Raw genomic sequence first — 56,103 nt, 5'->3', positions numbered from 1 at the left:
CTCGAGGAGGTCGCCGGCACGGCCGATGTCTGACCGGTCGCCGCCGATCGCGCGCGCGAGCTGGACGTTCTCGGTCGCAGTCAGATAGGGCAGCAGGTTGCGGGCGGTCTGCTGCCACACGAACCCGACGACCTCGCGCCGGTAGTCGACGCGCTGCCGCGACGAGAGGGCGGTGAGGTCACGCCCGGCGACGGTGGCTTTGCCGGCGGTGGGGGCGTCGAGCGCCGACAGGATCGTCAGCAGCGTCGATTTGCCGGAGCCTGAGGCGCCGACGAGGGCGACGAGTTCGCCGCGTTCGACGAGCAGGTCGAGTCCCTGCAGCGCCTGCACCTCGATGTCGGCGACGGCGAAGATGCGCACGAGGCCTTCGCACACGATGTCTGGTTCGGTCATCAGTCCTCCTCGGTTCGAAGAACGGTTGCAAGTGAGGTCGTCCGCGCCGACAGCACGCCGGCGACGACGGCGAGGCCGAGTGCGAGGGCGACGACGGCGACCAGCACCGCGGTCAGCACCGGGTCGATCACGGGTGCCGGCTGCACCGATCCACCGGTGAAGGGCCGCAGATCGATGGATGCCACGGCCAACAGCGGCAGTGCGGCACCGAGCAGCAGGCCGCCGACGAGCGCCGTCACCCCCAGTGGCGCGAACTCCCACGCGACGATGCCGCGGGCAAGCCTGCGGTCGAGTCCTTGCGTGCGCAGCAGCGCGATCACGCGCGAGCGCGCGTCGCGCGAGACCCCGGCGACCAGCAACAGCGCCAGCACCGAGAGTGCGGCTGCCCCGGCGAGCGCCGACAGCAGGACGACGCGCAGTGCGCTGACGGCGGGCGAGGACCGGATCTCGGCGCTCGAGGCGTCGAGCAGTTGCGTCGCGTGGTTCTGCCCGACGGCGTCGTCGAGAGCTGCGGCGACCGCGGCCGGATCTGCACCGTCGGCCACGTCGACCATCACGACCCTCGGGTGGAAGCCGAAGCCGGTCAGGTCGGTGTAGTCGCTCGCATCGACGAGGACGAAGTTCGTCGACATCGACATGCCGGGGATGCGTTCGATGACGCCGACGATGTCGGCATCGCGTTCGCCGATCGTCGCGGCACCGCCGCCGATCTCATCGGACAGGTCGCGCGAGACGATGATGTCGATCGGATCGGCGCCGGGCTCGATGCGTCCGGCGGGCACCGCCGACACATACCCGCGCTGCACGGCGGCAAGGCCTTCCACCTCGGCGGTGACCACGAGCACGCTCTTGCGGCCGTCGCCTGCTTCGACTGTGAGGTAGTCGCCGCGCTGCACGCCGACGGCGTCCTCGACACCGTCGACACCGCGCAGCCGCTCGATGACGTCGGCCTCGAAGTACGGCCCGGACAGCTGGATGTCGGCGCCGACGTCGCGCTGGGCGGCCACTGCGGCGCCGCGGTCGACGGTCGCGAGCACGATCGATGAAAAGACGGCGATCGCGACGGCGACGAGCATTGCGAGCACTGCCGTCGTGCCTGCCGCGGGGTCGCGCAGGTTGCGCGCGGCGCCGACGAGCGAGACGACCCCACGGCCACGGCGTGCGATCGCGAGGGCCGCGGTGAGCGGCACGAGATGCAGTCGCACGACGACGAGCGCGAGCGCGACGGTCGCGAGCAGCGGCGCCGCCACCACGAGCGGGTCGATGCCCGCGGTCGCGTCGCCGATGCCGCGCACGACCAGCAGCACGACCGCAAGGACTGCGAGCAGCACGACCGTCGCTTCGGTGAGCACCCTCGCCCGACCGTGCGCCCGCGGATCGGCGTCACGCCGTTCGCGCAGGTTCGTGCGCAGCGAGAAGGCGAGCGCGAGTGCAGGGGCGAGGCCGACGAGGACCGCGACGATGGTCGGCAGCGGTCCGGCATCCTCGGGGGTGAGGACAACCCCCGCCGCCGCGCCGACGGCCGCAGCGGGCAGCCCCAGCAGTGCGCCCTCGATGAACAGCAGGCGGCGCAGCCGTGAGGCCGGCGCCCCGCGTGCCGACAGGAGGGCGAGGTCGACGCGTCGACGCCGGATCATGAGGGTGCCGGCCAGCACGATGATCGAGACGGCGACCGCGAGCGGCCCGACGGTCGCGACCGCGAGGATGGCGCCGGCGCTGCCTGCCCGGGCAAGCGAGGTCTGCAGCACGTCGCGCACGTCGGTCTCGAACCGGCCGCGCTGCGTGCCGGTGGTCTCCAGCGGCACGGCGCCGGCGGTCGCACCCCGGACCGCGGACAGCAGGTCTCCGGCATCCGCCTGGAGCGCTCCCTCGCCGTCGACGGGATACCAGGCGACGAGCGACCGGCTCATCTCCCAGATGTTCGTCCAGCCCGCAGGGTTGACCCAGGCGACCGCAGTCGCGGTGGGTCGACGATCGCCGTCGTCGAAGTAGGTGGCGGTCAGTGCAGGTGGCAGGTGCAGCCAGCGTTCGGCGTCGGGATCGACGGCCTCGACGGTGCCGACGAGCCGCATCGTGGGCAACAGCTGCCAGTTCATCGACGCGGGGCGTGCAACCGACATCGGGATGCCGCGTTCCTGCCCGACCGGCCACCCCATCCGCTCCGCGGCGTCGACCGCGAGCACGATCTCGATCGGTTCTCCGGAGTCGGGCTGCCCCTCTGGTACGCCACCGGGATCAGTCCATGCCGACGGCCACGCTCCGTCGACGAGCTCGAGGTGCGAGGTCGCGGCCGGTTCGGCGAGCAGTTGCACGACCGACAGCGGATCGTCGGCGGGGATCTGCCACGGCACAACCATGACGGGGTCTTCGACGACGTAGAACTCGCCTTCACCGGCGAGCCCTGCCAGCGCCGGGTCGAAGTCGGCCCGATGGTCGGCGAGCGCCTGCCCCACTGCACCGAGTTCGTCCGCGGCACCGTCGTCCCAGCGCTCGACAACGGCGGGGTCGTCGGCCGCGCCACCCATGATGCCGCCCAGCACCTCGACCGTGAGGTCGCGCGAGGTCGGCGCGATGCCGTCGATCTGATGGGCGACCTCGGCGCGCTCCACCGCCACGAGCGCACGCGGCGCAGCGGCGATCACGAACGCGGCCACGGTGACCAGCACGACGATGACGAGGGCGGCGCTGCGCGGTGTCGCGAGGCGACGTCGCAGCAGGTGGAACAGTCCGGGCGAACGTGTCATTCGTCCTCCCGCAGCGCATGGGCGAGGTCCGTGGGCGCCCTCACCGACAGGGCGATCGCGCCGAACAAGGCGACGACGACCACCACCATGACGATCATCGGCACGGGCGGCACGACCAGCGAGACCGTCACATCGTCGGGCAGTCTGCCGTACGCGATGCGGACGAGGGATGGCACCACCAGCACCGCGGTGACGATGCCCGCGAGCACGCCACTGACGACCCCGAGCACCACGGTCGCGAGATCTTCACGCGCCCGCACGCGGGCCGCGCCCCGGCGACCGAGACCCAGCAAGGCCAACATCGCGAGTTCGCGCGAGTCATCGCGGCGCCGCGAGCGACGCAACAAGAGCACCGTGACTGCGAGCAGCGCGGCCGCCCCGGCGGCGAGCAGCAGCGAGAGCGCGGCGCCGGACGCCTTGGCGTCGGCACGGGGATCGGCCACGATCGGGCGCACCCCCGGAAAGGCCGATTCGACCGCGACGGCAGTCGCTGCCGGCTGCTGGGTCGCGAGCCACACCTCGTTGGGTGGAGCCTGGTCGGCGCCGGCGACCATGAGCGCCGGCAGATCGACCACGACACCCTGCCCCGTGGGGGTGCCCGGCAGGAGCGCCGTGATGCCGGCGAGTTCGAAGTCGGCGTCGAGGGTCGGCTGCGTCAGCGGCAACGTGAAGGTATCGCCGACCTCGAGCCCGAGATCGGCGGCGAGACGCTCGGTGACGACCGCGGGCAGCACGCTCACCGCGCCCGGCGCGACGACATGCATGGGTGCCGCGTCGAAGACGATCGCGGTCTCGCGGAGCACCAACGTCGCCCCGTCGACGGCGACATCCGCGGTCGTCGTCGCCGACGGGGCGAACCCGGCCAGGTCGAGGGTCGAACCGCCCGACGATGCGGCGACACGAACATCGTCATCCGCCGCGAAGTCGAGGAATCCGACCTGTATCGCCGCGAGCCGCCACGTGCCCTCCGGTGGCGTCAGCGAAGCCTCGAGCCGCTCACTGGTGGGGTATTCGACGATGCCGCCTCCTCTCCCTGCCTGCTCCGCGTTGGCCGCGTACCCGGTCCAGATCGACCCGTGCTCGTCGATGAGGGTCGGCGTCACGAAGACAGGTGCGTAGACCTCGATCGGATCATTCCCCTCCCCGAAGTCCCACACGCCCAGCGACGGCACGGTGAGCGCCAGTTCGAGATCGGCACCGGTCAGCGGCACGCCGAACTGTTCGACTGCGACGAGCTCACCGATGCGTTCGGGGTCGATCAGGCCGCCGATGTCAGACATGACCTCGCCCAGGGTCGCCGATTGTGCAGCCAGCACCGTGACGCGCTGGTCGCGCGTGCGCGAGAGCACGCTGCGCGCGGTCATCGCGGCATCCGCATCGGCCGTCGCGATGAGCTCTGCCAGCGACACATCGGCGGGGATCGTCGACACCCGCACGTCCGTACCGACACGCACGTCTTCGGGCGTGCGGCCGAGCGCACCGACGGAGCCCTGGTAGGTGATCCCGACGGTGAGCGCACCGACCGTGAAGGCCACCAGGATCAGCGAGAGACCGTGCCGCGCGGGCCGACGTGAGGCCAACCGGAGCGGTGTGACGGGGTGGATGCCGCGGACGCCCGCCGTGGCGGCGGCGACGAGGCGCTCCACGGGTGTCGTCAGCAGCAGGGCCATCGCCGCCACGAGCAGCAGGACGAGTGCGGGCGCGACGGCGACGATCGGGTCGAGCACGAGGGAGCCGTCGCTTCGGACGACATACGGGTCACCGGTCTGCGCGAACTGCCATGCCGCGACGCCCGTGACCACCGCCCCGAGCACGACTGCCGAGATCAGCGCGGCAACACGCGCCCTCGTCGTGCGGCTGTCGGCGACGCGCCGCGTGGAGATGGCAGCGACGATGGATGCCACCACTGTCGATCCGGCGATTGCGGCCACCGGCAGCAGCCATCCTGCGCGCACCCCGAGGAGCGCACCGATCCCGAGCGCGACGAGCACACCGATCGCGCCGGCAACGAACGCGACGGCTGCCGCTTCGAGGGCCGCACTGCCGCCGAGTGAGCGTGCGCGTGCCCCGCGGGCGCGCAGCAGCTGCAGTTCGAGGCGTCTGGCGCGGGCCGGTTCGACCGCGACAGCGGCGACGACGACCCCGACGATGACGATGAGCAGCGCCAGCGAGATGGCGGCAGGTCCCCGCCCCTGTTCGATGTCGGCCTCGATCGTGGCGAGCAGATCGCGCAACGGGCCCGACACCTGCACGCGGGCATCGACCGCGTCGCCGACGTCGGAGCCGATCTCGGCGAGCGCGGCGCGCGCGGCGCCGACGCCTTCTCCGGTGATGCCGGGCGCCGTCGTGACGGCGATCGCGCCGTCTTCGACGGTGACGACCAGTGCGTCACCGGCGCCCCGCGCCGCGATCGAGTCAGCGGCCGCAGCGGCGAGCATCTCCTGGTCGACCGCTTCGTTCGGCGTGAGGACGGCGCTGATCGATCCGCCGGCCGCCTGCAGCGCGGCGCGCACTTCGACGGCTTCGATGGCCCGCACCGTGATGACCGATCCGAGCAGGACTGCGACCGAGACGGCGACCACGACGGCGAGCGCGAGCAGGGGTGCTGCCGCATCGCGGGCGCGCGCCCACGCGAATCGAGGCCACCCGATCACTGTGCCTCCCCGCGCATATGGGCACCCTATCCGAGGGCGTGCAGGAGACTCACAGGTTGTGGTCTGACCACAGACGATTTCTGCGCGATAATGGGTGTGTGACCACTGTCCGCCCCACCGCATGCAGCGCCATCTCGAGCGCATCGAGGGTAGAGATCCTGCACCTCGTGCAGCAGCGCGCGCGGCGGACCTTGGCCGAGTTGACCGATGCGACGGGGTTGCACGCCAACACGGTTCGCGAGCACGTGCAACGGCTCATCGACGACGGCTACATGGTCGCCGAACCCGAGCGGCGCACGACCCGGGGTCGCCCCCGCGTGCTCTACAGCGCCGCCACCGACACGCCGAGCGACGTGCAGGCTCGGCGCGTGGCGGCTGCGGCCGAGCGCGGCGATCTCATGCGGCGGGTACTGCCGGCGACGTCGCCGACGCATCTGGACACCGACGCGCTGCACCAGATCGATGCGATCGTCGAAGACCTCATGGATGCCGGATTCGACCCGATCGTCGACGAAGACGAACTGACGATCGACCTCACGCCCTGCGCCCACGCCGCGGCGCAGGCCGAGCACCGCGAGCTGCTCTGCCGCGTGCATCTGGGCCTCATGCAGGGGGTGCTCGATGCCGCCGGCGGGCCACTGTCGGTCGACGGCATGCGCTCGTCGTGCGATCCGGAGCAGTGCGTCGTGCAGCTCATGCTCGCGGAGCGGGCGACGAAGGTCGCGTCGGATCAGCCTGCGGCCTGACCGACTCGAGCTCCACCCGCACGCGCTCCGCGCCACTGTAGAGGTTCAGCGTCTCACCGCGCACGAACCCGGCGAGGGTCATGCCGGTCGCCCGCGCCAGGTCGACGGCGAGCGAAGACGGCGCCGACACGGCCGACAGCAGGGGGATGCCGGCCATTGCGGCCTTCTGCACGAGTTCGAAGCTCGCGCGACCCGACACCTGCAGCACCGTTCGTCGCAGCGGCAGCATCCCCGCCGACAACGCCCAGCCGATCACCTTGTCGACGGCGTTGTGGCGGCCGACGTCTTCACGAGCGACGAGGAGGTCGCCGCGCTCGTCGAACAGGGCGGCGGCGTGCAGGCCACCGGTCTTGTCGAACACGGTCTGCTCCGCTCGCAACCGGTCGGGAAGTGTCGCGAGCAGCGCCGCGTCGACCTCGAGGTCGTCACCGGCGAGGACGTACCGGCTCGAGGTGCGCACGGCATCGATCGAGTCCTTGCCGCAGACACCGCACGCGCTGGAGACGGTGAACGACCGGTCGCGACGCGGGGGCTCGACGCCAGGCCCGAGCGTGACATCGAGCACGTTGTAGGTGTTGTCGGCACCGCCGGTGCCGGGGCCGCCGCAGTGGATGGCGGCGGCGAGATCGCCCGCCGCGGTGATCACGCCCTCGGCGGCAAGGAAGCCCGCGGCCAGTTCGACGTCGTGCCCCGGCGTGCGCATCGTGACGACGTAGGGCTGCCCGCCGAGCCGGATCTCGAGCGGCTCTTCGACCGCGAGGACGTCAGCGCGCCTGGTGGCCCCGTCGCCGATGCGAACGCGGACGACAGGAGTTCGCGCCGTGATGCGGCCCATCTCAGATCACGTCCCTCCCCCATTGCAGGCCGCCCGCCCATTGCGGGGGTAAACCGTCGTTCGAGCGTAGTCCGCATTTGTCACGGCCCGGGCCGTCGCGCGGGCTCGCGCGACTCGGTAGCGTGACCTTCAGACGCTCGAAAGGACCTGCGCCGGTCCTCCCCGGCGCGCTCGAAAGGACCCGCGATGGACTTTCTCGATCCGCTGCTGCTGGCCCGCTGGCAGTTCGGTCTCACGACGCTCTATCACTACCTGTTCGTGCCGCTGACGCTCGGCATGGCGCTGGTCGCCGCGATCTTCCAGACCGTGTGGCACCGCACCGGCGACATCCGCTGGCTGCAGCTGACACGACTGTTCGGCAAGATCTTCCTGATCAACTTCGCGATGGGCGTCGTCACCGGCATCGTGCAGGAGTTCCAGTTCGGCATGAACTGGTCGGCGTACTCCCGGTTCACCGGCGACATCTTCGGCGCACCGCTGGCCTTCGAGGGCCTGCTCGCCTTCTTCTTCGAGGCCACGTTCATCGGGCTGTGGATCTTCGGGTGGGACCGACTCCCCCGCATCCTGCACCTGCTGTCGATCTGGATGGTCGTGGTCGGCTCGACCCTGTCGGCCTACTTCATCCTCGCCGCCAACGCGTTCATGCAGAACCCGGTCGGCTACACCCTCAACGCCGAGACCGGGCGGGCCGAGCTCACCGACTTTGTGGCGGTGCTCACCAATCCGGTGGTGCTCGCCGCGTTCCCGCACACGATCTTCGCGGCGTGGATGTTCGCCGCGGCCGTCGTGATCGCCGTGTCGGCGTGGCACCTCAGCCGCGGACAGCACTTCGAGCCGATGCGCAAGTCGCTGCGGTTCGGCATGTGGTTCATGATCGTCTCGTTCGCCGGCGTCGCCCTCAGCGGCGACCAGCTGAGCCTGGTGATGGTGGAGACACAGCCGATGAAGATGGCCGCCGCCGAAGCGCTGTGGAACACGGCCTGCGGAGCGGATGCGTCCTTCTCGATCTTCTCGATCGGCACCCCCGACGGCACCGAGGAGATCTGGTCGCTGCGGGTGCCGTATCTGCTGTCGTTCCTGTCGACGCAGACGTTCGACGGGTGTGTGGAAGGCCTCAACGATCTGCAGGCCGAGTACACCGAGATGTTCGGCGGCGGCGTCGACTACATGCCGGTCATCTGGGTCACGTACTGGTCGTTCCGCTGGATGATCGGCCTGGGTGGGGCCGCGACCCTCGTCGCCGTCGCGGGTCTCTGGGTCACGCGCAAGAACGCGAAGCGCCCCGTGGCGAAGTGGATGTGGAAGGTCGCGATCTGGGCGGCGCCGCTGCCGCTGCTGGGCAACCTCGTCGGCTGGGTGTTCACCGAGATGGGCCGCCAGCCGTGGATCGTGTTCAGCCTCATGCTCACCGAGGACGGTGTCTCGCCGTCGGTGCCGGGCTGGCAGGTGCTCACTTCGCTCATCGCCTTCACCCTCACCTACGCCGCGCTCGCGGTCGTGGAGTTCGGCCTCATCCTCAAAGCCGCCCAGAAGGGGCCAGAAGAGGTCACCGAGCCCGGCTCGAAAGCCGACGCACCCGACGAACTGCCGACGACGGTCTACTAGGAGCACACCATGGATCTCGCCTACCTCTGGTTCTTCATCGTCGGAGTGCTCTTCGTCGGCTACTTCGTGCTCGACGGGTTCGATTTCGGCGTCGGCATGTCGCTCCCCTTCCTCGGCAAAGATGAGGTGTCGCGCCGCCAGGTCATCAACACGATCGGCCCCGTGTGGGACCTCAACGAAACGTGGGTCATCGTCGCCGGCGCGTGCCTGTTCGCCGCGTTCCCGGAGTGGTACGCGACCCTGTTCAGCGGGTTCTACCTGCCGCTGCTGGTGATTCTGCTCGCCCTCATCGCCCGCGGCGTCTCGTTCGAGTACCGCCATCAGCGCGACTCGCTGCGCTGGAAGCGGGGCTTCGACCGGATGATCTTCTGGGGTTCGGTGCTGCCGGCGCTGCTGTGGGGCGTCGCCGTCGGCAACATCGTGCAGGGCGTGCCGCTGGATGCCGACCACGAGTTCACCGGCACCGTGCTCACCCTCTTGAACCCCTACGGCCTGTGGGTCGGCGCGACCACGCTGCTGCTGTTCTGGCTGCACGGCGTGTACTTCATCGGGCTGAAGACCGACGGGCCGGTGCACGACGGCGCGCAGGCGCTCGGCAAGAAGCTCGCGATCCCCGCGGTGCTCTTCGCCGCCGGCACCGTGGTGTGGACCATCGTCATCGCCGCGGGCCGCGAGGCGCCGCTGCTGTGGGCGGTCATCGTGTGCGGTGCGATCGCGGCGGTGGCACTGCTGGCATCCGTCGCCCTGAACTGGGTCGACAAGGACGGCAAGGCCTTCGCCGCGGGCGCCGTGACGATCGTGTTCGCCGTGCTCACGCTGTGGCTGGCGCTGTTCCCCTACGTCATGCCGTCGTCGGGTGACCCGGCCGGGAGCCTCACGATCGAGAACGCGTCGAGCACCGACTACACCCTCACGATCATGAGCTGGGCCGCACTCATCTTCTTGCCGCTCGTGCTGCTGTACCAGGGCTGGACGTATTGGGTGTTCCGCAAACGTGTCACCCGCGCCCGCATCGAGCAGGCCGAGGCCGTCGCCCACTGACCTCGTCCGTCGAGGTGACGGGATGAGCCAGTCGGAATGAGCGAAGATCGAAGCATGGGTGCTGACGGCGGGCGAGTACGCGGCCCGGTCGATCCCCGATTGCTGCGGTATGCGACGGCATCCCGCGGGTTCTTCGTCGCGATCGGCGCCATCGCGCTCGCACAGACCGCCGTGATCGTCGCGTTCGCCTGGTTGCTCACCCGCGCGATCACCGACGCGATCGACGGGCTGCCGCCCTCAGCGCTCGCCCCCACCCTCGGCGCACTGGCCGCCGTGATCGCCGCCCGCGCACTGCTGCTCTGGGTGCGCGAGGTCGTGGCGGCCCGCGCCGCCGCCCACGTCGAACTGCAACTGCGCGCGAATCTCGTCGCAGCCGTCGGGCGGCTGGGCCCGGAATGGCTCGCCGCGCACAACAGCGCCCGCCTCGCGGTCACGGCGGGCCGTGGCCTCGAAGCCCTCGACGCCTACTTCGGCCGCTACCTGCCGCAGCTCGTGCAGACGGTCGTCGCGACGCCGCTGCTGTTGGCGGTCATCTGGTGGCACGACGCGGTCTCGGGGTTGACGGTGCTGTTCACCCTGCCGCTCATCCCCCTGTTCATGGTGCTCATCGGCCTCGCGACGCGAGCCGTGCAGCAGAAGCAGTGGCAGACCCTCGGACACCTCGCGGCCCGCTTCTCCGACACCGTCAACGGCCTGTCGACGCTGAAGGTGTTCGGTCGTCACCGCCGCGCCGTCGACACGATCGGCACCGTCACCGACACGTACCGGCGCGAGACGATGCGGGTGCTGCGGGTGTCGTTCCTGTCGGGGTTCGCGCTGGAGTTTCTGGCATCCATCTCGGTCGCGATCATCGCCGTCACGATCGGCTTCCGCCTGATCGACGGCACCCTCGCACTGTTCGTCGGCCTGTTCGTGCTGCTGCTGGCGCCCGAGGCGTACCTGCCGCTGCGTCAGGTCGGCGTCCAGTTCCACGCGGCCGCTGAGGGCGTCGCCGCCACCGACGACGTCTTCTCGGTGCTCGATGCCGCCCGCACGGTGTCGAGTGTCCAGAACACGCGGATGACGGATGCCACCGAACCGCGTGTCTTGGACACTCGACGACCCGGTGTGCTCGAGCTGAGGGATGTGCGGGTGCGGCGAGGGGAACGGATGCTGCCGGGGGTGTCGTTCACGGCGGCGCCGGGGACGGTGACCTTGCTGCAGGGGGCGAGCGGGGCCGGCAAGTCGAGCGTGTTCGCCGCGCTTCGGGGTGCGGCGAGGTTCAACGGGGCGATTCTGCTCGGCGGCGAACCGGCACCGGTCGATGCACCGGCGACCTGGCTGGCCTGGGCGGGCCAGCAGCCGGGACTGATCGCCGGCACCGTCGCGGGTAATGTCTCGATCGGCGACGACGCACCGGATGACGCCTTGCTCACCCGCGCGCTCACGGTCGCGTGCGCCGACGGCATCGCCGCCGACCTCGACCTCGGTGTGCAGGGCGCGGGGCTCTCGGGCGGTCAGGCGCAGCGGGTGGCTGTCGCGCGCGCCGTCTACCGCCACCTGCGTGGGCAGGCCCAGGTCGTCGCCCTCGACGAGCCGAGCGCAGCGCTGGATGCCGGCACCGAAGCGGCGCTGTGGCGTGGCATCCGGAGCCTTGCCGATGCGGGGGCGACGGTGCTGCTCATCTCTCACCGCGGCTCCGCCGAACGGATCGCCGATCGGGTCGTCACCCTCACCGGTGTGCGCGATGAGACGGCGGTGACGGCATGACCGATCACCTCGAAGCGCCCGCGACCACGCGGACCGTACTGCGCACCGCCATGCCGGGGTTGCGCAGGTTCTGGCCTGCCGCGGCATCCGCATTCCTCTCCGAAGCCTCGGCCGTCGCCCTCCTCGCCGTCAGCGCGTGGCTCATCGTGCGTGCCTCCGAGCAGCCCCACGTCATGTACATCACAGCGGCCGTCGTCGGTGTGCGGGCCTTCGCGCTGTCGCGTGCAGCATTCCGCTACACCGAACGCCTCTCCAGCCACGATGCCACGTTGCGACAGCTCGCCGTCACCCGCACCGACCTGCTGCGCCGCCTCGTGCCGCTCGCACCCGACGGCCTCGCCCGTACCCGGCGAGGCTCGGTGCTCGGCACGCTCGTGGACGACGTCGATGAGCTGCAGAACCTGCCGCTGCGCGTCGTGCTGCCGCTCGTGTCGTCTGTCACGGTCGCGGTCGGTGCCATCGTGCTCGTCTCGTTCGTGTGGTGGCCTGCGGCCCTGACCCTGCTGGCCTGCCTCCTGATCGCCGCGGTCGCCGCGACGGCGTGGGGATGGGCCGCCGGCTCCCGCGCCGAGCGTCGGATCGCACCGTTGCGAGCACGCCTCGCGGATGCCGTCATGGACCAGCTCGGCAGCCTCGACGTGCTGATCGCCTATGGTGCCGAGCGTGCCGGCCGTGACCGGATCGCCGCCGCCGACGCCGCGTTGCGCCGTGCGGTCGTGCGGCGCGCCGGGGCGCAGGCGGGAACGGCGGCGGTCGTCTCGCTTGCGGCCGGTGCCGCATCGCTCGCGGCCCTGCTGGTCGCGACGCCCGCCGGTGCGCCCCCCGGCCCGTCACTGGCGGTCGCGGTGCTCGTGCCGATGGCCGTGTTCGAGGTGTTCGCGGCCGTCCCGTTGGCTGCTGCGGCGTGGCGGCAGGTGCGCACGGCCGCCTCCCGCGTCGCCGAGGCCACGCCGTCGACACTCCCGAGCGGCATCGTCGCCGACCGCGAACCCACCGGGGTCGCCCTACCGCTCGGCGACGGAATCGCACTGCGCGGGGCGACGGTGCGTTGGCCGGGCGCAACGGAGCCCGCACTGCACGGCGTCAACCTCGACGTGCGGCCCGGTGAACGCCTGCTCGTGGTCGGTTCCAGCGGCGCCGGCAAGTCGACGCTTGCCCACGCACTCGTCCGCTTCCTCGAGGTCGACGGCGGGTACACGATCGGCGGCGTCGACGTGCACACCCTCGCGCCCGACGACGTGCGGCTCACGGTGGGCCTGTGCGAACAGCGCCCGATGCTGTTCGACGAGGACATCCGCCAGAACCTCCTGTTCGCGCGCGACACCGCGACCGACGCCGACCTCGAAGCGGTGCTCGAACGGGTCGGGCTCGGTCCGTGGCTGCGCGAGCGCGGCGGGCTCGATGCCCGGGTCGGCGAGCGCGGCGGGCTCGTCTCCGGCGGTCAGGCGCAGCGCATCGCGCTCGCGCGTGCGCTGCTGCACGGCTTCGACGTGCTGGTGCTCGACGAGCCGACGGCAGGCGTGGATGCCGCGGCATCCGATGCCCTGCTCACCGACCTGCTGGGCGCGGTCGCGCCCGATCAGGCCGTCGTCCTCATCTCGCACGTGACCCCGCCGACCGGCATGGTCGACCGCACGGTGCGCCTGGTCGACGGCCGCCTCGCGGCCTGACGCGCGAGCCCTCACACTTTGCGCGAACCCACCCAGTTTGCGCGCGTGAATCGTGAGGGTTCGGCGAAGGTATGAGGGTTCGCGGAAGGAGACGCGCGTCAGAGGTCGCGGCCGAACGCCTGCACGCCCTCGTGCGACGGGATGGGTGTGAATCCGACGCGTGGGGAGAACGCGAGCGCGCCGGTGTTGCCGGCCGAGGCGACGACGTGGGCCGGTGACACCGGGTCAGCCGGGGAGCAGGCGGACGTCGGCGGGGTCGACGGCGAGGGCGACGGGGATGCCGGGGCGAAGGCCCAGGTCGGCGACGACCTCGACGGGCAGCTCGGCGACGACGGCGGGTGCGTCGGTGTGCACGCGCACGCCCGACGGGGTCTGCTCGAGACGGGTGACGCGGGCGTGCCAGCGGCCGGGCTGCGCGGCGTCGAGCCGCAGCACGCCGGTCCAGGTGTCGGCCGCGGCCCCGGCGATGCGCACGGCGCCGGGGCGGAACACGGCGACGAGCGGGTCACCGTCGCGCCCGGATGCCGGTGCCGTCCCCTCCAGCACGACCGGCGCGCCGCCGTCGTGCGCGGCGACCCATCGCCCGTCCAGCAGCCTGCCGGTGACCCGGTTGACGCCCGAAAGCGCGGCGGCGAACGGCGTCGCGGGACGGTTCAGCACGTCGCGCACGGCGCCGTGCTGGGTGACGCGACCGGCTTCGAGCACGACGAGGCGACTGGCGAGAGACGCCGCATCGACGGCGTCGTGCGTGACCAGCACGGTCGTCACCCCGCGCAGCACGTCCGCGAGCACCGCGCGGATGCCGTCGGCGGTTTCGGGGTCGAGCGAGGTGAGCGGCTCGTCGAGCAGCAGCACGTCGGGTGCGACGGCGAGCGCCCGGGCGAGCGCGACGCGCTGCCGTTGCCCGCCCGACAGCTCGGACGGCCGGTGGTGCCCGGCGCCGCCGAGCCCCACCCGCCACAACAGCTCGTCGGCGTGATGCGACGCCGCGGCCTTCTCCACGCCGCGGGACCGCGGGCCGAAGGCGACGTTGTCGCGGGCACTGAGATGCGGGAACAGGCGAGGATCCTGCCCGAGCAGCACCGTGCCGCGACGGTGCACGGGCACGCGCGGCCGCGGATCCGCCACGGTGCGCGCCCCGATCCGCACGACACCGCCGCTCAGCGGCACGAGCCCGGCGATCGCCTCGACAAGCGTCGACTTGCCCGCCCCCGACGGCCCCATGACCGCAACGGTCTCGCCGGCATCCGCGTGCAGTGTCGCGTCGAGCCGGCGGGCGGCGACGGCGACCTCGGCGTGGAGAGCGCTCACCGCGGCACCTCCGCACTGGGCCCGCCCGGACGCCATGCCCGCACGAGCAGCAGCACGGCCAGCGCCGTCACGAGCAGCAGCAGCGACAGCGCGACCGCAGTGCCCTGCGAGACACCGGCACCGTTGAACGCGGTGTAGATCGCGAGCGGCATCGTCTGCGTGACGCCGGGGGCGTTGCCGGCGAACAGCGCCGTCGCACCGAACTCGCCGACCGCCCGGGCGAAGCACAGCACGGTGCCGGCGACGAGGCCGGGCAGTGCGAGCGGCAGCGTGACGCGCCACAGGATCCGCCACCTGCCGGCGCCGAGCGCGGCTGCCGCCTGCTCGTATCCGACCCCGGTCGAGCGCAGCGCGCCCTCGAGCGCGAGCACGAGGAACGGCAGCGCCACGAAGGTCTGCGCCAGCACGACCGCGACCGTCGTGAAGGGGATCTGGATGCCGAGGTCTGCCAGCACCGGTCCGAGCCATCCCCGCCGCCCGAACAGGAACAGCAGTGCGACGCCGCCGACCATCGGCGGCAGCACGAGCGGCACGGTCACCGCTGCCCGCAGCACCGCCGCCGTCCGCGCCCCGGCGCGTGCGATGAGCAGGGCGAGCGGCACGCCGAGCACGAGGCAGAGGGCCGTCGCGACGACCCCGGTCTGCAGCGACAGCGCGAGGGCCGCCAGCGCTTCGGGTGCCGTGACGTCGCGCCACAGTGTCGCCCATTCGACGCGTCCGACGAGCGCTGCCAGGGGCACGACGAGCACGGCGAGGCCGAGCACGGCCGGCACCGCCAGCACCTGCGGCACGTACCCGCGCGCTGCCGATCTCATGCCCCGCGCACCTGTGTCACGGCGCGCCGAATCCCAGCTCGCTCAGCACCGCTTGTCCGGCGTCCGACAGGACGAAGGCGATGAACGCATCCGCGATCTCGGCGTCAGCCGCCCCGTCGAGCGCGACGATCGGGTAACGGTTGACGACGGCATCCGCCCAATCGGTTGCGACGGATTCGACGTCGTCGGTGGTTGCGGCGTCGGTGACGTACACGAGGCCCGCGTCGGCCTCGCCGGTCGCGACCTTCGTGAGCACGGCGGTGACGTTCTGCTCGAAGCTGTCGACCGATGCCGTCACGCCCTGGTTCTCGAGCAGGGTGTCGGCAGCGGCGCCGCACGGCACCTCGGCTGCGCACAGGACGACGTTCAGGGCGGGGTCGGCGAGATCGGTGAGCCCGGTCACAGCCCCGGGATTGTCCGCGGGCGTCACGAGCACGAGCGTATTGGTCGCGAACAGCTCCGCATCCGCTGCGAGGCCGGCATCGGTGATCTTGGCCATGTTGTTCTCGTCCGCCGAGGCGAACACATCGGCCGCCGCGCCTTCGAGAAGCTGCGTCGCGAGGGTCGACGAGCCGTCATAGCTGACGGGCTGCACGTCGACGCTGGGGTGCTGCCGCTCGAACCTGATCGCGAGTTCGTCGAAGGCGGCTTTCAGCGACGCCGCCGCGAAGATCGTGAGATCACCGTCGAGGTCGGGGCCCGGCGTGCCGGTGACCTCGGGGGCGTTCGGGTCGATGTCACTCGTCGAACCCGGGTTCGTGGCGCAGCCGGATGCCAAGAGGGCGACGGCGGCGAGTACGGCGATCGTGGTGATGACGCTGCGCATGTCAGCCTTTCGGGGCTTCGACGATGACGGTGGTGGCCTTCACGACCGCGACGGCGAGCGAACCCGGTTCGAGGGCGAGGTCGCGAACTGCCTCGGCCGACATGAGCGAGACGATGCGGTGCGGTCCGGCCTGGATGTCGACCTGCGCCATGACGCCGTCGACCTGTACGCGTGTGACGAGTCCGGTGAGCCGGTTTCGCGCGCTGGAGAGCCGGTCGGCGGGATCGTGGGCGGTGCGGGCGAGATCGGCGGCGTGCGCGGCGAGCGCAGCCCCGGGGATCTCGGTCGGAGTCGCACCCGTCGTCGGCAGGGTGCCGGCATCCACCCAGCGGCGGACCGTGTCATCGCTCACCCCGAGCAGACGAGCAGCCTCAGAAACCCGATATGCGGACATTTTCTCAAACTATCACCGCATCTGCGGTCGCAAATCCTCCGTTGCGCCCACGCGCGTACGCTGGTCGCATGTCGTTCCCGCCCCTTGTAGAGCCTGTCGCGGCGCTGTCGGCACACGAGCGGGAGCGCACGTCACGGCACGCCGCCCTCGCCGGCTTCGGCGACCTGGCGCAGCGTCGTCTCGCTGCTGCGCACGTCGCCGTCATCGGAGCCGGTGGGCTGGGATCGCCCGTCATCCTCGCGCTCGCGGCGGCAGGCGTCGGCACGCTGACCGTGATCGACCACGACGATGTCGACCTCTCGAACCTGCAGCGTCAGGTGCTGCACCGCACGACCGATGTCGGCGCCCCGAAGGTCGACTCCGCGGTGCGGGTCGCCGGCGATCTGTCTCCCGACACGACGGTGCACCCCGTCCGGGCGCGACTCACCGCCGCGAACGCGGCCGAGTTCCTGACCGGCGCCGACCTCGTCGTCGACGGGTCCGACAGTTTCGCGACCCGCGTCGACGTGGCCGCGGCGTGTGAACGCCTCGGCATCCCGTTGGTGTGGGGCGTCGTGCAGGAGTTCCACGCCCAGGTGACCGTCTTCTGGTCGGCACCACCCACCGGCGACGCGGTCGTGCTCTCCGACCTGTACCCACCCGAGACTGTCGGCGATCTGCCGTCGTGCGCCGCGGTGGGCGTGCTCGGCTCACTGTGCCTACAAGTCGGCGGCATGCTGGCGACCGAGGCGATCAAGCTCATCACCGGCATCGGCGACCCGCTGCTCGGGCGCATCGCGGTGGTCGACGCGCTGCGCGGTACCGTGCGCGAGGTGCCACTGCATCCCGCCGTCGCAACTTCGGAGATCGGCACAACTTCGGATGCCGGAGGCGGAAACGCTCCGAAGAACGGCGAATCTCCGACGCTGCGCGAGGCCGAAGCGCCCGCGCCTGCGCTGATCCCCGAACTGACCGCCGACGAGATGCTCGCCGCGCAGGATGCCGGCGCGACCCTCCTCGATGTCCGCGAACCGTGGGAGACGCAGACCGGCATCGTCGCCGGCTCAGAGGTCATTCCGCTGCAGCAGTTCCTCGCCGACCCGGGCGCGGTCGGCACCGACCCGGTCGTCGTGATCTGCGCCCACGGCATCCGTGCCCGCCACGCGGCCGAGGTGTTGCGCTCTCGCGGCGTCGAGGCCTCGGTGCTCGCGGGCGGGCTCGCCGCGTGGACGGCATGATGGGCGACCTGCGCACCGTCGAGGCGCACCTCGGGGCCGTGCTGGATGCCGTGCGTCCCACCGATCGCAGCACGACGACGCTCCCCCAGGCCTTCGGCCGCACCCTCGCCACGGCCGTGACGGCAGCGGTCGATGTGCCCGTCTTCGACAACTCCGCCATGGACGGCTTCGCGGTGCGCTTCGCCGACGTGGCCTCGGCGACGCCCGACAGCCCCGTGACCCTGCGGGTCGTCGCCGATCTACCCGCGGGCACGCAACACGATCCGCCACTCGGCCCGGGTCAGGCGGCGCGGATCATGACCGGCTCCCCCGTCCCCACCGACGCCGACGCGATCGTGCCGTTCGAACACACGGCCGGCGGGCTCGAGGATTCGCTCGAAACCGTCGTGGTGCTGCGCGCTCCCGCCGCCGAAGGCGCGCACGTTCGTCGGCGCGGCGAAGACCTCCACACCGGCGACGAGGTGCTGCCGGCAGGCATCCGCCTCGGCGCGTGGCAACTGGGTGCGATCGCTGCGGCCGGGGTCGGCACCGTGACGGTCTCGGCGCCACCACAGGTGCTGGTCGTCTCGACGGGCAGCGAACTGGTTGCCCCCGGCACTGCGCTGCACCGCGGGCAGATCCCCGAGTCGAACAGCACGCTCATCGCGGGGCTCGTCGCCGAGGCCGGCGGACACGTCGTGCACGTGGCCTCGGTCGACGACGAGGGCAGCGGGCTGCGCGGCCTCCTGCGCGAATACACGGGTGAGCGGCTCGACGCCGTCGTGTTCACGGGTGGCGTCAGCGCAGGCGCGTACGAGGTCGTCAAGAACGAACTGGCCGACGCGATGACGTTCTCGAAGGTCGCCATGCAGCCCGGCAAACCGCAGGGGTTCGGCGTCACGTCTGAGGGCACGCTGCTGTTCGGACTGCCGGGCAATCCGGTGAGCGCGGCCGTGTCGTTCGAAGTTTTCGTGCGGCCCGCGCTGCTGGCGATGCAGGGCCGCGGCGATCTCGCACGGCCCGTGCTGCGGCTGCCGGCATCCACGTCGTGGCGCACACCGCCCGGCCGCCGCCAATACCTGCCCGCGGCGATCAACCGCACCGATCCTGCACACTGGACCGTGGGGCCAGCAACGCGGGGCGGATCGGGATCGCACCTGGCCGGCGGACTCGGCCGCGCTGAGGCGTATGCCGTCGTGCCTGCCGAAACCGAGGCAGTGACCGCGGGCGATCTCATCGACGTGCTGCTGCTGGAAGGATGAGCACCATGGACTTCACCCACCTGGATGCCGCCGGCAACGCCCACATGGTCGATGTGACCGCGAAGCAGCCGACCGTCCGCGAAGCCACCGCCCGCGGGTTCGTGCGCTGCGCGCCCGCAACGCTCGAAGCCCTTACCCACGGCACCGTGCCCAAGGGCGATGTGTTCGCGGTGGCGCGGATCGCCGGCATCCAGGCTGCCAAGCGCACACCCGACCTGTTGCCGCTGGCCCACGTCATCGGCGTGCACGGCGCCGCGGTCGACCTCGCCGTCACGAGCGACGGGGTCGAGATCAGCGCGACGGTGCGCACCGCCGACCGCACCGGCGTCGAGATGGAAGCACTCACGGCCGTCTCGGTCGCGGCGCTGGCGATCGTCGACATGGTCAAGGGCATCGACAAGACCACCGTCATCGAAGACGTCCGCATCACGGCGAAATCCGGCGGCCGCTCGGGCGACTGGGTCCGCCCGGAATGACCGCGGCGATCCTCCTCGCCGGCGGCCGTGCGCGCCGCCTCGACGGTGAGGTGAAGCCGCTGCTCGAAGTGGCGGGCCGCTCGCTGCTGGCAACGGCCGTGGATGCCGTCACCGGCTGCGATCCGATCGTCGTGGTCGGGCCGGTGCTCGACTTCGACCTGCCGGTGCGATGGGCGCGCGAGGAGCCTGCCTTCGGTGGCCCCGCTGCGGCCGTCGTCGCCGGAGTCGATGCGCTCGGTGCGACGGATGCCGAGTGGACCGTCGTCCTGGCCTGCGACCTGCCGGGTGCCCCCGAAGCCGTCGCGCGGCTGCTGCGAGACCTCGCGCTCCTTCCCGCGGATGCCGACGGCGTGTGCCTGGCCGACGAATCCTCGCGTCCGCAGTGGCTGACCGCGATCTACCGCACCGCCGCGCTGCGGCGCGCGGCATCCGCGATGGCAGACGGCGGTGCGGGCGCGTCCATGCGCGATCTGCTCGCCGACCTCGCGATCACGGTGCTCGCAGCGCCGGCAGCCGAGACCGCAGACGTGGACACGTGGGAAGATCTGAAGCAGGCGCGGCTTCGCGCCGCGCCTGGATCGGAGTCGTCATGAACGAGCGCACCCTGCCGCCCGAGGCCCTCGACGCGTGGGCCGATGCCCTGCGCGCACGGTTCGATCTCGGACCCGATGACCTGCCCGTCTCACTCATCCTTGACCTCGCCCGCGACGTCGCGAACGGCGTGGCCCGCCCCGCCGCGCCCTTCAGTGCGTTCGCTGCGGGCCTGGTCGCGGGTCGCGCAGGCGGCACGCCGGAGCAGGTGCGGGATGCGGTGGCCGCCGTCACCGAACTCGCAGCCGAGTGGGAGGGCTGATGGCCCGCATCCGCTACTTCGCCGCGGCCGAAGAACTCGCGGGCACCGCCGAGGAATCGCGCACCGAACCGACCCTCGGCGCGTTGCGTGCCGCACTGGCGGCGGAGCATCCGGGCCTTGCCGCGATCCTGCCGCGTTGCGCCGTGCTCGTGGCCGGGTCCCGCACGGGCGACGAAGCCGCCTTGCACGATGACACGCTTGTCGACGTGCTCCCGCCGTTCGCCGGCGGCTGACTCAGCCGCCCAGGCCCTTCCACGCCGTCGTGCCGTCTGCCTCGACCTGCCGCTTCCAGACCGGCAGATCGGTCTTGATCGACTCGATGAGCGCCCGGCACACGTCGAACGCCTCCGCGCGGTGCGCGGTCGCGACGACGATGACGACGGCGGCATCCCCCACCGACAGTCGCCCGACCCGGTGACTGACCGCGACGAAGCCGTCGGCCTCGCCCAGCGCCCGCTCGGCGAGCGCATGGAGCGTCTGTTCGGCGTCGGGGTGGGCGGAATACTCCAGCGCGATGACGGCGCCCGACGCGTCTGGGTCGTGATCGCGCACCGTGCCGACGAAACTCACCACCGCGCCCGCGGTGGAATCGTCGACGGCAGCGAAGTGCGCGGCGAGATCCAGCGCCGTGTCGCTGATCCGCGCGATGCGCACGGCCATCAGTGGTCACCCCCGTCCAACTGCGCGATCACGTGGCCGGCGACCGAAACGATCACCGGCATCCCCTCGGCGACCGCCTTCGGCGACCCGGGAAGATTCACGATCAGCGCACCGCCCGCGACGCCGGCGAGCCCCCGCGAAAGCATGGCCGCGGGCTTGATGGCGGCGCCCTGACGTCGAAGTTCTTCGGCGATCCCGGGAACCTCGCGTTCGAGCACCACTGCGGTCCCCTCGGGCGTGCGGTCTCGGGGCCCGATACCGGTCCCCCCGTTCGTGACGATGACTCTGGCGCCCTGCGTGATCGCGTCACGCAGTGCCGCAGCGACCGGTTCCGCCCCATCCGGGACCACGGTCGCCTCCGCGCACGTGAACCCGGCCTCGACGAGCGCCGCGACGGCGACGGGCCCCGACGTGTCCTCTCGCGCACCCGCGGCCGACCTGTCGGACACGGTGATGACAGCGGCCGGGATCATGCCTTCAGCCTACGGCCACCGCCCCGCGCGACGGATCCTCACCCGGCGTGCTCGGCCGCCGACTCGGCGGCGCCCGTGATGCGCGCAGCCATGCCGCTGAAGATCGCGCCGTGGAAGGGCAGCACCGCCAGCCAGTACAGCCGGCCCGCGAGCCCTTTCGGAAAGAAGACGGCCCGCTGGTCGTACCGCGCGCCGTCACCATCCGGATGCACGCGCATTTCGAGCCACGCGAGCCCGGGCACCCGCATTTCGGCGCGCAGGCGCAACAGGCGGCCGGGTTCGACCGCCTCGACACGCCAGAAGTCGATGGCATCCCCAACCGCGACACGGTCGCGGCTGCGTCGGCCGCGCGCCAGCCCGATCCCGCCGACGAGCCGATCCATCCACCCGCGCACCGCCCACAGCCACGGCGACGAATACCACCCGTTGTCGCCACCGATCCCCGCGACCACTGCCCACACCCGATCGGTCGAGGCGGTCGTGCGCACCTCTCGTTCATCGGTGAACACGGTGCGCCCCGCCCACTCGGGGTCGCTCGGCAGCGGGTCGCTCGGCACGCCACTGACGTCGGCGTCCTGCCAACTCGTCTCGACCGCGTCGGCGTCGATCCGACCGAGCGCGAGCGAGACAGCCTCCCGGTACGGTGTCAGTCCGTTCTCGGGCCGCGGAATGAGGTCGTCGACGGTGTGATCCTTCATGACGCAGTCGTGCTGCAGCGACGCGATGAGCGGGCGTGCGATGCTGCGCGGCACCGGTGTCACGAGGTTCACCCAATGCGATGCGAGCGCCGGTGTCAGCACCGGCAGGGCAGCGATCGCACGCTGTCGCAGTCCCGCCTCCACGGCGTACCCGTTCATCATCTGCCCGTACCGCAGGACGTCGGGCCCGCCGATGTCGACGGCCCGATTCACGTCTCCGCGCACCCGCGCGGCGGCGAGCAGGTAGTGCAGCACGTCGCGCACGGCGATGGGCTGGATGCGGTTGCGCACCCATTTCGGCGCCGGCATGTAGGGCAGGACGTCGGTCAGGTGCCTGATCATCTCGAACGATGCCGACCCCGACCCGATCACGACTCCCGCCTGCAGCACGAGGGCGGGCGTCACGGCAGCGAGGAAGCAGTCACCCACCGCCACCCGCGACCGCAGGTGAGGGCTGAGTTCGACGCCGTCGGGATGCAGTCCGCCGAGGTACACGATGCGGCCGACGCCCGCCGCATCCGCCGCCGACGCGACCGTCTCAGCGGCGTCGAGGTCACGTCGTTCGAAGTCGGCGCCGCTGCCCATGCTGTGCACGAGATAGAACAGCACATCGACGTCGTCCACCGCCGCGTCCACGGCATCGCGGTCATCGGCCGACCCGACGACGACCTCGACGTCGTCACCCCACGCGAATGCGGGCAGCCGCGCCGGCGAGCGCACGAGCACGCGCACCCGGTAGCCGGCGGCGAGCAGCCGTGGGACGAGCCGCCCGCCGATGTAGCCGGTCGCCCCCAGCACGAGCGCCCGCGGCGGGGAGCCGTCGGATCGCGACACCGCCAGCAGCGCCGGCTCGCGCCCGGTGGGTGTCGTCAGTTGGGGGTCGGCAGTGTCCATGTGCGTCACGGTAGGTCAGGCGCACGCCGCGCACGACCCGCTTGACGAAGCGGGTCGGCTCTGTCATGCGGCCAGTCCGCGTGCTGTTCGAACCGCACGACGACGGCTTTCGAGGTCGGTGTGCCCGAGACGTCGGCGACCGAGTCCAGCGGCACGAGCACGTTCGTCTCGGGGTAGTAGGCGGCGGCGTTGCCACGTGGCGTCGAATAGGGCACGAGCCGGAAGGCATCTGCCCGCCGCTCCTGCAGCCCGTCGGGTCCCTCCCACTCCGACACGAGGTCGACGAGGTCGCCCGGCGCGAAGCCGAGCGCGGCGATGTCGTCGGGGTGGGTGAGCACGACGCGACGGCCGTCGTGGATGCCGCGGTAGCGGTCGTCCTTGCCGTAGATCGTGGTGTTGTACTGGTCGTGCGAGCGCAGCGTCTGCAGCAGCAGCCGCCCCTCGGGCACGCGCGGGTATTCGAGCGGGTTGACGGTGAACTGCGCCCGCCCGTCCGGCGTCGCGAAACGGCGGGCATCGCGCGGGCCGTTCTCGAGCATGAGCGTGCGTCCCTTCGCGATGCGCTGTTCGAAGTCCTCGAAGCCGGGCACGACGTTCTGGATGTGGGTGCGGATGCCGGTGTAGTCGGCCTCCAGCGCGGCCCAATCGGCACGGGGCCCGCGTTCGGCGAACAGCCGTGCGCTCAGGCGTGCCACGATCGCGACCTCGCTCGGCATCCCCTCGCCAGGCGGGTCGAGGCGGCCGTGCGACGCGTGCACGGCACCCATGGAATCTTCGACCGTGACCTTGCGCGCATCGCCACGCCTGCCGTCACGGTCGGTGCGGCCGAGCGTCGGCAAGATGAGCGCGCGGCGCCCGGTGACGACGTGCGAACGGTTGAGCTTCGTCGATACCTGCACCGTGAGATCGACACGCCGCATCGCCGCCTCGACGACGGCGGTGTCGGGGGTCGCCGAGATGAAGTTGCCGCCCATGGCCATGAAGAATCGCACCCGGCCGTCACGCATCGCGCGGATCGAGTCGACCGTGTCGTGCCCGTTGGCGCGGGGCGCGGCGAACGAGAACTCCCGCTCGAGTGCGTCGAGGAACGCGGGCGCAGGCTTCTCGTAGATGCCCATCGTGCGGTCGCCCTGCACGTTGGAGTGCCCACGCACCGGGCACACACCGGCACCTGCACGCCCGATGTTGCCCTGCAGCAGCAGCACGTTCACGACGTCGCGCAGGGTTGCCACCGAGTGCTTGTGCTGCGTGAGCCCCATCGCCCAGCACACGATGGTGGATGCCGATCCCCGCACGATCTCGGCGACACGGCGCAGTTCGGCTTCGGGCAGCCCCGTCGCCGTCTCGAACTCGCGCCAGTCGGCGTTCGCCATCGCCTGCCGGTACGCCTCGAACCCGGACGTGTGCGCCTCGACGAAGGCGTGGTCGACGACTCCGCCGTCGCGCGCCTCACCCTCGAGCAGGTGCGCGCCGATGGCCTGGAACAGCGCCTGGTCGCCGCCGAGACGGATCTGCACGAACTCGTCGGCGAGCGCGGTGCCGCCCAGCAGCACGCCGCGCGGGGTCTGCGGGTTCTCGAAGCGGAGGAGTCCTGCTTCGGGCAGCGGGTTGACGGCGATGATCGTCGCACCGCGCTGCTTCGCCTTCTCCAGCGCCGACAGCATCCGAGGGTGGTTCGTGCCGGGGTTCTGCCCCGCGATGATGAGCAGGTCGGCTTCGTGGATGTCGTCGAGCGTGACGGTGCCTTTGCCGATGCCGAGCGTCTGCCCGAGCGCGGATCCGCTCGATTCGTGGCACATGTTGGAGCAGTCGGGCAGATTGTTGGTGCCGACGCCGCGCACGAGCAGCTGGTACAGGAATGCGGCCTCGTTCGAGGTGCGGCCCGACGTGTAGAAGACGGCCTCGTCGGGGTCGTCGAGTTCACGCAGCGCGTCGGCGACGAGGTCGAGCGCCTCGTCCCAGCCGATCGGACGGTAGTGGGTCGCACCCTCCTCCAGGAGCATGGGCTCGGTCAGCCGCCCCTGCTGCCCCAGCCACCAATCGTCGTGGTCGGCGAGATCTTCGACAGCGTGCTGCGCGAAGAACGCCGGCGTGACTCGGCGGAGCGTCGCCTCCTCGGCGACGGCCTTCGCGCCGTTCTCGCAGAACTCCGCGATGTGCCGCTTGTCCTCTTCTGGCCAGGCGCAGCCCGGGCAGTCGAACCCGTTCTTCTGGTTGACCCGCAGCAGCGTCTCGGCGCTGCGTTTGAGCCCCATCTGCTCCCACGAGATCTGCAGCGCGTGCAGCACCGCCGGCACGCCGACGGCGACCTCCTTCGGTGCGGTCACGCGCAGCTTGGATTCGTCGATATCGACGTTCGGAGGCCTCGTCGCCATACCCCCAGGCTACGCCCCCAGACCGCCCGGGTCAGCGACGGCCGGTACCGAAGACTCCCCGGATGACGCTGTTGATGATCGTGGTGGTCGTCTTCGACCCGAGCACCTGCTCGAGCACACTCTTCTCCTGGCGGCGGCTGGTGCGGCTGGTGCCGGCGGTCTTCTTCAGCAGCCGGTCGTACTCGGCCTGCGCCTTCTTCTCTGCGGCGGCCTTCGCCTTGTCGATCGCCGCCTGCTGCTTGGCGTACTCGGCGTCGACCTTCGCCTTCTCCAGCGCTGCCTCTTCTGCGGCGGCCGCTTCGGCGGCGGCGTTCATCTTCGCCGTCAGCACCTCGCGCGCCGACTCGCGGTCGATTGCGGTGCCGTACTTCGGCTGCAACGGCGAGGATGCCACGGCCGCATCGATCGCGGCATCCGGCGTCGGCGACATCAGCCCGAGCGGTGCGCGCAGGCGCGTCCAGGCAACCGGCGTCGGCGCGCCCTTCTCACTCATGACGGTGACGATCGCCTCACCCGTGCCGAGCTCCTGCAGGACGCGCTCGAGGTCGTAGCCGCTCTTCGGGTACGTGCCGACGGTCGCCTTCAGCGCCTTCGCGTCATCGGGCGTGAACGCGCGCAACTGGTGCTGCACGCGCGAACCGAGCTGGGCGAGCACATCCGATGGGACGTCCTTCGGGGTCTGCGTGACGAAGAAGACGCCGACGCCCTTCGAGCGGATGAGCCGGACGGTCTGCACGATCGCGGAGAGGAAGTCCTTCGACGCGTCCTTGAACAGCAGGTGCGCCTCGTCGAAGAAGAACACGAGCTTCGGTTTGTCGAGGTCACCGACCTCGGGCAGCATCTCGAACAGCTCGGCGAGCAGATACATGAGGAACGTCGAGAACAGCGCGGGCTTGTCGGCGACGCCGGGCACCTCGAGCAGCGAGATGATGCCGCGCCCATCGGGTGCCGAGCGCAGGAAGTCCTTCACGTCGAACTCGGGTTCGCCGAAGAAGACGTCGGCGCCGTCGTCGGCGAAGGTGATGAGCTCGCGGAGGATGACGCCCGCCGTCGCCGACGACAGGCCGCCGAGGCTTTTGAGCTCCTCCTTGCCGTCGTCGCTCGTGAGGTAGGTGAGCACGGCGCGCAGGTCGGAGAGGTCGACGAGGGCGAGTCCGTTCTCGTCGGCGTAGTGGAAGACGAGCCCGAGGCTCGACTCCTGCGTGTCGTTGAGGCCGAGCACCTTGCTCAGCAGCAGCGGACCGAAGCCCGATACGGTGGCGCGGACGGGCACGCCCTTGCCGATGCCGCCGAGGGCGAAGTACTCCGTCGCGGATGCCTCGGGCTTCCAGTCCTGGCCGATGCCCCTCGTGCGGGCCAGCAGCTTCTCGCTCGGCTCCCCCGGCGTCGCGACACCCGACAGGTCGCCCTTAATGTCGGCGGCGAACACGGGCACGCCCTTCGCGGCGAGCTGCTCGGCGAGCCCCTGCAGCGTGCGGGTCTTGCCGGTGCCGGTGGCGCCGGCGACGAGGCCGTGGCGGTTGGTCATCGCGAGCGGGATGCGGATCTGCACGGCCGGGTCGGGTGCGCCGTTGACGAGTGCGCCGAGGTCGAGGGTGGCGGCGTCGAACGCGTAGCCGGCCGCGACCTTGGCGACCTCCTCGGCATCCAGCGGGGCGTCGGGGCCGGGCTCGGCGGGCTGTGCGGGCTCTGCCGGCGTCTCGGGAACAGGAGAACTCTCGGTGACAGGAGCTTCTGCGGCGGCATCGTCCTGTTCCGGTGATTTCTCCTGCGTTGCGGATGCCGCATCCGCCGGTGCTGCGACGTCTGCGGCCGGTGAGGTCTCCTCCGCCGGCGCGGCGCCGCCGGCAGCCTTCGCCTTCGCAGCCGCTGCCTCTGCGGCGGCCAGCGCGGCCTTGGCCTGCGCGGCTTTGAGCTGGGCCTCGGCGGCTGCGGCTTCTGCGCGCAGCCGCGCGAGTTCTGCTTCGGCTGCGGCGACGGCGGGGTCGGGCGACTCTGACGCGGTCATGCCGCTCAGCCTACTCAGCGCCGCCCGTCCCGTTCATCCGTGCCGACGGGTTGATCCGCGCGACGTGCACCGGCACTTCGGCGCGAACGAATCCACAGCGAACCCGCTCACGTGCGGCGCTCGTGGCGGACCGGCAGCAGGCGCAGGCGTGCCCGACCGCTCAGCAGCATCGGGAATCGGAACCCGATGGGGCCCTCATAGAACCGCTGTGCCTGCGACGTCAGCAGCAGCGCACCGGACTCGTCGACGTCGAGGTCGAGATCGACCGCGAGGTGAAGGTCTCGACGTAGATGCCGCGCCGGTGCGGCCGCGTCACTCCGTGGCCTCGTCCGCGCGCGCCTGCAGCAGCGCGCGTTCGCGTTCACGGATGAGGGGCACCGTGAACGCGCCGGCGACCACGAGCGCCATGCCGACGCCGACGAGCGTGCCGCCGACCGTGTCGCTGAACCAGTGCGCGTGCACCTGCGTGCGGCTGAAAGCCATCAGGAGCGTCCACGCGGCACCGACGATCGCGACCCACACCCGCGGAAAGAGCAGCACCGCGAGGGCTGCGATCGTCGCCGCATTGGCCGTATGCCCTGACGGGAATGACCCGTGGTCGCTGATGACGAGCATGTCTTCGGGGCGCGCGCGACCGAAGATCGTCTTGAGCACCTGCACGGCCGCGGCGCTGAGCGCCGACGCGACCACGAACATGAGGCCCGACCAGGGGCGGCGGATCAGCACGAGCAGCGCGGCACCCGCCAGCGGCACGACGTACGTGGCGAACCACCCGCCGCCGACGAAGTTCATGAACAGCGAGATGTCGCTGAGCACCGGCGCGAACAGGTTGACGAACCCGTTCCACCACACGTCGACGTCGATCGGGTCGGCTTCGAGGGCGATGAGCACCCCCAGCACGACCGCCGCGAACACGAGGCCCGCACCGACGACGGCGCACCGCAGCCCGATCGAGATCTCTTCATCAGTCACCCGGGCAGTCATCGCCCCATTGTGCCCCACCGGCGCGATCAGGGCGCGAGGCGCTCCACGGTGCGCGGTCGCACGACGAGCCACAGCGACAGCACGGCGATCACCGCACAGCCGACCATGACCGTCGCCATCGTGGTCGCGGTGATCTCCGAACCTTCCGCGAGCGCACCGACGAGCGGGGTCACGAGGCCCGCGACGCCGAAGTTGACGGCGCCGATGACGGATGCCGCGGTGCCCGCCGCCTTTCCGTGACGATCCAGCGCCAGGACCTGCACGTTCGGGAAGGTGAACCCGCAGGCGGTCATGAACAGGAACAGCGGCACGATCGTGCCCCACAGGCCGAGGTCGAGCTGGTCGGTCACGATGATCGCGGTCGCGAAGACCACGAGCGCGGCGGTCGAGCACGCCAGCACCCATTGCGGACCGAAACGCGCCGCGAGGCGGGATGCCGTCTGCACGCCGATCACGAGCCCGACCGAGTTCGCGGCGAACAGCAGGCCGTACTGCTGCGGATCGAAGCCGTAGGTCTCCTGGAACAGGAACGACGAAGCCGACAGGTACGAGAACAGGCCAGAGAAGGTCATGCCGCCGATGATGAGCACGCCGACGAACACGCGGTCGCGGAAGACGCTGCGGTAGCGCTGCAGCACCGTCGTCGAACCTTTCTCCTGACGGCGGGCCGCCGGCAGGGTTTCGGGCACGAGGAAGATCGCGGCCAGCAGCATCACGACGCCGTACACGGCGAGCACGACGAAGATGCCGCGCCAGGGCATGACGGTCAGCAGCGCCGATCCGATGAGGGGCGCGACGACCGGCGCGACCCCGGAGACGAGCGCGAGTCGGCTGAGCATGACCACGAGACGACGACCACCGAACAGGTCGCGCACGACCGCCATCGCGACGACCCCGCCGGCCGCGGCGCCCATGCCCATGAGCACGCGTGCCGCCGTGAGCAGTTCGAGGCTCGGCGCGAGCGCGGCGGCGAGACTGGCGAGCACGTGGACGGCGGTGACCGTCAGCAGTGGCACGCGGCGACCGACCTTGTCACTGAGGGGACCGACGATCAACTGCCCGAGCGCGAAGCCGATCATGGTGCCGGTGAGGGTCAGCTGGATCGCGGCCGCGGTGGTGTGGAAGTCCTCCTGCAGCACGGGGAAGGCGGGCAGGTACAGGTCGACGGTGAACGGGCCCAACGCGGTCAGCGCGCCGAGCAGGATGATGTAGACGACGCGACGCGACGTGGGGATCGCGTCGCCGGGGTGGAGCACGATCGGTGCGGTGGCCGGGTCCGCTCCGAGGGTGCGGATGGCGCCGGTCGCGGTCGATGCTCGTCGGGCGGGCTGCTGAGTGGGGATGGAGGCGGTGTCGCGCACGGGATCCAGACGGTGTTGCTTCGAGTGGTGCCGCCGGCGAATCTCGAATCGATTCGAGCCGACACTTCGAGTCTAGCCCGCCTCCCAGCCTCCTGCCTGGGCGCCCGCATAGGATGGAGGCAATCCCACGTCGCCGGCTTCAGACCGGCCCTCCCGAAGCGAGATCACCTGCAATGACCCCGACTTCCGACAAGCGCAACAGCGGCAACCCTGCCACGCAGGCGCAGATCAACCTCACCGTCAAGCAGCAGCGCGAGGCGCAGAAGCAGGCGAAGCTCGCCGAGTACCAGCGCCAGCTCGCCAAGCGCAAGCGCAGCAAGCTCGTCTGGTGGATCGTCGGCATCACCGCCGCGATCGTGATCATCGGGCTCATCGTGGCATCCATCGTCTTCGCGCCGAAGCCCCCCGCCCAGTACACCGAGGGCGGCGACGGCACCGAGATCACCGGTGTCGAGACCTTCACGAACGAGACGTTGCACGTCGAGGGCACGGTCGACTACGCGCAGACGCCCCCGGCCGGCGGTCCGCACGCCAACGCATGGCTCAACTGCGGCATCTACTCTGAGCCGCAGACCAACGAGAATGCCGTCCATTCGCTCGAGCACGGCGCCGTCTGGGTCACCTACGACGCAGCCGCCCTCAGCGACGACGACCTCGCGACTCTCAAGAGCTTCCTGCCGAGCAGCTACGTCATCCTCTCCCCTTACGAGGGTCTGCCCACCCCGATCGTGCTGAGCGCCTGGAATGCGCAGCTGCAGATCGAAGACGCCGACGACGAGCGCATCGCGCAGTTCTTCGAGGAGTACTGGCGCAACCAGAACGCGCCCGAGCCGGGAGCCCTGTGCTCGGCGGGCATCGACGGGCCCGGCAAGCAGTCGTGACCGACACCTCGCAAGGCGAGCCGTCGACGCAGCGCTCGCTGCCGCCGTGGTGGGCGGTGCTGCTGGTCGCCCTCGCGATCGCCGGCCTCGCGTTCGCGATCGGCCGGTTCTCGACTTTCGGGTCCGCGGCATCCGTGCCCGGCACTGACTCGGCCGAGGCGGGCTTCGCACGCGACATGCAGATCCACCACGCGCAGGCCATCGAGATGTCGATGACGATCTACCGCAAGACACAGGACGAGAACGTGCGCATGCTCTCGCATGACATCGCGACGGCGCAATCCGCCCAGCGCGGCGAGTTCTACGACTGGCTCGTCAAGTGGGGGCTTCCGCAGGGCGGCGGGCGCCTGATGGCATGGATGGATGCCGCAGACACCGGTCACGACCACGGCGGCACCGCCGAGGACCCCGCGAGCGATGAAGAGCTCATGGCATCAATGGGCATGGCGAGCACCGACGAGCTCGCCCAACTCGACGCTGCGACCGGCACCGAAGCCGACTGCCTCTACCTCGGACTCATGATCCGCCACCACGAGGGCGCGCTGCCGATGGCAGAGGCGCTGCTCGACCTCGGCAGCGAGCCGCGGGCCCTGCAGGTCGCCGACGGCATCATCGCCACGCAGTCCGCAGAGATCGATCTCATGCAGTCGTTGCGCGCCGGGCTCGCCTGCGAGGGCTGAGCCCGACGCGCACGGGCGGTCAGTCGGTGGAGCTGTCCACCGGCGTGCCCGCGTCATCGAGCACGAACGTGACCTCGAGCGTCACCTGCCACGACGTGATCTGCCCCGCGCGGATGTTGACGACGTGGTCTTTCACCCACGCACCCTCGACGCCGCGCAGCGTGTCGCCTGCGCGCTCGATCCCCTGACGGATCGCGTCTTCGAAGCTCGTCTCAGACCTCGACGTGATGGTGGTGACTCTCGCGACAGAACCCATGATGTCCTCCTCGGCTCGGGTACGGGACCATCCCCGCGTTCCCACCGAAGCGCACTCCGGCGGTGCACGACAGCCCCCTTGACAACACGGCGAACGGGCGGCATCCCGATGAGGATGCCGCCCGTTCGCGGTGTTCGGGCCGGTTCAGCCCTTCGTGGCGCCTGCCAGCAGGCCGCGTACGAAGAAGCGCTGCAGCGAGAGGAACACGATCAGCGGCACGATCAGCGCGATGAACGCACCGGCCGTGAGCAGATACCAGTCCTGGCCCCGGCTGCCGGTCATCTCGGCCAGCAGCTTCGTGATCGGCGCCACGTTGCCGTCGGCGAAGATCAAGGCCACCAGCAGGTCGTTCCACACCCACAGGAACTGGAAGATCGCAACCGAGGCGATGGCGGGGGCCGTCAGCGGCAGGATGATCCGGAAGAAGATCTGGCCGTGACCGGCGCCGTCCACACGCGCGGCCTCGATGACCTCGCCGGGGATCTCCGACACGAAGTTGTGCAGCAGGTAGATCACGAGCGGGAGACCGAAGATCGTGTGGGCGATCCACACCTGCGCGTAGCCGGCGGAGCCGAACGCTTCGATGATCGGGAACCCGAAGACCGTACCCTGCGCGAACAGCTGCAGCAGCGGGATGAGGGCCATCTGGATCGGCACGATCTGCAGCGCGAACACGCCGATGAACAGGATGTTCTTGCCGCGGAAGTCGATCCACGCGAACGCGTACGCCGCGAGCAGCGCGATACAGATCGGCAGGACGACGGCGGGGATCGTGATCGCGAACGAGTTCACGAAGGCGCCGGCCATGTCGAGCTGACTGTTGCCGGTCTGCAGCGCTGTCGCGTAGTTGTCGAGCGTGAAGCCCCAGTTGGAGAAGATCGTCCACCAGCCGGTGTCGTTGATCAGGTCTGCGGGGCGGAACGACGTGAGGAACAGTCCGAAGGTCGGCACCGTCCAGATCGCGGCGATGACGAGCGCGGCGATCGTGGCCCAGGGGGAGGTGAGCCGCTTCTTCGTGCCGGCGAGGTCACCGCCCTTGTTGCCGCGGTTGCGGCGCTTCTCGTCGACCGTGAGGGTCGCGGTTGCGGTGGCCATCAGCGGATCTCCCTCTGCTTCTTGATCTGCACGGCGTTGTACACGACGATCGGCAGCACCAGCAGGAACAGGATCAGCGCGAAAGCCGCCGAACGCCCCGCTTCGAAGCTGCGGAACTGCGTGTACATCTCATTGGCGAGCACCGACGAGTTGTTGGCACCGGCGGTCATCGTGCGGACGATGTCGAACACCTTCAGCGAGGCGATCGAGATCGTGGTCAGCACGACGATCAGCGATGGTCTGATGCCCGGCACGACGACGTTTCGGAATTTCTGCCAGCCGTTCGTGCCGTCCAGTTCTGCGGCTTCGAGCTGCTCGGTCGGCACTCCCTTGATGGCTGCCGACAGCACGACCATCGCGAAACCGGTCTGGATCCAGATGAACACCACGATGAGCCACAGGGTGTTCCACGGGTCGTCGGCGAGGAAGTTGTACGGCTGTCCGCCGAACCAGACGATCACCTGGTTCAGGAAGCCGATCTGCTCCTGGTCGGAAGGCCGCGACGTGTACATGAAGCGCCAGATGATCGACGCACCGACGAACGAGATCGCCATGGGCAGGAACACCAGGATCTTGTAGTACTTCTCACCCCGGGTCTTGTCGATGAAGTAGGCGTACGCGAGACCGGCGATCGTGGAGACGACGGGCGCGATCAGCACCCACAGGATCGTGTTGATGATGACGCGGACGTTGGCGGACTGCGTGAAGATCCACTCGAAGTTCGCGAGCCCGACGAAGGTCGTGCCGCGCGAGTTCATGAACGCCTGCGCGATCGTCTGGATCGTGGGGACGACCAGGCCGATCAGCAGCAGGATGATCGCCGGCGCGAGAAAGCCGACGAGTTGGAACATCGAGCCCGCGCCGTCGCGCGCCCGGCGGTCGAGGAAGAAGAACAGCAGACCCAGCACTGCAGCAGCAGCCATGGCCTCGTACCACGACTGGAACAGGAAGAGGACGAGCGCAGGCCCGACGATGCAGGCGATGAGCCGGATGACGGTGTACTTCGTGCCCTTGCGCGGCGCGATCTCGATGAAGAAGAGGATGAGCGCCACTGCGGCGACGAAGACGCCGACGATGACGACGATCTCCAGCCATGGGTTCAGGGTGGAGAGCCACCGGAAGAAGTCTTGGACGGACATGAGCAACCTTTCGACTGCGACGTCGGACTCGGGCGGCGCCCGTGGGGACGCCTCGGGGTGGGAAGCGGGGCCGCCCTCGAAAGGACGGCCCCGCGGGTCAATGACGGATCACTCCGACGGCCAGCCGGCCTCGATCTGTCCGAGGACGGTGTCCGTCGACGAGCCGTTGACCCAGTCGACCATGCCCTTCCAGAACGTGCCCGCACCGACAGCCGACGGCATGAGGTCGGACGCGTCGAAGCGGAACGTGGTGGTGTCGGCCTGCAGGATGCTGATGGCTTCCTTCAGGATGTTGCTCGATGCCTGCTCGGGGTCGAGACCCTTGTTGGCGCTGATGACACCGCCGAGCGCGACACGCGCGTTGGCCCAGTCGGAGCTCGAGAGGAACTCCTGCACCTTCTGCGTGGCCTCGGAGTCGTCGAACGCTGCGACGATCTCGCCACCGCCGGTGACGACAGCACCATCGCTGGAGCCGCCACCCTCGAACGGGGGCATGATGAACGCCCAGATGTCACCGTCTTCGGCAACCTCGCCACCGGCGTCGGTGATGAAGCCGTCGTAGAACGACGCCTGGTGGTGCAGCGCGCAGTCGCCGTTGACGAGAGCGGTCGCCGGGTCGCCGAAGGGCGTCGTGACGATCGACTTCACGTCACCGAAGCCGGCGTTGACGTAGTCGGGGTTCAGCGCGATCTTGCCGAACTCCTCGAACGCCGACGAGATCTGCGGGTCGGTGAAGGGCACCTCGTTGGCGACCCACTGGTCGTAGACGTCGGGGCCGGCCTGGCGCAGGACGAGGTCCTCGATCCAGTCGGTTCCCGGCCATCCGGTCGCGGCATCCGAACCGAAGCCGATGCACCAGGGCGCCTTGGCCTCATCGGCCTGGATCTGCGCGGTCAGGTCGAGCAGTCCCTGCCAGTCGGTGGGGACTTCATAGCCCTTCTCGGTGAAGTACGACGGCGAGTACCAGATCCAGCCCTTGACGCTCGCCATGAGCGGTGCGCCGTAGAGGGTGTCGTCGACCGTCGCGTAGGCGCCCCAGTCCTCGGACCAGCCCTCTTCGACGTTCGCCTTGACGGCGTCGGGGGCCTCGACGAGGTACCCGCGCGCTGCCATGTCGGCCATGAGGCCGGGCTGCGGGAAGATCGCGAGGTCGGGGGCGTTGCCACCCTGTGCACGAACCGCGATCTGCGCCTCAAACTCCTTCGACGCTTCGTACTGGATGTCGATGCCGTTCTCTTCCTCCCAGTCCGCCCAGGACTGTTCGAGCAGTTCGGCCTCGGTGTCGGCGATCGTGCCGTAGACGGTCACGACGCTGTCGCCGGTGTCCCCCGAGTCACCGTCGTTGTTGCCAGTCGATCCCGGGCCGCCACTGCAGCCCGCGAGCGCGAAGCCTGCGGCTCCGATGATTGCGATGGGTGCAAGCATTCGACGCTTTGACAGCCCCATGTGATTCCTCCTCGTTGAGTGCTCGGAAAGTTCCGCGGTGCACACCGGTCCCATAGGGAACCGATTCCAGGCCACACTATGAGAGCGGAACCATCCGCACAACCGCACGACACATCACAACCGAGTAACACTGTTTTCCTGCGGCGCATCGATGGGTGCCGGAGGATGCAACCGGTTCCAGATTCTGCACCGCATCCTGTAACGTGCGATGCGAACTCGAGGAGGAGTCCATGGCCGGCATCGCCGACGTCGCCGCACTCGCGGGCGTGTCGAAAGCGACGGCGAGCCGGGCCCTCTCCGGCAGCGGGTACGTCTCCGCCGCGACGCGGGAGCGCGTGCAGCAGGCGGCGCAGGAGTTGGGATACGTGCCGTCGACGAGCGCCGTCAGCCTGGCGACAGGACGCACCCGGAATGTCGGCGTGGTCATGCCGCGGCTGAACCGGTGGTTCTTCGCCGAGGTGCTCGAGGGCATCCAGCACGCACTCCTCGAACGAGGCATGGACCTCACCCTCTATGACGCGACGCCCGGCAGCGCCGCGCGTCGACGGATCTTCGAGGAGTTCCTCCCCCGCCGGCGGTTCGATGGGCTGATCGCCGTGGGCCTGGAACCGGCCGAAGCCGAACTCGACGCACTGCTGGCCCTCGGCAAGCCGGTCGTGAGCGTCATCGGCGCACAGGAGCGCACGAGCGTCGTCACCCTCGACGACGCGCACGCGGCATCCCTCGCCACCGCGCACCTGATCGCGCTCGGGCATCGCCAGGTGCACTTCCTCGGCGGCGGCTCCCCCCATTGGCCGCATGTGGAGGCCGCGCGCTACGGCGGCTACCTCGACCAGATGGAACGCGCCGGCCTCTCAGATCACGCGGTGCGTACGCCGTCCGAACCGTCGATGCCGGCAGGGTTCGCGGCCGCAGTCGACCTGCTCAGCGATGTCGAGCATCGACCGACGGGCATCGTGGCGGCGTGCGACGAGGTCGCGATCGGCGCGATCATCGCGGCTCGTCGTCTCGGCATCCTCGTCCCCTCGCAGCTCAGTGTGATCGGCATCGACGACCATGTCGACGCCGAGATGTTCGCGCTGACGACCCTGCGGCAGCTCCCGCGCGAGCAGGGCAAGTCGGCGGTATCGCTGCTCATGCGCCACCTCGACGATCCGGATGCAGATCCGCTCGTGATGCGACTCAAGCCACGGCTCGTCGTTCGCGGGTCGACGGGCGCGGTCGCCGGCGCCGCCTCTGCAGCGGTCATGGACAGCGGTCGCGGCCCGATCTGATGCAGACGCGACGAAGGCCCCCGGAATCAACCCGGGGGCCTTCGTGCAGAGGAACCTGAATTACTTCAGGGTCACCGAAGCGCCGGCCTCCTCGAGGGCAGCCTTCGCCTTCTCGGCGGTCTCCTTGTTGGCGCCCTCCAGGACAGCCTTGGGAGCACCGTCGACGACGGCCTTGGCCTCGCCGAGGCCGAGCGAGGTGAGCTCGCGGACGACCTTGATGACCTGGATCTTCTTGTCGCCAGCGGCCTCGAGGATGACGTCGAACGCGTCCTTCTCCTCGGCCTCTTCGGCGGGGGCACCACCGGCGGGGGCGCCGGCAGCGGCGACCGCGACGGGAGCGGCGGCGGTGACGTCGAAGGTCTCCTCGAACGCCTTCACGAACTCGGACAGCTCGATGAGCGTGAGCTCCTTGAACGCGTCGAGCAGCTCGTCAGTGCTGAGCTTTGCCATGATGATTCTCCTTGAATTGGGGTTTTGCTATGCCGGGACCCGATGTCAGGCCGCGGACTCCTGCTTCTCACGCAGCGCGTCGACCGTCCGAACGGCCTTCGACGGCAGCGCGTTGAAGACGAATGCCGCCTTGGTCATCGAGGCCTTCATCGCACCGGCGAGCTTCGCCAGCAGGACTTCACGGCTCTCGAGATCGGCGAGCTTGCTCACCTCGGCGGGCGAGAGCGCGGCACCGTCGAAGTAGCCGCCCTTGATCACCAGCAGAGGGTTAGCCTTGGCGAAGGCACGCAGGCCCTTGGCGACGGCGACAGGGTCACCGTGCACGAAGGCGATGGCGGACGGGCCCTTGAGCTCGTCATCCAGCCCCTTGACCCCGGCGTTGTTCGCCGCGATCTTGGTCAGCGTGTTCTTCACCACGGCGTATTCCGCGTCCTGACGGATGCTGTTGCGCAGCTCCTTGAGCTGGGCAACCGTCAGACCGCGGTACTCGGTCAGCAGAACGGCGGTCGAGTCCTCGAAGTTCTTCGTGAGCTCGGCGACCGTTGCTTCCTTCTGCGCCATGGCCACTCCTTATGTGTACGAGACGCTCCGCGGTGGCGGGGCGCCGGCCGAAGTCGTCGTCGCAATGAAAAAAGCTCCGGCGCAAGCGCACGGAGCTTTGGGATCCGGTCTCCCGGAAAGTTCAGTGTCACCTGCGCGGGCCCCTGCATTGCAGAGCTTCGATCGTCATGCGTTTGCACGCACGCCGATGACCGACGGTCTTTGGCTTACGCACCACTGTACCCGCCGTCGAGGCGTTCCCCAAATCGCAGACCCCGCCTTCGAAACAGGAGATCTCACCGGAACAGGACGATTCCGAGCACATGGTCCTGTCTCCGGGATTTCTCCTGGTGCGGTGACAACTGCGGTCACGGGTGTCGCACGGGATCGAGGTCGGCGGGCGCGTCTAGGCTCGATGACATGACTCCCGAACTGTCCGCGCGCATCGTCGCGGACTCACGGGATCGGGTCGCCTGGATCCGGGCGCGCTCGCGCGGGATCACCGCGACCGACGTGGCACAGCTCACGAGCGGCAAGGCGATCGGCCGGGCAGCGGATGCCAAACTCATGGGTTCCGGCTTCTCGGGCAACGCCTACACCGACCACGGCAGGCGTCGCGAGCCCGAGATCGCCGCCTGGGTGGCGGCGACCCACGGCATCCAGCCCTCTTCAGCGCTGTTCCACGCCGTCGTCGAGAAGCGTCATCTCGCGACACCCGATGGCATCGCGGTCGACGGCGGCGGCCGGGTCACGCTCGCCGAGATCAAGACGACGAACAAGTCGTGGCGTTCGGTCCCCCGCGGATACCTGCGCCAGGTGTGGTGGCAGCAGCATGTGCTGGGCGCCGAGCGGACGCTGGTCGTCTGGGAGCAGCACGACGATTTCGTGCCGGTGCACGACGAGCCGAAGTGCGCCTGGATCGATCGCGATGAGCGCGAGATCTCGAAGCTCGTGGGGCTCGCGACCGACCTGATCGACGAACTCTATCGCCGCACACAGTTGGCCAAGCGCCCTGCGGCGCCCGCGCAGCGACCGCGCGAGCCGTTCCGGGCGCTCGCGCTCGCAGACTGACGCACCGCCGCCGAATCGCGCCCGCCGGGCCGCCGACCCGGCACGCCCGGGCGAAACAAGTTGACGTGCGTCAACGTTTCCTTTATCGTTGACGCACATCAACTATTGACTTATCTCAACGATCTCGCGCGTCGCGCGGGGAGGCGGTCGCATGTCCTCCACAACTCCCGAGCACGGACCGGCCATGAAGCCGCGCCAGGTGCTCGAAGCCCTCTCCGGTCTGCTGCTCGGCATGTTCGTGTCGATGCTGGCATCCACCGTCGTCTCGACCTCTCTCCCGGTCATCGTCCACGACCTCGAGGGTGATCAGAACGCGTTCACCTGGGTCGTCACCGCGACCCTGCTGACCACGGCGATCTCGACCCCGATCTGGGGCAAACTCGCCGACCTGACCAATCGCAAGGTGCTGTACCAGGTCGCCATCCTGATCTTCGTGCTCGCGACCGCCGCCGCCGGCTTCGCTCAGGATGCGGGAACGCTCATCGCGTTCCGCGCCGTCCAGGGCCTCGGTGCGGGCGGACTCGCCGCGCTCAGCCAGGTGCTGATGGCCGACATCATCAGCCCGCGCGAGCGCGGTCGCTACATGGGCCTGTTCGGCGCGGTCATGGCGGTTGCGACCGTCGGCGGCCCGCTGCTCGGCGGCCTCATCACCGACGCATTCGGCTGGCGCTGGAACTTCTTCGTGGCGCTCCCCTTCGCAGTGGTCGCGCTCATCATGGTGCAGCTCACGCTGCGGGTGCCTGCCCGCCCCACCAAGCGCGCCCGCATCGACTACCTCGGCATCGTGCTGCTGTCAGCCGCCGTATCGCTCCTGCTCATCTGGGTCACGAGCGCCGGCACCAGCTTCGACTGGTGGAGCATCGAGACCGTACTGATGGTCGGCGGCGCACTGCTCGGCGCGATCCTGTTCGTCATCGTCGAACTGCGCGTCTCCGAGCCGCTCGTGCCGCTGTCGCTGTTCCGCAACCGCACGTTCACGCTGTCGGTCGTCGCATCGATCGCGACCGGGATCGCGATGTTCGGCGCCTCGGTGTTCCTCAGTCAGTACATGCAGCTCGCCCGCGGCGCCACGCCCACCGAGGCAGGACTCATGACGATTCCGATGATCGCCGGGCTCCTCCTCGCCTCGGTCGGGGTCGGCGGCCTCATCACCAAGTACGGACACTGGAAGCCCTACCTCGTGGTGGGCGCGGTCTCGCTGACCGCCGGGGCCTTCCTGCTCTCGACGATCCACTACGACACCGACTTCTTCCTGGTGTCGGTCTACATGTTCCTGCTCGGCGCCGGCGTCGGCATGACGATGCAGAACCTCGTGCTGATCGTCCAGAACACCACCGCCGCAGAACAGATCGGCGCGGCGAGCTCGGGCGTCACCTTCTTCCGCAGTCTGGGCGGCACCATCGGCGTATCGGTGATGGGCGCGGCGCTGGCAGCCCGCGTCACCGAACTCATGGCGGACGCTCGCGAAGCCCTCGCCACCGCGATCGCCGGCCTCGGCGCCGAAGGCGCGACCTGGGCGGATCAGCTCGGGTCGGGCACCCTCCCTCAGGTGTCGGAGATGCCCGAGGCGCTGCAGGTCATCATCGAGGACGTCTACGCCCAGGGCATCGCACACTCGTTCCTCATCGCCGTTCCGTTCGCCGTGGTGAGCCTGATCGCGATCCTGTTCCTGCCGAACGTGCCGCTCACGCGCATGACGACGACCGAGCGGATGCGGGCGAGCGAAGCCGACCTGGCGACGGTCTCGGTTCCTGAGGGGATGGACGCGCTCACCACGACTGGTTCGGTGCGCACGACCGCGGCACGAGATGATGGTCGGGATGACTGACACACTCGGCACCTCTGATGAGCGGGCTGACGCCGTGCACCTCTTGGAGGCGGAATTCGGCGAACTCGGCAACCGCTTCCGGCGACTGATGCACGAGAACGCGCAGCGGGTCAGCCCCGGAATGCTCCCCGCGGCGTACAAGGTGTTCACCACGATCGCCCGACGAGACCAGGTCACGCCCTCAGCACTCGCTGATCACATGCTCATGGACCGTGGACAGCTCAGCCGAACGCTGCGCGAGTTGGAGGAGCTCGGTCTCATCACCCGCTCCCCCGACCCCGCCGACGGACGTTCCAGCCTGCTGTCAGCGACGCCGGAAGGACACGCACGCCTCGCGGCTGCCCGCGCACCCCAGGAGGGGCTGCTGACGGACAAGCTCGCCGAGTGGAGCGTCGAAGACATCCGCAGCCTCACCCGGCTGCTGCATGCGCTGACGGCCGGCATCCAGCCTGGATCGGGTGAGCCGTCGTCGCAGTGAGATTCTCGCCGCGGTAGCACCCGCGTAACACGGGCGAGACACGAACACGGTTGACTGGTGCCCGAACCAGACGACCGCGGTGCCGACGCAGGCACTGCGTGGAAGGAGCGACCGATGCGATTCCGGCCGCTGCGAACGGCATCCATCGCGGATGCGCCACTCGCCGATGTCGACACCCCGCCCTCGCACATGCGTGCCGTCGTGTACGACGCTCCCGGCGGCCCTGACGTGCTGCATGTCGCCGAAGTGCCGGTACCGGCGCCGATGCTCAGCGAACTGCTCGTGCGCGTCGTCGCCGCCGGCACGAACCCGATCGACGCGAAGACCAGGGCCGGTGGCGCCATGAACGCCGCCGCAGCCGGTCCCGTCGTTGCTGGCTTCGACTTCAGCGGCGTCGTCGTCAAGGCGCCGTACGAGGCCCATCCGCTGCAGCCGGGCACCGAGGTGTACGGCATGGCGGCGTTCCCGCGCACGACCGGCAGTTATGCCGAGTACGTCGTCGCACCCTCGCTCTCGGTCGCACGGAAGCCGTCGACACTCTCGCACGTCGAGGCGGCCGGTGTGCCGCTCGCGGCGCTGACCGCGTGGGGGCTCGTCGTCGAGACGGCGCACGCGCACGAGGGCCAGCGTGTGCTCATTCACGCCGGATCGGGCGGTGTCGGTCATTTCGCCGTGCAGCTGGCGGCCTATTTCGGTGCGCACGTGACGGCGACCGGCTCGGCGCACAATCTGGCGTGGCTGCGCGAACTCGGCGCGAGCGTCGCGATCGACTATGCGACCACGCGCTTCGAAGATGTCGTGACCGACGTCGACGTCGTCATCGATCTCGTGGGCAACGTGCACGACGACACCGGCACCCGGTCGCTCTCGGTCGTCCGTCCGGGCGGACTGTACGTCATGGTGCCGACGGGGGCGTGGCCCGACTACGCCGAACACGCCGCGCGTGCCGGCGTGCGCGCCACCTCATACAAGGTGATCCCCGACGGGGGCGTGCTCGCAACCCTCGGCCGCCTGCTCGAATCCGGCGCGATCCAGGTCTTCATCGACAAGGTCTTCGACCTCGACGAGGCGGCCGCCGCGCACACCGAGCTCGAGCGCGGGCACTCCAGAGGGAAAGTGGTGCTCAAGGTCGCAGAGGCCTGAGCGAACGCCGACCGGCGTCGATCACCTCGTCAGCCACAGCCTCGAGCAGCGCGGAACGCAGGTTCCACTGCTGCCAGTACAGCGGCACGTCGATCGGGTCGCCGCCGAGCCGGACGAGCTCGCCCGATTCGAGTCCGCGGTCTGCCTGCAGCGTCGGCAGCATCGCCCACCCGAGACCGAGCTGCACCGCGGCGGCGAAGTCGTGCGAGGCGGGCACGAAGTGCCGTGGCGGGATGGCCCCGGCACCGTGTGCGCGGAGCCATCTGGTCTGCAGGTCATCGCGACGATCGAAGTCGATGACGGGCGCGTCGTCGAGTGAGGTCGAGTCCACGCCGTCCGCGAACCATCGGTCGCGGAACCCACGGGTTGCGACAGCCTCGTAGCGCAGTGCACCGAGTACGCTCACACGACAGCCGGCGACGGGGGTACGGCGTGAGGTCACGGCAGCCATGACGGTTCCCGATTCGAGCAGTCCCGCGGTGAAGTCCTGGTCGTCACGGTGCAGGTCGAAGACGACGGGATGCCGGGCGCTGACGCGCGCGAGGGGTTCGAGCATCCAGGTCGAGAGGGAGTCCGCATTGACCGCGAGCGGGATGCTGATGCGGTCGACGTCACCGAGCTCGGCGACGGCATCGTGCTCGAGCAGCGCCAGCTGGCGGGCGAAGCGGATGACAGCATGCGCCGCATCGGTGGCGCGCACCGGTTTGGCCCGCACCAGCAGCACCCGTCCGATCTGCTCTTCGAGGGCCTTGATGCGCTGGCTCACCGCCGAGGGAGAGATGTGCAGGCGACGGGCCGCGGCATCCATGCTCCCCTCGTCGATGACGACGGCGAGCGTCTCGGCCAGCTCGGCGGGGATCCTCACCTGAAGCTCTGCTTATGCACCATCAGAATCATGAACTGGACTGTACCTCAGTGTGGCCGTAGTTTCGAGACGTGCTCACCTCCGTCATCGCCGGCTTCGGCCTCGGCCTCTCCCTCATCGTCGCCATCGGCGCGCAGAACATGTTCGTGCTGCGCCAGGGGATGCGCCGCGAGCACGCCCTGCTCGTCGCGACGATCTGCGCGCTCTCCGACGCCGCGCTCATCGTGCTCGGCGTGTCAGGACTCGGCGCGGTGCTGCAGGCGGTGCCGTGGCTCATCGACGCCGTTCGCTGGGCGGGATTCGCCTTCTTGCTCTGCTACGGACTGCTCGCGGCGCGCAGGGCATGGCGTCCCACCGGGCAGAGCCTGCGCGTGGGCACGTCACCGGAACCTGCTGGATCCGGGGGCACCACGGGCCTCGCCACGCGCACGCGGGCCCTGCCGATCGTGCTCACCTGCCTGGCGCTGACGTGGCTCAATCCGCACGTCTACCTCGACACCGTGTTCCTGCTCGGCTCGATCGCCAGCACGCACGGCGACCAGCGCTGGTGGTTCGCCGCGGGGGCTGCCGCGGCGAGCGTTGTGTGGTTCTTCGCGCTCGCGCTCGGTGCCCGGCGCCTCGGCAGATGGCTCGGCACACCGCGCGCCTGGCGCGTGCTCGACGGCAGCATCGCCGTCGTCATGATCGCGATCGCGATCAGCCTCGTCCTCCCCCACTGATTCCGCCCCGCGGAGTGGTCCGACAAGGCACGATGGAGGCATGAGACGCGTCCACGTGATCGTCCGAGGCACGGTGCAGGGCGTCGGCTACCGCTACACGCTGCGCATGGTCGCGGCCGAGGCCGGGGCGTCGGGGTGGACCCGCAACCTGCGCGACGGCACCGTCGAGTGCGAAGTCGAGGGCACGACAATGCAGGTCGACGAGGTGCTGGCGTGGATGGCCGAGGGGCCGCCCGGTTCGCACGTGGAGGGCGCGTCCGTGACCGAGATGGATCCGCTCGGCACCTCAGGGTTCGAGGTGCGTCGGGATCGGTGACATGCGAGAAGCCCCACCCGCGGGAGCGGATGGGGCTTCTCGATCTCGATACACCGCGCTGCGCGCGGCACTCGATCACCGTTGTCAGGCGAGCGCGTTGACGTCCAGCGGGATGCCGGGGCCGAACGTGGTCGACATCGCAGCCTTCTGGATGTAGCGGCCCTTCGAGCTCGACGGCTTCAGACGCACGATCTCTTCGATCGCGGCGTTGAAGTTCTCGCCCAGCTGCTCGGCCGTGAACGACGCCTTGCCGACGACGAAGTGCACGTTGGCGTGCTTGTCGACACGGAACTCGATCTTGCCGCCCTTGATCTCCTCCACGGCCTTGGCCGGGTTGGGGGTCACGGTGCCGGTCTTGGGGTTGGGCATGAGGCCACGGGGACCGAGCACCTTACCCAGACGACCGACCTGGCCCATGAGCTCGGGGGTCGAGACGGCCGCGTCGAACGCGGTCCAGCCACCGGCCACCTTCTCGATGAGCTCGGGGCCACCGACCTCGTCGGCGCCGGCTGCGATGGCGGCTTCGGCGGCAGGGCCGGTCGCGAACACGATGACGCGAGCGGTCTTGCCGGTGCCGTGGGGCAGGATGACCGTGCCACGAACCATCTGGTCCGCCTTGCGCGGGTCGACGGAGAGCTTGAGGGCGACCTCGACGGTGGAGTCGAACTTCTTCGAACCCGTCTCCTTGGCGAGGGCGACGGCCTCATCCGACGTGTAGACCTTGTCGCGGTCGATCTTCGCCGCGGCGGCCTCGTAAACCTTGGACTTTGCCATTATCGTTCTTCCCCTCAGCCTTCGACCGTGATGCCCATGGAACGGGCGGTGCCGGCGATGATCAGCGAGGCGGCCTCGATGTCGTTCGCGTTCAGGTCGGGCATCTTCGTCTCGGCGATCTGACGGACCTGCTCCTTGGTGAGCTTGCCCACCTTGGTCGTCAGCGGGTTCGCCGCCCCCTTGGGGACGCCTGCGGCCTTCTTGATGAGCTCCGCGGCCGGCGGGGTCTTCAGGAGGAACGTGAAGCTGCGGTCCTCGTAGACGGTGATCTCAACGGGGATGACGTTGCCACGCTGCGACTCGGTCGCGGCGTTGTACGCCTTGCAGAACTCCATGATGTTGACGCCATGCTGACCGAGCGCGGGGCCGATCGGCGGCGCCGGGTTGGCTGCACCGGCGTTGATCTGAAGCTTGATCAGGCCGGTCACCTTCTTCTTCGGTGCCATTCTTTTTCCTTTCAACGAATCGGATGCCAGGCATCCGTTCTCCCGCGCGCCCGTGTGGCGGCGGTGTCTGCACCGGAGCGCGCGGCTCCGGAATCCTTTACTGCTTGGTGACCTGGTCGAACGAGAGCTCGACGGGGGTCTCGCGCTCGAAGAGCGAGACAAGGACGGTGAGCTTGCCGCGCTGCGCGTCGATCTCGCTGATCGAACCGGGCAGGCCCGCGAACGAGCCTTCCTTGATCGTGATGGTCTCGCCGACCTCGAAGTCGACCTCGGTGACGACCGAGCGGGCCTGCGTGGCGGCACCCTTGGCGGCACCCGCCTTCGCCGGAGCGACCTCCTTGACCTCGACGAGCGACTTCAGCATGTTGAAGGCCTCTTCGAAGCGCAGCGGGGTCGGGTTGTGGGCGTTGCCGACGAAGCCGGTGACGCCGGGCGTGTGGCGCACGACCGACCAGGTGTCTTCGTTGAGCTCCATGCGCACGAGCACGTAGCCGGGGATCCGGACGCGCGTGACCATCTTGCGCTGACCGTTCTTGATCTCGACGACGTCCTCCATGGGGACCTCGATCTGGTAGATGTCGTCCTCGACCTCGAGCGTCGACTTGCGCTGCTCGATGTTGGCCTTCACCTTGCGCTCGAAGCCGGCGTAGGAGTGGATGACATACCACTTGCCGGGCATCATGCGCAGGTCTGCCCGGAACGCCTCGTACGGGTCTTCGGGCTCTTCGTCGTCGCCGAGCTCGGGGCCGTCGTAGGGCGTGATGTCGTCGGCGTGCGCGGCGGCCTGCTCGGCCTGCTCCTCAGCGAGCGAGTCCTCGAGCACCTCGGCGGCGGCCTCGGCCTCAGCGGTCTGGTCGATCTCGAGTGCGTCGTTCACGATCGCGTCTGCCTCCGGGTCGTCGGTGTCGATGTCGTCGAGGTCGTGGTCGACGCCGTCTTCGTCGTCGCCGTCCTCGTCGACGATGTGGATCGCCGTGTGCTCGGCGGCGTCGGCGGAGCGCTCCTGGCTCTCGAGGACGTTGCCCTCCTGCGCCTCATCGTCCTCGCTGGACTGCTCAGCGGCCGTCGCCCAATCGGCGTCGTCGACATATCTTTCAGACACTTGCGTTCTCTTCCATCGGAGGCTGGATGTCGGTCGTCCCGCATCCGGGCTGTCGGTGATCCCGATCAGCTCGGCACGCCGAAGACGACGTTGACCACCCAGGTGAACAGGAGGTCGAGCCCGTAGACGATCGCCATCATCACGACGACGAAACCGAGCACCACGCCCGTGAACTTCAGCAGCTCCTGACGGGTCGGAGTGACGACCTTGCGGAGCTCGGCGAAGACCTGGCGGATGAACAGGGCGATCCGCTGGAAGAAGTTGAGCTTCTTCTCGCGGGGTGCATCGCTCGCGGCGACGACTTCGCCCTTCGGTTCGTCCTGGACCATCAACCCACCTGTATGACTTTTCGTGTGCCAGCTGTGTGCTGACGCGCAGGGCGGACAGGAATCGAACCTGCAACCTGCGGTTTTGGAGACCGCTGCTCTGCCAATTGAGCTACCGCCCTAGAGGTCTTTCGACCCGGGGTGCCTGCCTTCCCACCGTAGCCGTGACCGGACCGAATCCGACTCCCAGGCATGGCGAAAGCATGCAGACAACTGCGTCGTCCAGTGTACGTCATGGTCGCAGGCCCGCGCGAATCGCGGCGGGCGAGTCAATACGGCTGGACGCCACCGCGATCGGGCTCCTCATCGCGCGAGAACGCGCGACCCGACAACGCATGTGCCTTGATGCGCACGTAGTTGAACTTCAAGGTCGGGATCCATGGCTTCAGGGGCAGCGCGTCGGCCGCCTCGATCTCCGCGCCGGTCTCCAGCCGGTGCGCGGTGCCCCGGACGACGACGCTCCACGCATCGCGCTCGGTGTGGTCGTCCGCCTCGAACAGCACCTCGTCGTTGATGGTCAGCTCGGTGAGTTTGCTGCCCTCAGCGGTGCGGAACACGATCGTCTCGGCATCCACCACGAAGTTCACCGGGAAGATGTCGAGCACGTCGCCTACCCGCGTCACGAGTCGCCCGAGTTCCTGCTGCGCAAGATGGTCCCAGCACGCCTGCTCGGAGAGGTGGGTGACCGGATCGCCGCGTTCTTCCATACCCCCATCTTCTCGATGTCCGCCGCGCGGCGAAAGGGGCGGGACCGAGATCGGTCGCCGCCCCGTTGGCGTGCGGCTCACGCTCCCGTACGGATGAGCTTCTTGTTCACGAACTCGTCTGCACCCAGCAGGCCCAGCTCGCGGCCGGTGCCGCTGCGCTTGACGCCGCCGAACGGCAGTCCCGCCTCATCGGCGAGAACCAGGTTGATGTAGACCATGCCCGCCTCGATACGGTCGGCGACGCGCTCGGCCTGCGCGGCATCGGTCGTGAAGACGTACGAGCCGAGGCCGAACGGCGTGCCGTTGGCGATGCGCACGGCATCGTCTTCATCGCTCGCGCGGTAGACGACGCCCACCGGACCGAACAGTTCCTGTCGGTACAGGTCCATCTCTTCGGTGACACCGGTGAGCACGGTTCCCGGGTAGAACGCGCCGTCGCGCGTTCCGCCGACGACGACTTCAGCGCCCTGCGCGACGGCGTGCTGCACCTGCTCATCGAGCCGCTCGGCGGCCGCGAGCGACGACAGCGGCCCGAGCACGGTGTCTTCGGCGAACGGGTCGCCGACGACAGCGGCGCTCATCCCCGCGGCGAACTTCTCGACGAACGCGTCGTAGTACTCGTCGACGACGATGAAGCGTTTCGCGGCGTTGCAGGACTGCCCGACGTTGTCCAACCGCGCCGCCACCGCCTGCTCGACGACGGCGTCGAGGTCGTCGGTCGACAGGAGGATGAACGGGTCGGAGCCGCCGAGCTCGAGCGCGACCTTCTTGAGGTTGCGACCCGCGACCTCGGCGACGGCCGCACCGGCCCGCTCGGAACCGGTGACCGAGACACCCTGCACGCGCGGGTCGGCGATGACGTCGGCGGCCTGTTCATTGGTGAGATAGACGTTGACGTACACACCCTCGGGGAAGCCGGCATCCCGGTACATCGTCTCGATCGCCGCCGCCGACTCGGGGCACTGCGGTGCGTGCTTGAGCAGGATGGTGTTGCCGAGCAGCACGTTCGGCGCCGCAAAGCGGGCGACCTGGTAGTACGGGAAGTTCCACGGCATGACGCCCAACAGCACGCCCAGCGGCGCCTTGCGCACGACAGCGGTGCCGTCGCCCTCGATCGTCAACGGCGTGTCGGCGAGGATCGCGTCGACGTGGTCGGCGTAGTACTCGGTGATGTCGGCGGCGAAGTCGACCTCACCCTCCGCCGCTGCGAGCGGCTTGCCCATCTCGCGCACGATGATCGCCGCCAGCTCGTCGCGGCGCTCACGGTGCAGCTGTGCGACCTTGCGCAGCCCCTCGGCGCGCTCCGCACCGGTGGACGTGCGCGCCCAACCGCGGTACGCGGCATCGGCCGCGGCGATCGCCTGCTCGACGTCAGCGTCTGTGGCGGTCGGGTACGTGGCGAGGGTCTCGCCCGTTGCGGGGTTGACGATCGAGTAGTCGGTCATGGTTGCTTCCCTCTCGTGGTGGTGTGCGACCGGCCCGCTCACGCGGGGATCAGGGTGTACTTCGTGGACAGGAATTCGTGGATGCCTTCGAGGCCGCCCTCGCGACCCACACCCGATTGCTTCACGCCGCCGAACGGGGCGGCCGCGTTGGAGACGACGCCCGTATTGAGCCCCATCATGCCGGTGTCGATGCGATCGATCATGCGGTGACCGCGCGCCAGATCCGACGTGAACACGTACGAGACGAGCCCGTACTCGGTGTCGTTCGCCATGCGCACGGCCTCATCCTCGTCGGTGAACGTCGCGATCGCGAGCACCGGGCCGAAGATCTCCTCACTGAGGATCTCGCTCCCGGCGGCGATGCCCGACAACACGGTCGGTTCGAAGAATGTGCCGGGGCCGTCCACGGCCGCTCCCCCGACGTGCAGGGTCGCGCCGCGCGCAACGGCGTCAGCGACGAGGGATGCCGCCTTCTCGACCGCCCGGTCATCGATGAGCGGCCCGATCTGCACACCGTCGTCGGTGCCCCGCCCGATGCGCATGGCGCGGACGCGGTCAGCGAGACGGGCCGCGAACTCCTCGGCGACGTCTTCGTGCACGATGAAGCGGTTCGCCGCGGTGCATGCCTGCCCGATGTTGCGGAACTTCGCCAGCAACGCCCCGTCGACCGCCTTGTCGAGGTCGGCGTCGTCGAAGACGACGAAGGGTGCGTTGCCGCCGAGCTCCATCGACACCCGCAGCACGCCCTCAGCGGCCTGCGCGATGAGCTTGCGGCCGACCGGAGTCGACCCGGTGAACGACAGCTTGCGCAGGCGCGGGTCGGCGATGATCGGCGCCGACACATCGGCCGAACGGGTCGTCGTGACGACGTTGACGACGCCGGCCGGCACACCCGCCTCTTCGAGGATCGAGACGAACAGGAGCGTGGTCAGCGGGGTCAGTTCGGCCGGCTTCACGACAACCGTGCAGCCGGCGGCGAGCGCCGGAGCGATCTTGCGGGTCGCCATCGCGAGCGGAAAGTTCCACGGGGTGATGAAGAAGCAGGGACCGACGGGCCGCTGCGAGACGACCATGTGCCCGGTGCCCTCGGGATTGAGTCCGAAGCGCCCGCTGATGCGCACCGCCTCTTCACCGAACCAGCGCAGGAACTCGCCACCGTAGGCGGCCTCGCCACGCGCTTCGGCCAGCGGCTTTCCCATCTCGAGCGTGATCAGCATCGCGATCTCATCGGCCCGCTCCTGCACGAGATCGAACGCCCGACGCAGGATCTCGCCACGCGTCCGCGGAGCGGTGGCGGCCCACGCCGCCTGTGCGGCAACGGCGGCATCGAGGGCGCGGATGCCGTCTTCCGGCGTCGCGTCGGCGACCTGCGCGATCGGCGCGCCTGTGGCCGGGTCGATGACCGCGAAGGTGCGGCCGGCCTCGGCATCCTGCCATCGTCCGTCGATGTAGAGGCCGGTGGGGATGCGCTCCAGCAGCGCCTGCTCCGTCGTGGGGGCGGTGTCGATGGCGACGCTCATGCGTGACGTCCCTTTCTGAGGCTTTCGGGGGCTTCGATCGACAGGGTCTCGCCGCGGAAGAACCCCGGGCGCACGACGGACTGCCAGATCATGATGACGATGCCGACGAGGATGACGGCGACGCCGAGGATGAACACGAGCCCCAGTCCGCCCACGTTCGAGCCGCTGCCGTAGGCGGGGTCGGCGCTGTCGACGAGGGTGATGACGAACAGGACGGCGAGGATCGCGCCGCCGACCAGCGGGAACAGGAACGTGAAGAAGAAGCTGCGCGCCGAGTCGAACCACTGCTTGCGGAAGTACCAGACGCACGCGAATGCGGTCAGGCCGTAGTAGAAGCAGATCATCATGCCCAAGGCGGTGATCGTGTCCCACAGCACGTTCTCACTGATGAGACGCATGACGGCGTAGAACACCGACGCGACGACGGCCGAGACGACGGTCGCGAACCCGGGAGTGAAGAAGCGCGGGCTGACCTTGGCGAACACCGGCGGCAGGGCGCCGTAGTACCCCATCGCGAGCAGCGTGCGGGCAGGGCCGACCGCGGTGGACTGCAGCGACGACGCCGACGAGGTGAGCACCGCGAGCGACACGAGGAACGCGAGCGGCCCCAGCACCGGCCCCGACAGGTAGAAGAACACGTTCGCCTGGATGTCTTCGTTGCCGAGGCCCAACTCCCCTGTGCCGACCCCGGCGAACGAGAGCAGCGAGAGGGAGATCAGCAGGTAGAGCGCGACGACGATGAGGACCGTGACGGTCGCGGCTCGCCCGGGCGTGCGCTCGGGGTCCTTCGTCTCTTCGTTCATCGTGAGGACGACGTCCCAGCCCCAGAAGATGAAGATCGACAGCGACAGGCCCGCGACGACCGCGGTGAGCGAACCGACCGCGAACGGGTCGAACCAGCTCAGCTCGATCGGGCTCGCGTCGAACGCGGTGCCGTTCGCGACGTGCACGAGGGCGACGACCGAGAAGATGACGAGTACGAGCACCTGGAACCCGACCAGGAAGTACTGCAGACGCTGCGTCGTCTGCAGGTCGCGGTACGAGACGATCGTCGCGCCCAGCATGAACAGCAGACACACGCCGACGTTGATGAACGGGTTGAACGCGAGGTCGGCGATCCACCCGGGGCTGCCCGCGAGCTGGTCGATGAGCAGGAAGAGGAATTCGACCGCGATGCCCGCAAGGTTCGAGAGCACCAGGACGGTCGCCGCGACCAGCCCCCAGCCGGCCATCCAGCCGATCCACGGCCCGAACGCTCGGGTCGCCCACGTGAAGGACGTACCGGCATCCGGGATGGCGCGGTTGAGCTCGCGGTAGCCGAACGCGACCAGGAGCATCGGGATGAAGCCGACGAGGATGATCGCCGGCACCTGGAACCCGACCTCGGAGACGGTGGGCCCCAAGGATGCGGTGAGGGTGTAGGCCGGCGCGATCGTCGAGATGCCGATCACGACGGCGCCGATCATGCCGACCGTGCCGGGCGAGAGTCCCTTGTTGGAGGTCGTTTCGGTGCCTGGTGCCGGCGTTGGCGCGCTCATGCGGGGGCTCCTTCGCCGGTGCGAGTGCGAGGCACGACGATGACCGGGACCGGCACCTCGTGCAGCATCTTGGCCGCGGTCGACCCGAGGAACAGCCGCTTGGGCTGTGCAAGGCGGCTCGAGCCGACGAGCAGGAACTCACCCGGATGCCAGTCGAGGTGCGAGACGGCATCTTCGATGCTGTCGCCCTCGGCGACGGTGACGTCGACCTCGAGCCCGTCGGGCAGCGTCGTCTTGGCCGCAGTGAGCACATCGCGAGCGGCCGTCGAGCCTGCGATGCGGATCGCACCGGTGTCGGCGCTGGGCGGCAGGTCGACCGCGAGTAGGGACAGCAGGCGCACCGACGCGCCCGTCGCGGCAGCCAGCGCCGACGCGTCGCTCATGAGGGCGTCGGCGCCGGGGCGGGTGCCCACGGCGACCGTGAGTCGCGGGATGCCGACCTCGGCGGCGACCTTGCGAGCGCCGCGCGGCACCAGCACGACCGGCACATCCGAAGAGTGGACGAGCTCGCTCGTGGTCGCACCGAGCCGGTGGCGTCCGCGGGACGCGCCGTCGGCGGCACCGACGACGATGTGGGTCGCGTGGAGCTCGTCGGCGAGCTCGTTGAGGCCCTCGGCGAAGGACTCGCTCGCACGGACGTGCGCATGCGCGGTCACCTCGGCGGGGATGCGGTCGATCGCGCCGGCGATCCACTCCTTCGCCTGCGTCTGCAGCATCCGCCCGTAGGACGCGTCGGGCGGCGTGATGACGCTGCGCGGCGAGGGGAGGATGATCGCGACATCGAGGATCGCGCCGGTCGCCGCGGCCAGGCGGGCGCCGACGGCGACCGCGTCGCGACCGGTCTTGGTCGCCGTGTAGCCGACGACGACGCGTCCGGTCATGCCTGACGCTCCTCGACGATGCGGCTCGCGACCAGGCGCCCCATGCGGATGGCACCATCGACGTGCTGGTACCCGGCGCCGGCCATGTCGCTGCACGCGAAGTGGATCGGTCCGACCGGCGTGCGCAGGTCGGCGCCGTAGCGGTGCAGCCCGCCGAGGTCGAAGCTCGCGGCGTACGCGCCGCGCGTCCACTCCTCGGCGCCCCAGTCGCTCTCGAAGTAGACGAGCGGGGTCTTCGCCTCGGGCCCGTAATAGTGCGAGAGCGATTCGAGGATGCGTTCCTTGCGCTCCTCGGCCGAGACGCGGAACAGATCGTCGGCGTTGCGGTCGGAGACGAAGCCGACGAGGGTGCCGCGTTCGTCACCGTGGTTCGTGTTGTCGTACGCCTCGTGCGAGATCTCATACGGGCTGAACGCGGTGCCCGACAGGCCCTGCTCGCGCCAGAACGGACGGTCGTAGACCGCGTGCACCTTGATGACGAAGCCCATCGAGATGTGCTGGTGCATCTGCTGCTTCAGGCGCGGCAGCGGCGGGGTGAACTCGATCCACGGGTAGAGGATCGGCGCGTGGGCGAGGATCGCGTGCCGCGCCCGCACGACCAGCCCGCCGTCGGTGAGCACCATGACGCCGTGCTCGCCCCACTCGATCGTGTGGACGGGGTGGCCGAGCCGCACGTCCTCACCGAGGCGCTCGGCAAGCAGCAGCGGGACCTGCTGCAGGCCACCGACGACGCGCTCGTCGAGGATGAAGTCGGCGTCGACGAGGTTGCTGAAGCTGCCGGCGCTGGCCGCCATGAGCAGCGCCTGCAGCGTCGAGAATGCGTAGGCGGGCTTGGTGAGCATCGCGCCGGCGATGAACAGCGCGATGTTGTCGCGCGCCTCCTGATCGTCGGTCTGCTCCTCCAGCCACGCCTCGAACGAGATGCGGTCGAGGGCCTCGGCGTCGGGGTGCTCCCACGGCTGGTCGGGGTCGACCTGCGCCACGAGCGCGTCGAGCACCTCGATGAGCCGCACGATCTCGCGCTCGGTCTCGGGAGCGACCGGGAAGATCTCACCGGTGAACCGGGTCAGTTCGCCGTCGCGGCCGATGTAGACCGACTCGCCCTCGCGGTAGCGGCTGTAGGTCTCCAGTCCCAGTTCGGCGAGCGTCTCCTTGAGCGCATCCTGGTCGGGAGAGACCCACTGGCCGCCGACCTCGAGCATGGCGCCGTCGACGACGTCGGTCCACAGGCGCCCACCGACACGGTCGCGCGCTTCGAGCACGACGACCGACAGCCCCGCCTTCTTCAGTTCGTTGGCTGCGGTCAGGCCGGCAGCACCGGCGCCGATGACGACGACATCGCGCGCGATGGTGTTCATGGGATTCTCCTTGATGGCCCTCGGTCGTTGAGCAAGCGAAGCGAGACGAAACGCTCAGTTCGCGGCGAGCGCGGCGGCGACGACGTCGAGGCCTTCGTCCAGCAGCGCGTCGCCGATCGTGAGCGGCGGCAGGAAGCGGATGACGTTGCCGAACGTGCCGCAGGTGAGCACGACGACGCCCTCGGCGATGCACGCCTTCGCGACGGCGCCGGTGAGCGCCGCGTCGGGGGCGCCGGTGGCCGGATCGGCGAACTCGACCGCCATCATCGCGCCGGCGCCGCGCACCTCGGCGATGCGGGCATCGGTGGCCTGCAGGTCGGTGAAGCGGGCGCGGATGCGGTCGCCGATCTGCTGCGCGCGCTCGACGAGCCCCTCGGTCTCGTACGCGTCGATGGCGGCGAGCGCCGCCGCGCACGCGACCGGGTTGCCGCCGTAGGTGCCGCCGAGGCCGCCGGTGTGGGAGGCATCCATGATCTCGGCGCGTCCTGTCACAGCGGCGAGCGGCATGCCGCCCGCGATGCCCTTCGCGGTGGTGACGAGGTCGGGCACGACGCCGAACAGCTCGCTCGCGAACATCGCGCCGGTGCGGGCGAAGCCGGACTGCACCTCGTCGGCGATGAAGACGACGCCGTTGGCGGTGCACCACTCGGCGACGGCGGGCAGGAACCCGTCGGCGGGCACGATGAATCCGCCCTCACCCTGGATGGGCTCGATGATGACGGCGGCGAGGTTGTCGGCGCCGATCTGCTTCTCGATGAGGGTGATGGCCCGAGCCGCTGCGTCGGGCCCGGTGAGGCCGTCGCGCAGCGGGTACGACGCGGGGACCCGGTAGATCTCCGACGCGAAGGGGCCGAAGCCGCTCTTGTAGGGCATGGCTTTGGCCGTCAGCGCCATGGTGAGGTTCGTGCGGCCGTGGTACGCGTGGTCGAACGCGACGACGGCCTGACGGCCGGTGTGCTTGCGGGCGATCTTGACCGCGTTCTCGACGGCCTCGGCGCCCGAGTTGAACAGCGCGCTCTTCTTCTCGTGGTCGCCCGGGGTGAGCCGGTTGAGGGCCTCGGCGACGGCGACGTAGGAGTCGTACGGCGAGATCATGAAGCACGTGTGGGTGAACTGCGCGGCCTGCGCGGCGATCGCCTCGACGACCTTGGGGTGTGCGGCACCGACCGTGGTGACGGCGATGCCGGAGCCGAGGTCGATGAGCGAGTTGCCGTCGGCGTCGACGATGACGCCGCCGCCCGCGGCGACCGTCGCGACGGGAACGGTGTGCCCGACGCCGGCGGCGACGGCCACGGCCTTGCGCGCGAGCAGCTCCTGCGAGCGCGGGCCGGGGATGGCGGTGACGAGGCGACGCTCCTGCGGCAGCGAGGGGCCGCCGACGGGAGCGGTGGCGAGGGTGTCTGCGGTCATGGCGACCAGCGTAGGGACGACGGACCCGGCAGTCGCTGGCCGTCGTGTACATTTCAGACACAGCGTTGTACACACTGGAAGGTGAGCGGATGCCGACTCCCCCCGCACCCACCCTGCGCGCATTGCTGGCTCGACCCGACCTGCAGCTCACGCTGGCGGGCGACGAGTCCCGTCTGGCCGAAGGCGCCCTCGACGCTCCCCTGCGCTGGGTGCACAGCTCCGATCTGCCCGATCCCACCGCCTTCCTCGTCGACGGGCTCGTGCTGCTGACCACCGGCACCCAGTTCGCCGATGCCGAAGACGACGCTGCCGCCGCAGAATACGTCGAGCGCCTGCAGGCGCACGGGGTGCGCGGGCTGGGTTTCGGCACCGAAGTCGTACGCGCCGGCATC

At 69.7% G+C, this 56,103-nt stretch carries 56 protein-coding genes and 1 tRNA gene (2 of these 57 running past the window's edge); 21 read left to right on the top strand and 36 right to left on the bottom strand.

The genetic code is table 11. The features are described 5' to 3' along the window. The 3 genes in view from AC3ENX_RS00860 to AC3ENX_RS00850 are tightly spaced (each overlapping or abutting the next) and all read right to left on the bottom strand, a layout consistent with a single transcriptional unit that may run on beyond the window. On the bottom strand, positions 1-393 hold the 5' end (the start) of the coding sequence (locus AC3ENX_RS00860; RefSeq protein WP_434809954.1) for an ABC transporter ATP-binding protein. The gene continues 582 nt to the left of window position 1, outside the view; only the first 393 of its 975 coding nucleotides appear in the window; its start codon is at positions 391-393; its stop codon lies off the left edge, out of view. Then, on the bottom strand, positions 393-3,137 hold the full coding sequence (locus AC3ENX_RS00855) for an FtsX-like permease family protein (protein ID WP_434809953.1): 2,745 nt from the start codon (positions 3,135-3,137) through the stop codon (positions 393-395). The genes AC3ENX_RS00860 and AC3ENX_RS00855 overlap by 1 nt, the downstream gene beginning before the upstream one ends. Beyond that, a complete protein-coding gene (locus tag AC3ENX_RS00850; protein WP_434809952.1) occupies positions 3,134-5,791 on the bottom strand; it encodes an FtsX-like permease family protein in 2,658 nt (885 codons plus the stop codon). The genes AC3ENX_RS00855 and AC3ENX_RS00850 overlap by 4 nt, the downstream gene beginning before the upstream one ends. Positions 5,792-5,889: 98 nt before the next feature. Here AC3ENX_RS00850 and AC3ENX_RS00845 point away from each other — a divergent pair, with 98 nt between their 5' ends. Next, the gene (locus tag AC3ENX_RS00845) at positions 5,890-6,537 is read left to right on the top strand and encodes a winged helix-turn-helix transcriptional regulator (RefSeq protein WP_434809951.1); all 648 of its coding nucleotides are present in this window, start codon (positions 5,890-5,892) and stop codon (positions 6,535-6,537) included. Here AC3ENX_RS00845 and fdhD read toward each other — a convergent pair. Beyond that, positions 6,485-7,372 (bottom strand): formate dehydrogenase accessory sulfurtransferase FdhD, encoded by an 888-nt coding sequence (gene fdhD / locus AC3ENX_RS00840; protein ID WP_434809950.1) that lies wholly within the window; start codon positions 7,370-7,372, stop codon positions 6,485-6,487. The two genes, AC3ENX_RS00845 and fdhD, sit on opposite strands and share 53 nt — an antisense overlap. Before the next feature lie 186 nt (positions 7,373-7,558). Between fdhD and AC3ENX_RS00835 the strand changes: the two genes are divergently transcribed. The 4 genes from AC3ENX_RS00835 to cydC are packed head-to-tail and all read left to right on the top strand — an operon-like array spanning position 7,559 to position 13,437. Then, positions 7,559-8,977, top strand: a complete 1,419-nt coding sequence (locus AC3ENX_RS00835; protein WP_434809949.1) for a cytochrome ubiquinol oxidase subunit I — start codon at positions 7,559-7,561, stop codon at positions 8,975-8,977. Between the two features lie 9 nt (positions 8,978-8,986). Further along, positions 8,987-10,018, top strand: coding sequence for a cytochrome d ubiquinol oxidase subunit II (gene cydB / locus AC3ENX_RS00830; protein WP_434809948.1), 1,032 nt, complete (start codon positions 8,987-8,989; stop codon positions 10,016-10,018). A 54-nt stretch (positions 10,019-10,072) separates the two neighbouring features. Beyond that, positions 10,073-11,767 (top strand): thiol reductant ABC exporter subunit CydD, encoded by a 1,695-nt coding sequence (cydD, locus tag AC3ENX_RS00825; RefSeq protein WP_434809947.1) that lies wholly within the window; start codon positions 10,073-10,075, stop codon positions 11,765-11,767. Continuing rightward, positions 11,764-13,437, top strand: a complete 1,674-nt coding sequence (cydC, locus tag AC3ENX_RS00820; protein ID WP_434809946.1) for a thiol reductant ABC exporter subunit CydC — start codon at positions 11,764-11,766, stop codon at positions 13,435-13,437. Before cydD ends, cydC begins: the two co-directional genes overlap by 4 nt. A 98-nt stretch (positions 13,438-13,535) precedes the next feature. Here cydC and AC3ENX_RS00815 read toward each other — a convergent pair whose 3' ends face one another. Genes AC3ENX_RS00815 through AC3ENX_RS00795 form a run of 5 tightly spaced genes read right to left on the bottom strand, consistent with a single transcriptional unit; the run spans position 13,536 to position 16,783 of the window. Next, complete coding sequence (locus AC3ENX_RS00815; protein ID WP_434809945.1) at positions 13,536-13,658, bottom strand: hypothetical protein; 123 nt, start codon at positions 13,656-13,658, stop codon at positions 13,536-13,538. 4 nt (positions 13,659-13,662) lie between these two features. Further along, positions 13,663-14,748 (bottom strand): ABC transporter ATP-binding protein, encoded by a 1,086-nt coding sequence (locus AC3ENX_RS00810; RefSeq protein ID WP_434809944.1) that lies wholly within the window; start codon positions 14,746-14,748, stop codon positions 13,663-13,665. Next, positions 14,745-15,563, bottom strand: a complete 819-nt coding sequence (locus tag AC3ENX_RS00805; RefSeq protein ID WP_434809943.1) for an ABC transporter permease — start codon at positions 15,561-15,563, stop codon at positions 14,745-14,747. Before AC3ENX_RS00805 ends, AC3ENX_RS00810 begins: the two co-directional genes overlap by 4 nt. A 16-nt stretch (positions 15,564-15,579) precedes the next feature. Continuing rightward, entirely contained in the window at positions 15,580-16,389 is an 810-nt protein-coding gene (modA, locus tag AC3ENX_RS00800) for a molybdate ABC transporter substrate-binding protein (RefSeq protein WP_434809942.1), read from the bottom strand. Between the two features lies 1 nt (position 16,390). After that, positions 16,391-16,783 (bottom strand): TOBE domain-containing protein, encoded by a 393-nt coding sequence (locus AC3ENX_RS00795; protein WP_434809941.1) that lies wholly within the window; start codon positions 16,781-16,783, stop codon positions 16,391-16,393. Positions 16,784-16,851: 68 nt separating this feature from the next. Between AC3ENX_RS00795 and AC3ENX_RS00790 the strand changes: the two genes are divergently transcribed. The 6 genes from AC3ENX_RS00790 to AC3ENX_RS00765 are packed head-to-tail and all read left to right on the top strand — an operon-like array spanning position 16,852 to position 20,803. Further along, complete coding sequence (locus AC3ENX_RS00790) at positions 16,852-18,000, top strand: ThiF family adenylyltransferase (RefSeq protein ID WP_434809940.1); 1,149 nt, start codon at positions 16,852-16,854, stop codon at positions 17,998-18,000. Beyond that, entirely contained in the window at positions 17,997-19,241 is a 1,245-nt protein-coding gene (locus AC3ENX_RS00785; protein ID WP_434810367.1) for a molybdopterin molybdotransferase MoeA, read from the top strand. Before AC3ENX_RS00790 ends, AC3ENX_RS00785 begins: the two co-directional genes overlap by 4 nt. Positions 19,242-19,246: 5 nt before the next feature. Further along, positions 19,247-19,717 carry a cyclic pyranopterin monophosphate synthase MoaC gene (gene moaC, locus AC3ENX_RS00780; protein ID WP_434809939.1) on the top strand — a complete coding sequence of 157 codons (471 nt, stop codon included), beginning with the start codon at positions 19,247-19,249 and terminating at the stop codon, positions 19,715-19,717. Continuing rightward, positions 19,714-20,310, top strand: coding sequence for a molybdenum cofactor guanylyltransferase (gene mobA, locus AC3ENX_RS00775; RefSeq protein WP_434809938.1), 597 nt, complete (start codon positions 19,714-19,716; stop codon positions 20,308-20,310). Before moaC ends, mobA begins: the two co-directional genes overlap by 4 nt. Beyond that, a complete protein-coding gene (locus tag AC3ENX_RS00770) occupies positions 20,307-20,570 on the top strand; it encodes a DUF6457 domain-containing protein (protein ID WP_434809937.1) in 264 nt (87 codons plus the stop codon). Before mobA ends, AC3ENX_RS00770 begins: the two co-directional genes overlap by 4 nt. Next, a complete protein-coding gene (locus AC3ENX_RS00765; protein WP_434809936.1) occupies positions 20,570-20,803 on the top strand; it encodes a MoaD/ThiS family protein in 234 nt (77 codons plus the stop codon). The genes AC3ENX_RS00770 and AC3ENX_RS00765 overlap by 1 nt, the downstream gene beginning before the upstream one ends. 1 nt (position 20,804) lies before the next feature. Here the strand turns inward: AC3ENX_RS00765 and AC3ENX_RS00760 are convergent, their stop codons facing one another. The 8 genes from AC3ENX_RS00760 to AC3ENX_RS00725 all read right to left on the bottom strand — a co-directional run bounded on the left by AC3ENX_RS00760 (position 20,805) and on the right by AC3ENX_RS00725 (position 30,023). Next, positions 20,805-21,233: a molybdenum cofactor biosynthesis protein MoaE gene (locus AC3ENX_RS00760; RefSeq protein WP_434810366.1), complete on the bottom strand. Its 429-nt coding sequence runs from the start codon at positions 21,231-21,233 to the stop codon at positions 20,805-20,807. Beyond that, the gene (locus AC3ENX_RS00755; RefSeq protein ID WP_434809935.1) at positions 21,230-21,703 is read right to left on the bottom strand and encodes a MogA/MoaB family molybdenum cofactor biosynthesis protein; all 474 of its coding nucleotides are present in this window, start codon (positions 21,701-21,703) and stop codon (positions 21,230-21,232) included. The genes AC3ENX_RS00760 and AC3ENX_RS00755 overlap by 4 nt, the downstream gene beginning before the upstream one ends. A gap of 38 nt (positions 21,704-21,741) precedes the next feature. Further along, entirely contained in the window at positions 21,742-23,295 is a 1,554-nt protein-coding gene (locus AC3ENX_RS00750) for an SDR family oxidoreductase (protein WP_434809934.1), read from the bottom strand. A gap of 5 nt (positions 23,296-23,300) precedes the next feature. Further along, the gene (locus AC3ENX_RS00745) at positions 23,301-25,670 is read right to left on the bottom strand and encodes an FdhF/YdeP family oxidoreductase (RefSeq protein WP_434809933.1); all 2,370 of its coding nucleotides are present in this window, start codon (positions 25,668-25,670) and stop codon (positions 23,301-23,303) included. Between the two features lie 31 nt (positions 25,671-25,701). Further along, a complete protein-coding gene (locus AC3ENX_RS00740; RefSeq protein WP_434809932.1) occupies positions 25,702-27,678 on the bottom strand; it encodes a helicase HerA-like domain-containing protein in 1,977 nt (658 codons plus the stop codon). Positions 27,679-27,785: 107 nt separating this feature from the next. Next, entirely contained in the window at positions 27,786-28,043 is a 258-nt protein-coding gene (locus AC3ENX_RS00735) for a DUF4166 domain-containing protein (RefSeq protein WP_434809931.1), read from the bottom strand. Continuing rightward, positions 27,991-28,662 (bottom strand): phosphatase PAP2 family protein, encoded by a 672-nt coding sequence (locus AC3ENX_RS00730; protein ID WP_434809930.1) that lies wholly within the window; start codon positions 28,660-28,662, stop codon positions 27,991-27,993. The genes AC3ENX_RS00735 and AC3ENX_RS00730 overlap by 53 nt, the downstream gene beginning before the upstream one ends. 26 nt (positions 28,663-28,688) lie before the next feature. Then, a complete protein-coding gene (locus AC3ENX_RS00725) occupies positions 28,689-30,023 on the bottom strand; it encodes a multidrug effflux MFS transporter (protein WP_434809929.1) in 1,335 nt (444 codons plus the stop codon). 173 nt (positions 30,024-30,196) lie between these two features. Between AC3ENX_RS00725 and AC3ENX_RS00720 the strand changes: the two genes are divergently transcribed. Together AC3ENX_RS00720 and AC3ENX_RS00715 are read left to right on the top strand one after the other, a co-directional pair. Next, complete coding sequence (locus tag AC3ENX_RS00720; RefSeq protein ID WP_434809928.1) at positions 30,197-30,904, top strand: thioredoxin-like domain-containing protein; 708 nt, start codon at positions 30,197-30,199, stop codon at positions 30,902-30,904. Then, the gene (locus AC3ENX_RS00715; protein ID WP_434809927.1) at positions 30,901-31,584 is read left to right on the top strand and encodes a DUF305 domain-containing protein; all 684 of its coding nucleotides are present in this window, start codon (positions 30,901-30,903) and stop codon (positions 31,582-31,584) included. Before AC3ENX_RS00720 ends, AC3ENX_RS00715 begins: the two co-directional genes overlap by 4 nt. Before the next feature lie 19 nt (positions 31,585-31,603). Here AC3ENX_RS00715 and AC3ENX_RS00710 read toward each other — a convergent pair whose 3' ends face one another. The 4 genes from AC3ENX_RS00710 to AC3ENX_RS00695 form a co-directional block, all read right to left on the bottom strand. Further along, on the bottom strand, positions 31,604-31,840 hold the full coding sequence (locus AC3ENX_RS00710) for a dodecin family protein (RefSeq protein WP_434809926.1): 237 nt from the start codon (positions 31,838-31,840) through the stop codon (positions 31,604-31,606). Between the two features lie 144 nt (positions 31,841-31,984). Next, positions 31,985-32,935: a carbohydrate ABC transporter permease gene (locus tag AC3ENX_RS00705; RefSeq protein ID WP_434809925.1), complete on the bottom strand. Its 951-nt coding sequence runs from the start codon at positions 32,933-32,935 to the stop codon at positions 31,985-31,987. Continuing rightward, a complete protein-coding gene (locus tag AC3ENX_RS00700; RefSeq protein ID WP_434809924.1) occupies positions 32,935-34,074 on the bottom strand; it encodes a carbohydrate ABC transporter permease in 1,140 nt (379 codons plus the stop codon). Before AC3ENX_RS00700 ends, AC3ENX_RS00705 begins: the two co-directional genes overlap by 1 nt. A 108-nt stretch (positions 34,075-34,182) precedes the next feature. After that, positions 34,183-35,520 (bottom strand): ABC transporter substrate-binding protein, encoded by a 1,338-nt coding sequence (locus tag AC3ENX_RS00695; RefSeq protein ID WP_434809923.1) that lies wholly within the window; start codon positions 35,518-35,520, stop codon positions 34,183-34,185. Positions 35,521-35,750: 230 nt separating this feature from the next. Here AC3ENX_RS00695 and AC3ENX_RS00690 point away from each other — a divergent pair, with 230 nt between their 5' ends. Then, the gene (locus tag AC3ENX_RS00690; protein ID WP_434809922.1) at positions 35,751-36,794 is read left to right on the top strand and encodes a LacI family DNA-binding transcriptional regulator; all 1,044 of its coding nucleotides are present in this window, start codon (positions 35,751-35,753) and stop codon (positions 36,792-36,794) included. Positions 36,795-36,854: 60 nt separating this feature from the next. Here the strand turns inward: AC3ENX_RS00690 and rplL are convergent, their stop codons facing one another. Then, positions 36,855-37,244 (bottom strand): 50S ribosomal protein L7/L12, encoded by a 390-nt coding sequence (gene rplL / locus AC3ENX_RS00685; protein WP_434809921.1) that lies wholly within the window; start codon positions 37,242-37,244, stop codon positions 36,855-36,857. Positions 37,245-37,289: 45 nt separating this feature from the next. Next, positions 37,290-37,805, bottom strand: a complete 516-nt coding sequence (gene rplJ / locus AC3ENX_RS00680) for a 50S ribosomal protein L10 (RefSeq protein WP_434809920.1) — start codon at positions 37,803-37,805, stop codon at positions 37,290-37,292. A 399-nt stretch (positions 37,806-38,204) separates the two neighbouring features. Here rplJ and AC3ENX_RS00675 point away from each other — a divergent pair, with 399 nt between their 5' ends. The 4 genes from AC3ENX_RS00675 to AC3ENX_RS00660 all read left to right on the top strand — a co-directional run bounded on the left by AC3ENX_RS00675 (position 38,205) and on the right by AC3ENX_RS00660 (position 42,304). Next, on the top strand, positions 38,205-38,855 hold the full coding sequence (locus AC3ENX_RS00675) for a YqaJ viral recombinase family protein (protein WP_434809919.1): 651 nt from the start codon (positions 38,205-38,207) through the stop codon (positions 38,853-38,855). 151 nt (positions 38,856-39,006) lie between these two features. Then, entirely contained in the window at positions 39,007-40,683 is a 1,677-nt protein-coding gene (locus AC3ENX_RS00670) for an MDR family MFS transporter (RefSeq protein ID WP_434809918.1), read from the top strand. After that, a complete protein-coding gene (locus AC3ENX_RS00665; protein WP_434809917.1) occupies positions 40,676-41,161 on the top strand; it encodes a MarR family winged helix-turn-helix transcriptional regulator in 486 nt (161 codons plus the stop codon). Before AC3ENX_RS00670 ends, AC3ENX_RS00665 begins: the two co-directional genes overlap by 8 nt. Before the next feature lie 114 nt (positions 41,162-41,275). Beyond that, positions 41,276-42,304 (top strand): NADP-dependent oxidoreductase, encoded by a 1,029-nt coding sequence (locus AC3ENX_RS00660; protein ID WP_434809916.1) that lies wholly within the window; start codon positions 41,276-41,278, stop codon positions 42,302-42,304. On the opposite strand, the gene AC3ENX_RS00655 is transcribed toward AC3ENX_RS00660, so the two are convergent. After that, positions 42,285-43,169: a LysR family transcriptional regulator ArgP gene (locus AC3ENX_RS00655; protein WP_434809915.1), complete on the bottom strand. Its 885-nt coding sequence runs from the start codon at positions 43,167-43,169 to the stop codon at positions 42,285-42,287. The genes AC3ENX_RS00660 and AC3ENX_RS00655 overlap by 20 nt on opposite strands. A 71-nt stretch (positions 43,170-43,240) precedes the next feature. On the opposite strand from AC3ENX_RS00655, the gene AC3ENX_RS00650 reads away from it, so the two are divergent. Both AC3ENX_RS00650 and AC3ENX_RS00645 read left to right on the top strand, forming a co-directional pair. Next, positions 43,241-43,888, top strand: coding sequence for a LysE/ArgO family amino acid transporter (locus tag AC3ENX_RS00650; protein WP_434809914.1), 648 nt, complete (start codon positions 43,241-43,243; stop codon positions 43,886-43,888). Positions 43,889-43,928: 40 nt separating this feature from the next. After that, positions 43,929-44,204, top strand: a complete 276-nt coding sequence (locus AC3ENX_RS00645) for an acylphosphatase (protein WP_434809913.1) — start codon at positions 43,929-43,931, stop codon at positions 44,202-44,204. Between the two features lie 84 nt (positions 44,205-44,288). Here AC3ENX_RS00645 and rplA read toward each other — a convergent pair whose 3' ends face one another. The 12 genes from rplA to gabT form a co-directional block, all read right to left on the bottom strand. Continuing rightward, positions 44,289-44,978: a 50S ribosomal protein L1 gene (gene rplA / locus AC3ENX_RS00640; RefSeq protein WP_434809912.1), complete on the bottom strand. Its 690-nt coding sequence runs from the start codon at positions 44,976-44,978 to the stop codon at positions 44,289-44,291. Positions 44,979-44,992: 14 nt separating this feature from the next. Beyond that, complete coding sequence (gene rplK / locus AC3ENX_RS00635; RefSeq protein ID WP_434809911.1) at positions 44,993-45,424, bottom strand: 50S ribosomal protein L11; 432 nt, start codon at positions 45,422-45,424, stop codon at positions 44,993-44,995. A gap of 97 nt (positions 45,425-45,521) precedes the next feature. Beyond that, positions 45,522-46,526, bottom strand: a complete 1,005-nt coding sequence (gene nusG / locus AC3ENX_RS00630) for a transcription termination/antitermination protein NusG (protein ID WP_434809910.1) — start codon at positions 46,524-46,526, stop codon at positions 45,522-45,524. A 65-nt stretch (positions 46,527-46,591) separates the two neighbouring features. Continuing rightward, positions 46,592-46,855 carry a preprotein translocase subunit SecE gene (gene secE, locus AC3ENX_RS00625; RefSeq protein ID WP_434809909.1) on the bottom strand — a complete coding sequence of 88 codons (264 nt, stop codon included), beginning with the start codon at positions 46,853-46,855 and terminating at the stop codon, positions 46,592-46,594. A 46-nt stretch (positions 46,856-46,901) separates the two neighbouring features. Continuing rightward, positions 46,902-46,974, bottom strand: a tRNA-Trp gene (locus AC3ENX_RS00620). 147 nt (positions 46,975-47,121) lie between these two features. Then, positions 47,122-47,559 (bottom strand): pyridoxamine 5'-phosphate oxidase family protein, encoded by a 438-nt coding sequence (locus tag AC3ENX_RS00615; RefSeq protein ID WP_434809908.1) that lies wholly within the window; start codon positions 47,557-47,559, stop codon positions 47,122-47,124. 77 nt (positions 47,560-47,636) lie between these two features. Continuing rightward, entirely contained in the window at positions 47,637-49,004 is a 1,368-nt protein-coding gene (locus AC3ENX_RS00610) for an NAD-dependent succinate-semialdehyde dehydrogenase (RefSeq protein ID WP_434809907.1), read from the bottom strand. Between the two features lie 38 nt (positions 49,005-49,042). Further along, the gene (locus AC3ENX_RS00605; RefSeq protein ID WP_434809906.1) at positions 49,043-50,524 is read right to left on the bottom strand and encodes an NAD-dependent succinate-semialdehyde dehydrogenase; all 1,482 of its coding nucleotides are present in this window, start codon (positions 50,522-50,524) and stop codon (positions 49,043-49,045) included. Beyond that, the gene (locus AC3ENX_RS00600; RefSeq protein WP_434809905.1) at positions 50,521-52,062 is read right to left on the bottom strand and encodes an APC family permease; all 1,542 of its coding nucleotides are present in this window, start codon (positions 52,060-52,062) and stop codon (positions 50,521-50,523) included. The genes AC3ENX_RS00605 and AC3ENX_RS00600 overlap by 4 nt, the downstream gene beginning before the upstream one ends. Then, a complete protein-coding gene (locus AC3ENX_RS00595) occupies positions 52,059-52,943 on the bottom strand; it encodes a universal stress protein (RefSeq protein WP_434809903.1) in 885 nt (294 codons plus the stop codon). Before AC3ENX_RS00595 ends, AC3ENX_RS00600 begins: the two co-directional genes overlap by 4 nt. Then, complete coding sequence (locus AC3ENX_RS00590) at positions 52,940-54,301, bottom strand: flavin monoamine oxidase family protein (protein WP_434809901.1); 1,362 nt, start codon at positions 54,299-54,301, stop codon at positions 52,940-52,942. The genes AC3ENX_RS00595 and AC3ENX_RS00590 overlap by 4 nt, the downstream gene beginning before the upstream one ends. Before the next feature lie 54 nt (positions 54,302-54,355). Then, on the bottom strand, positions 54,356-55,711 hold the full coding sequence (gene gabT / locus AC3ENX_RS00585) for a 4-aminobutyrate--2-oxoglutarate transaminase (protein ID WP_434809900.1): 1,356 nt from the start codon (positions 55,709-55,711) through the stop codon (positions 54,356-54,358). An 89-nt stretch (positions 55,712-55,800) separates the two neighbouring features. Between gabT and AC3ENX_RS00580 the strand changes: the two genes are divergently transcribed. Then, on the top strand, positions 55,801-56,103 hold the start of the coding sequence (locus AC3ENX_RS00580) for a PucR family transcriptional regulator (RefSeq protein WP_434809898.1). Its footprint extends 1,218 nt past the window's final position; the window shows 303 of its 1,521 coding nt (coding positions 1-303); its start codon is at positions 55,801-55,803; its stop codon lies off the right edge, out of view.

It is taken from the genome of Microbacterium sp. bgisy189 (genome assembly GCF_057707225.1).
Note: the sequence above shows the minus strand (reverse complement) of the source record. Positions and strands in the feature narration are given on the sequence as shown.

Coding starts and splice junctions, on each gene's coding strand:
- AC3ENX_RS00785 (WP_434810367.1), top strand. CDS start 17,997: ATGATGGGCGACCTGCGCACCGTCGAGGCGCACCTCGGGGCCGTGCTG.
- modA (WP_434809942.1), bottom strand. CDS start 16,389: ATGCGCAGCGTCATCACCACGATCGCCGTACTCGCCGCCGTCGCCCTC.
- AC3ENX_RS00690 (WP_434809922.1), top strand. CDS start 35,751: ATGGCCGGCATCGCCGACGTCGCCGCACTCGCGGGCGTGTCGAAAGCG.
- AC3ENX_RS00710 (WP_434809926.1), bottom strand. CDS start 31,840: ATGGGTTCTGTCGCGAGAGTCACCACCATCACGTCGAGGTCTGAGACG.
- gabT (WP_434809900.1), bottom strand. CDS start 55,711: ATGACCGCAGACACCCTCGCCACCGCTCCCGTCGGCGGCCCCTCGCTG.
- AC3ENX_RS00695 (WP_434809923.1), bottom strand. CDS start 35,520: ATGGGGCTGTCAAAGCGTCGAATGCTTGCACCCATCGCAATCATCGGA.
- cydB (WP_434809948.1), top strand. CDS start 8,987: ATGGATCTCGCCTACCTCTGGTTCTTCATCGTCGGAGTGCTCTTCGTC.
- cydD (WP_434809947.1), top strand. CDS start 10,073: ATGGGTGCTGACGGCGGGCGAGTACGCGGCCCGGTCGATCCCCGATTG.
- moaC (WP_434809939.1), top strand. CDS start 19,247: ATGGACTTCACCCACCTGGATGCCGCCGGCAACGCCCACATGGTCGAT.
- secE (WP_434809909.1), bottom strand. CDS start 46,855: ATGGTCCAGGACGAACCGAAGGGCGAAGTCGTCGCCGCGAGCGATGCA.
- AC3ENX_RS00855 (WP_434809953.1), bottom strand. CDS start 3,137: ATGACACGTTCGCCCGGACTGTTCCACCTGCTGCGACGTCGCCTCGCG.
- AC3ENX_RS00705 (WP_434809925.1), bottom strand. CDS start 32,935: ATGGCCACCGCAACCGCGACCCTCACGGTCGACGAGAAGCGCCGCAAC.
- AC3ENX_RS00770 (WP_434809937.1), top strand. CDS start 20,307: ATGAACGAGCGCACCCTGCCGCCCGAGGCCCTCGACGCGTGGGCCGAT.
- AC3ENX_RS00600 (WP_434809905.1), bottom strand. CDS start 52,062: ATGAGCGCGCCAACGCCGGCACCAGGCACCGAAACGACCTCCAACAAG.
- AC3ENX_RS00660 (WP_434809916.1), top strand. CDS start 41,276: ATGCGATTCCGGCCGCTGCGAACGGCATCCATCGCGGATGCGCCACTC.
- AC3ENX_RS00750 (WP_434809934.1), bottom strand. CDS start 23,295: ATGGACACTGCCGACCCCCAACTGACGACACCCACCGGGCGCGAGCCG.
- AC3ENX_RS00610 (WP_434809907.1), bottom strand. CDS start 49,004: ATGACCGACTACTCGATCGTCAACCCCGCAACGGGCGAGACCCTCGCC.
- AC3ENX_RS00755 (WP_434809935.1), bottom strand. CDS start 21,703: ATGATCCCGGCCGCTGTCATCACCGTGTCCGACAGGTCGGCCGCGGGT.
- AC3ENX_RS00700 (WP_434809924.1), bottom strand. CDS start 34,074: ATGTCCGTCCAAGACTTCTTCCGGTGGCTCTCCACCCTGAACCCATGG.
- AC3ENX_RS00720 (WP_434809928.1), top strand. CDS start 30,197: ATGACCCCGACTTCCGACAAGCGCAACAGCGGCAACCCTGCCACGCAG.
- AC3ENX_RS00835 (WP_434809949.1), top strand. CDS start 7,559: ATGGACTTTCTCGATCCGCTGCTGCTGGCCCGCTGGCAGTTCGGTCTC.
- fdhD (WP_434809950.1), bottom strand. CDS start 7,372: ATGGGCCGCATCACGGCGCGAACTCCTGTCGTCCGCGTTCGCATCGGC.
- AC3ENX_RS00730 (WP_434809930.1), bottom strand. CDS start 28,662: ATGACTGCCCGGGTGACTGATGAAGAGATCTCGATCGGGCTGCGGTGC.
- AC3ENX_RS00645 (WP_434809913.1), top strand. CDS start 43,929: ATGAGACGCGTCCACGTGATCGTCCGAGGCACGGTGCAGGGCGTCGGC.
- AC3ENX_RS00615 (WP_434809908.1), bottom strand. CDS start 47,559: ATGGAAGAACGCGGCGATCCGGTCACCCACCTCTCCGAGCAGGCGTGC.
- AC3ENX_RS00745 (WP_434809933.1), bottom strand. CDS start 25,670: ATGGCGACGAGGCCTCCGAACGTCGATATCGACGAATCCAAGCTGCGC.
- AC3ENX_RS00590 (WP_434809901.1), bottom strand. CDS start 54,301: ATGAACACCATCGCGCGCGATGTCGTCGTCATCGGCGCCGGTGCTGCC.
- rplJ (WP_434809920.1), bottom strand. CDS start 37,805: ATGGCGCAGAAGGAAGCAACGGTCGCCGAGCTCACGAAGAACTTCGAG.
- rplL (WP_434809921.1), bottom strand. CDS start 37,244: ATGGCAAAGCTCAGCACTGACGAGCTGCTCGACGCGTTCAAGGAGCTC.
- AC3ENX_RS00765 (WP_434809936.1), top strand. CDS start 20,570: ATGGCCCGCATCCGCTACTTCGCCGCGGCCGAAGAACTCGCGGGCACC.
- cydC (WP_434809946.1), top strand. CDS start 11,764: ATGACCGATCACCTCGAAGCGCCCGCGACCACGCGGACCGTACTGCGC.
- AC3ENX_RS00665 (WP_434809917.1), top strand. CDS start 40,676: ATGACTGACACACTCGGCACCTCTGATGAGCGGGCTGACGCCGTGCAC.
- AC3ENX_RS00605 (WP_434809906.1), bottom strand. CDS start 50,524: ATGAGCGTCGCCATCGACACCGCCCCCACGACGGAGCAGGCGCTGCTG.
- AC3ENX_RS00670 (WP_434809918.1), top strand. CDS start 39,007: ATGTCCTCCACAACTCCCGAGCACGGACCGGCCATGAAGCCGCGCCAG.
- rplK (WP_434809911.1), bottom strand. CDS start 45,424: ATGGCACCGAAGAAGAAGGTGACCGGCCTGATCAAGCTTCAGATCAAC.
- AC3ENX_RS00675 (WP_434809919.1), top strand. CDS start 38,205: ATGACTCCCGAACTGTCCGCGCGCATCGTCGCGGACTCACGGGATCGG.
- mobA (WP_434809938.1), top strand. CDS start 19,714: ATGACCGCGGCGATCCTCCTCGCCGGCGGCCGTGCGCGCCGCCTCGAC.
- AC3ENX_RS00595 (WP_434809903.1), bottom strand. CDS start 52,943: ATGACCGGACGCGTCGTCGTCGGCTACACGGCGACCAAGACCGGTCGC.
- AC3ENX_RS00790 (WP_434809940.1), top strand. CDS start 16,852: ATGTCGTTCCCGCCCCTTGTAGAGCCTGTCGCGGCGCTGTCGGCACAC.
- AC3ENX_RS00740 (WP_434809932.1), bottom strand. CDS start 27,678: ATGACCGCGTCAGAGTCGCCCGACCCCGCCGTCGCCGCAGCCGAAGCA.
- AC3ENX_RS00805 (WP_434809943.1), bottom strand. CDS start 15,563: ATGAGATCGGCAGCGCGCGGGTACGTGCCGCAGGTGCTGGCGGTGCCG.
- rplA (WP_434809912.1), bottom strand. CDS start 44,978: ATGGCAAAGTCCAAGGTTTACGAGGCCGCCGCGGCGAAGATCGACCGC.
- AC3ENX_RS00795 (WP_434809941.1), bottom strand. CDS start 16,783: ATGTCCGCATATCGGGTTTCTGAGGCTGCTCGTCTGCTCGGGGTGAGC.